This window comes from Aeromonas sp. QDB63 (genome assembly GCF_027707425.1).
Classification (GTDB): Bacteria; Pseudomonadota; Gammaproteobacteria; order Enterobacterales; family Aeromonadaceae; genus Aeromonas; species Aeromonas caviae.
On record NZ_JAPCIS010000009.1, the window covers coordinates 1 to 57,671 of the forward strand.

Annotated in this window: 45 protein-coding genes, 3 pseudogenes and 1 riboswitch (1 of these 49 running past the window's edge); of the genes and pseudogenes, 34 read left to right on the forward strand and 14 right to left on the reverse strand. The window is 63.4% G+C overall.

All coding sequences use genetic code 11. From position 1 onward, the window contains the following. The first annotated feature begins 461 nt into the window (after positions 1–461). The 6 genes from PG879_RS08260 (at position 462) to cbl (ending at position 6,240) form a co-directional block, all read left to right on the forward strand. Complete coding sequence (locus tag PG879_RS08260) at positions 462–1,463, forward strand: sulfate ABC transporter substrate-binding protein (RefSeq protein ID WP_041210984.1); 1,002 nt, start codon at positions 462–464, stop codon at positions 1,461–1,463. A 39-nt stretch (positions 1,464–1,502) separates the two neighbouring features. After that, entirely contained in the window at positions 1,503–2,078 is a 576-nt protein-coding gene (locus tag PG879_RS08265; protein ID WP_010672824.1) for an RBBP9/YdeN family alpha/beta hydrolase, read from the forward strand. 269 nt (positions 2,079–2,347) lie between these two features. Further along, a complete protein-coding gene (cysT, locus tag PG879_RS08270) occupies positions 2,348–3,187 on the forward strand; it encodes a sulfate ABC transporter permease subunit CysT (RefSeq protein ID WP_039039454.1) in 840 nt (279 codons plus the stop codon). After that, on the forward strand, positions 3,184–4,077 hold the full coding sequence (gene cysW, locus PG879_RS08275; RefSeq protein ID WP_010672826.1) for a sulfate ABC transporter permease subunit CysW: 894 nt from the start codon (positions 3,184–3,186) through the stop codon (positions 4,075–4,077). Before cysT ends, cysW begins: the two co-directional genes overlap by 4 nt. A 31-nt stretch (positions 4,078–4,108) precedes the next feature. Continuing rightward, positions 4,109–5,176, forward strand: a complete 1,068-nt coding sequence (locus PG879_RS08280; RefSeq protein ID WP_010672827.1) for a sulfate/molybdate ABC transporter ATP-binding protein — start codon at positions 4,109–4,111, stop codon at positions 5,174–5,176. Positions 5,177–5,292: 116 nt separating this feature from the next. Beyond that, on the forward strand, positions 5,293–6,240 hold the full coding sequence (gene cbl, locus PG879_RS08285) for an HTH-type transcriptional regulator Cbl (protein ID WP_010672828.1): 948 nt from the start codon (positions 5,293–5,295) through the stop codon (positions 6,238–6,240). 112 nt (positions 6,241–6,352) lie between these two features. On the opposite strand, the gene gbpA is transcribed toward cbl, so the two are convergent. Together gbpA and PG879_RS08295 are read right to left on the reverse strand one after the other, a co-directional pair. Further along, the gene (gene gbpA, locus PG879_RS08290; protein ID WP_270829998.1) at positions 6,353–7,774 is read right to left on the reverse strand and encodes an N-acetylglucosamine-binding protein GbpA; all 1,422 of its coding nucleotides are present in this window, start codon (positions 7,772–7,774) and stop codon (positions 6,353–6,355) included. A gap of 60 nt (positions 7,775–7,834) precedes the next feature. Further along, a riboswitch (cyclic di-GMP riboswitch) is annotated at positions 7,835–7,920 on the reverse strand. Between the two features lie 229 nt (positions 7,921–8,149). Further along, entirely contained in the window at positions 8,150–9,829 is a 1,680-nt protein-coding gene (locus PG879_RS08295) for a methyl-accepting chemotaxis protein (RefSeq protein WP_210600057.1), read from the reverse strand. 295 nt (positions 9,830–10,124) lie between these two features. On the opposite strand from PG879_RS08295, the gene PG879_RS08300 reads away from it, so the two are divergent. The 7 genes from PG879_RS08300 (at position 10,125) to PG879_RS08330 (ending at position 17,003) form a co-directional block, all read left to right on the forward strand. Next, complete coding sequence (locus PG879_RS08300) at positions 10,125–11,975, forward strand: M3 family metallopeptidase (protein ID WP_210600058.1); 1,851 nt, start codon at positions 10,125–10,127, stop codon at positions 11,973–11,975. A 402-nt stretch (positions 11,976–12,377) separates the two neighbouring features. Next, positions 12,378–12,854: a L,D-transpeptidase family protein gene (locus tag PG879_RS08305; protein WP_029313677.1), complete on the forward strand. Its 477-nt coding sequence runs from the start codon at positions 12,378–12,380 to the stop codon at positions 12,852–12,854. A gap of 121 nt (positions 12,855–12,975) precedes the next feature. Further along, positions 12,976–13,689: an AzlC family ABC transporter permease gene (locus tag PG879_RS08310; protein WP_103244220.1), complete on the forward strand. Its 714-nt coding sequence runs from the start codon at positions 12,976–12,978 to the stop codon at positions 13,687–13,689. A 2-nt stretch (positions 13,690–13,691) separates the two neighbouring features. Beyond that, positions 13,692–14,027: an AzlD domain-containing protein gene (locus tag PG879_RS08315; RefSeq protein ID WP_049635961.1), complete on the forward strand. Its 336-nt coding sequence runs from the start codon at positions 13,692–13,694 to the stop codon at positions 14,025–14,027. 122 nt (positions 14,028–14,149) lie between these two features. Continuing rightward, positions 14,150–15,676: a YjjI family glycine radical enzyme gene (locus PG879_RS08320; RefSeq protein WP_210600059.1), complete on the forward strand. Its 1,527-nt coding sequence runs from the start codon at positions 14,150–14,152 to the stop codon at positions 15,674–15,676. Between the two features lie 37 nt (positions 15,677–15,713). Further along, entirely contained in the window at positions 15,714–16,562 is an 849-nt protein-coding gene (locus tag PG879_RS08325; protein ID WP_210600072.1) for a YjjW family glycine radical enzyme activase, read from the forward strand. A 117-nt stretch (positions 16,563–16,679) separates the two neighbouring features. Next, on the forward strand, positions 16,680–17,003 hold the full coding sequence (locus PG879_RS08330) for a DUF1820 family protein (protein ID WP_010672837.1): 324 nt from the start codon (positions 16,680–16,682) through the stop codon (positions 17,001–17,003). A gap of 16 nt (positions 17,004–17,019) precedes the next feature. Here the strand turns inward: PG879_RS08330 and PG879_RS08335 are convergent, their stop codons facing one another. Both PG879_RS08335 and PG879_RS08340 read right to left on the reverse strand, forming a co-directional pair. Continuing rightward, positions 17,020–17,952 (reverse strand): LysR family transcriptional regulator, encoded by a 933-nt coding sequence (locus PG879_RS08335; RefSeq protein ID WP_041214507.1) that lies wholly within the window; start codon positions 17,950–17,952, stop codon positions 17,020–17,022. Positions 17,953–18,010: 58 nt separating this feature from the next. After that, positions 18,011–19,207 carry an amino acid aminotransferase gene (locus PG879_RS08340; protein WP_109112889.1) on the reverse strand — a complete coding sequence of 399 codons (1,197 nt, stop codon included), beginning with the start codon at positions 19,205–19,207 and terminating at the stop codon, positions 18,011–18,013. Positions 19,208–19,599: 392 nt separating this feature from the next. On the opposite strand from PG879_RS08340, the gene PG879_RS08345 reads away from it, so the two are divergent. From PG879_RS08345 to bcsC, 8 genes and pseudogenes are all read left to right on the forward strand, one after another. Further along, the gene (locus PG879_RS08345) at positions 19,600–19,725 is read left to right on the forward strand and encodes a hypothetical protein (RefSeq protein ID WP_258555889.1); all 126 of its coding nucleotides are present in this window, start codon (positions 19,600–19,602) and stop codon (positions 19,723–19,725) included. Between the two features lie 8 nt (positions 19,726–19,733). Beyond that, positions 19,734–19,946, forward strand: a pseudogene (bcsG, locus tag PG879_RS08350) (cellulose biosynthesis protein BcsG); the annotation flags it as partial. 44 nt (positions 19,947–19,990) lie between these two features. Then, positions 19,991–21,046 (forward strand): cellulose biosynthesis protein BcsG, encoded by a 1,056-nt coding sequence (gene bcsG, locus PG879_RS08355; RefSeq protein ID WP_270830001.1) that lies wholly within the window; start codon positions 19,991–19,993, stop codon positions 21,044–21,046. A gap of 235 nt (positions 21,047–21,281) precedes the next feature. Beyond that, positions 21,282–21,944, forward strand: a pseudogene (gene bcsQ / locus PG879_RS08360) (cellulose biosynthesis protein BcsQ). Next, positions 21,941–24,331: a UDP-forming cellulose synthase catalytic subunit gene (gene bcsA, locus PG879_RS08365; RefSeq protein ID WP_246875667.1), complete on the forward strand. Its 2,391-nt coding sequence runs from the start codon at positions 21,941–21,943 to the stop codon at positions 24,329–24,331. Before bcsQ ends, bcsA begins: the two are co-directional and overlap by 4 nt. 175 nt (positions 24,332–24,506) lie before the next feature. Further along, positions 24,507–26,729, forward strand: a complete 2,223-nt coding sequence (gene bcsB / locus PG879_RS08370) for a cellulose biosynthesis cyclic di-GMP-binding regulatory protein BcsB (protein ID WP_246875666.1) — start codon at positions 24,507–24,509, stop codon at positions 26,727–26,729. A gap of 84 nt (positions 26,730–26,813) precedes the next feature. Further along, a pseudogene (bcsZ, locus tag PG879_RS08375) lies at positions 26,814–27,842 on the forward strand (cellulose synthase complex periplasmic endoglucanase BcsZ); the annotation flags it as partial. Positions 27,843–27,991: 149 nt separating this feature from the next. Further along, a complete protein-coding gene (bcsC, locus tag PG879_RS08380) occupies positions 27,992–31,267 on the forward strand; it encodes a cellulose synthase complex outer membrane protein BcsC (protein ID WP_270830002.1) in 3,276 nt (1,091 codons plus the stop codon). A gap of 28 nt (positions 31,268–31,295) precedes the next feature. Here the strand turns inward: bcsC and PG879_RS08385 are convergent, their stop codons facing one another. Then, positions 31,296–31,571: a metal/formaldehyde-sensitive transcriptional repressor gene (locus tag PG879_RS08385; RefSeq protein WP_041214512.1), complete on the reverse strand. Its 276-nt coding sequence runs from the start codon at positions 31,569–31,571 to the stop codon at positions 31,296–31,298. 71 nt (positions 31,572–31,642) lie between these two features. Here PG879_RS08385 and dmeF point away from each other — a divergent pair, with 71 nt between their 5' ends. After that, on the forward strand, positions 31,643–32,584 hold the full coding sequence (gene dmeF / locus PG879_RS08390; protein WP_167826203.1) for a CDF family Co(II)/Ni(II) efflux transporter DmeF: 942 nt from the start codon (positions 31,643–31,645) through the stop codon (positions 32,582–32,584). Between the two features lie 15 nt (positions 32,585–32,599). Here dmeF and PG879_RS08395 read toward each other — a convergent pair whose 3' ends face one another. Further along, the gene (locus PG879_RS08395) at positions 32,600–33,001 is read right to left on the reverse strand and encodes a hypothetical protein (RefSeq protein WP_182935785.1); all 402 of its coding nucleotides are present in this window, start codon (positions 32,999–33,001) and stop codon (positions 32,600–32,602) included. 261 nt (positions 33,002–33,262) lie between these two features. Between PG879_RS08395 and pulA the strand changes: the two genes are divergently transcribed. Then, complete coding sequence (pulA, locus tag PG879_RS08400) at positions 33,263–37,315, forward strand: pullulanase-type alpha-1,6-glucosidase (protein ID WP_210600061.1); 4,053 nt, start codon at positions 33,263–33,265, stop codon at positions 37,313–37,315. Positions 37,316–37,509: 194 nt separating this feature from the next. On the opposite strand, the gene PG879_RS08405 is transcribed toward pulA, so the two are convergent. Then, the gene (locus tag PG879_RS08405; protein ID WP_210600062.1) at positions 37,510–39,933 is read right to left on the reverse strand and encodes a zinc/cadmium/mercury/lead-transporting ATPase; all 2,424 of its coding nucleotides are present in this window, start codon (positions 39,931–39,933) and stop codon (positions 37,510–37,512) included. 254 nt (positions 39,934–40,187) lie between these two features. On the opposite strand from PG879_RS08405, the gene tpx reads away from it, so the two are divergent. Both tpx and PG879_RS08415 read left to right on the forward strand, forming a co-directional pair. Beyond that, positions 40,188–40,688 (forward strand): thiol peroxidase, encoded by a 501-nt coding sequence (tpx, locus tag PG879_RS08410; RefSeq protein ID WP_010672853.1) that lies wholly within the window; start codon positions 40,188–40,190, stop codon positions 40,686–40,688. Positions 40,689–40,834: 146 nt separating this feature from the next. After that, entirely contained in the window at positions 40,835–42,055 is a 1,221-nt protein-coding gene (locus PG879_RS08415) for a DEAD/DEAH box helicase (protein ID WP_210600063.1), read from the forward strand. Between the two features lie 96 nt (positions 42,056–42,151). Here PG879_RS08415 and PG879_RS08420 read toward each other — a convergent pair whose 3' ends face one another. The 3 genes from PG879_RS08420 to PG879_RS08430 form a co-directional block, all read right to left on the reverse strand. Further along, on the reverse strand, positions 42,152–43,711 hold the full coding sequence (locus PG879_RS08420; protein WP_210600064.1) for a methyl-accepting chemotaxis protein: 1,560 nt from the start codon (positions 43,709–43,711) through the stop codon (positions 42,152–42,154). Positions 43,712–43,862: 151 nt separating this feature from the next. Next, entirely contained in the window at positions 43,863–44,162 is a 300-nt protein-coding gene (locus tag PG879_RS08425) for a hypothetical protein (protein ID WP_010672856.1), read from the reverse strand. Between the two features lie 110 nt (positions 44,163–44,272). Then, a complete protein-coding gene (locus PG879_RS08430) occupies positions 44,273–45,877 on the reverse strand; it encodes a peptide ABC transporter substrate-binding protein (protein ID WP_210600065.1) in 1,605 nt (534 codons plus the stop codon). A 173-nt stretch (positions 45,878–46,050) separates the two neighbouring features. On the opposite strand from PG879_RS08430, the gene PG879_RS08435 reads away from it, so the two are divergent. Together PG879_RS08435 and PG879_RS08440 are read left to right on the forward strand one after the other, a co-directional pair. Then, positions 46,051–46,758, forward strand: coding sequence for a ParB-like protein (locus tag PG879_RS08435; RefSeq protein WP_041214520.1), 708 nt, complete (start codon positions 46,051–46,053; stop codon positions 46,756–46,758). Positions 46,759–46,843: 85 nt separating this feature from the next. Next, a complete protein-coding gene (locus tag PG879_RS08440) occupies positions 46,844–47,272 on the forward strand; it encodes a DUF2753 family protein (RefSeq protein WP_039039476.1) in 429 nt (142 codons plus the stop codon). Between the two features lie 2 nt (positions 47,273–47,274). Here PG879_RS08440 and PG879_RS08445 read toward each other — a convergent pair whose 3' ends face one another. After that, entirely contained in the window at positions 47,275–48,024 is a 750-nt protein-coding gene (locus PG879_RS08445; RefSeq protein WP_041211009.1) for an enoyl-CoA hydratase-related protein, read from the reverse strand. Between the two features lie 89 nt (positions 48,025–48,113). Between PG879_RS08445 and PG879_RS08450 the strand changes: the two genes are divergently transcribed. The 3 genes from PG879_RS08450 (at position 48,114) to PG879_RS08460 (ending at position 49,975) form a co-directional block, all read left to right on the forward strand. Next, on the forward strand, positions 48,114–48,554 hold the full coding sequence (locus PG879_RS08450; RefSeq protein ID WP_039039478.1) for a copper chaperone PCu(A)C: 441 nt from the start codon (positions 48,114–48,116) through the stop codon (positions 48,552–48,554). A gap of 92 nt (positions 48,555–48,646) precedes the next feature. Continuing rightward, positions 48,647–49,276 (forward strand): TIGR04219 family outer membrane beta-barrel protein, encoded by a 630-nt coding sequence (locus tag PG879_RS08455; protein WP_010672862.1) that lies wholly within the window; start codon positions 48,647–48,649, stop codon positions 49,274–49,276. Positions 49,277–49,294: 18 nt separating this feature from the next. After that, positions 49,295–49,975, forward strand: a complete 681-nt coding sequence (locus tag PG879_RS08460) for an SDR family oxidoreductase (RefSeq protein WP_045523363.1) — start codon at positions 49,295–49,297, stop codon at positions 49,973–49,975. Positions 49,976–50,169: 194 nt separating this feature from the next. Here the strand turns inward: PG879_RS08460 and PG879_RS08465 are convergent, their stop codons facing one another. The 3 genes from PG879_RS08465 to PG879_RS08475 all read right to left on the reverse strand — a co-directional run bounded on the left by PG879_RS08465 (position 50,170) and on the right by PG879_RS08475 (position 54,737). Then, positions 50,170–50,799, reverse strand: coding sequence for a 3'-5' exonuclease (locus PG879_RS08465; protein WP_210600067.1), 630 nt, complete (start codon positions 50,797–50,799; stop codon positions 50,170–50,172). A gap of 195 nt (positions 50,800–50,994) precedes the next feature. After that, positions 50,995–52,719, reverse strand: coding sequence for a proline--tRNA ligase (locus PG879_RS08470; RefSeq protein ID WP_210600068.1), 1,725 nt, complete (start codon positions 52,717–52,719; stop codon positions 50,995–50,997). A gap of 137 nt (positions 52,720–52,856) precedes the next feature. Then, positions 52,857–54,737, reverse strand: a complete 1,881-nt coding sequence (locus PG879_RS08475; RefSeq protein WP_210600069.1) for a methyl-accepting chemotaxis protein — start codon at positions 54,735–54,737, stop codon at positions 52,857–52,859. A gap of 232 nt (positions 54,738–54,969) precedes the next feature. On the opposite strand from PG879_RS08475, the gene ruvA reads away from it, so the two are divergent. From ruvA to PG879_RS08495, 4 genes are all read left to right on the forward strand, one after another. Further along, complete coding sequence (gene ruvA / locus PG879_RS08480; RefSeq protein WP_010672867.1) at positions 54,970–55,584, forward strand: Holliday junction branch migration protein RuvA; 615 nt, start codon at positions 54,970–54,972, stop codon at positions 55,582–55,584. An 8-nt stretch (positions 55,585–55,592) separates the two neighbouring features. Then, the gene (ruvB, locus tag PG879_RS08485; RefSeq protein ID WP_041211014.1) at positions 55,593–56,603 is read left to right on the forward strand and encodes a Holliday junction branch migration DNA helicase RuvB; all 1,011 of its coding nucleotides are present in this window, start codon (positions 55,593–55,595) and stop codon (positions 56,601–56,603) included. A 10-nt stretch (positions 56,604–56,613) separates the two neighbouring features. Continuing rightward, positions 56,614–56,856 carry a hypothetical protein gene (locus PG879_RS08490; RefSeq protein WP_029313687.1) on the forward strand — a complete coding sequence of 81 codons (243 nt, stop codon included), beginning with the start codon at positions 56,614–56,616 and terminating at the stop codon, positions 56,854–56,856. A 686-nt stretch (positions 56,857–57,542) separates the two neighbouring features. Beyond that, positions 57,543–57,671, forward strand: the beginning of a protein-coding gene (locus PG879_RS08495; protein WP_010672869.1) for a cytochrome ubiquinol oxidase subunit I. 1,428 nt of this gene lie beyond the right edge of the window; the window shows 129 of its 1,557 coding nt (coding positions 1–129); it begins with the start codon at positions 57,543–57,545; the stop codon falls past the right edge of the window.

The following is a 57,671-nucleotide window of genomic DNA, read 5'->3' on the forward strand; positions in this document are numbered from 1 at the left end:
AGAATACCGGCCTGTCACGCCGGGGGTCGCGGGTTCGAGTCCCGTCCGCTCCGCCACTAAATTGAAAGGCCTTCCCTGACGGGAAGGCCTTTTTGTTTTCTGGCGTCTGGATAAGAGCTCAGGGAACAAGAGGCAACCGACGGGTCTGCCACTTGTCACGGACAACCCGCCTCTTCCCCCCTGTGGTGATTGCGTGTCTGGCATTGTCCCTTTACCCAAGGCTTACCCTTCGCTCTGGTTTGCCTTTGTTCCTCCATCTTTTCCCAACCCGGCCAATCGACCGGGCTTTGTCGTGTCTGGAGATGAGCATCGCAAGCACGCGAATACGCTCTGGCCGAGAGTGCCAGAGGACCATCGGGAGCTCATATGCGGATAAGAGATAAGCAAAGCGCTTTTTCTTTCTTCATGGAATATGCATAAGCGGGCATGCTGTACTCAACCCAACGATATGGAGTATCACCATGAAACTGCGAATGACCGCTCTCACCGTTCTCTCCCTGCTGGCTCTCGGTCAGGTCCAGGCCGCCGAGGTGCGCCTGCTGAATGTCTCCTATGACCCGACGCGGGAGCTGTTCCAGGAGTACAACAGTGCCTTTGCCAAGGAGTGGAAGGCCAAAACCGGCGACGATGTGGTGGTGAGCCAGTCACACGGTGGCTCAGGCAAACAGGCTCGTGCCGTGGTGGACGGACTGGAGGCTGATGTGGTCTCCCTGGCGCTGGCCTATGACGTGGATGCGGTGGCCAAGGCAGGTCTCACCGCCAGCGACTGGGAAGGGCGTTTGGCCAACAATGCCTCTCCCTATACCTCCACCATCGTCTTCCTGGTGCGCAAGGGGAATCCCAAGCAGATCAAGGATTGGGGCGACCTGGTGCGCAAGGATGTCGCCATCATCACCCCCAACCCCAAGACCTCCGGCGGTGCGCGCTGGAATTATCTGGCTGCCTGGGGCTATGCCCTGAAGAAAAGCGGCACTGAAGAGGGCGCCAAACAGTTTGTCAGCGATCTGTTCAAGAATGTGAAGGTGCTGGACTCCGGGGCACGTGGCGCCACCACCAGCTTCATCGAACGCGGGCTCGGGGATGTGTTGCTGGCCTGGGAAAATGAAGCGTTGCTGGTGCTCAATCAGCCGGGCACCAGCGACAAGTTCGAACTGGTGGTGCCCTCGGTCTCCATCCTGGCCGAGCCGCCGGTAGCCGTGGTGGACAAGGTAGCCAAGAAGCATGGTACCGAGGCCGTCTCCAAGGCTTACCTCGAGTATCTCTACTCTGACGAAGGGCAGCGCATCATCGCCAAATACCACTATCGTCCGAGCAATCCGGCGATCCTGAAGGAGACAGCGGCCCAGTTCCCCAACCTGACGCTCTTCACTGTCAAGGATCTGGAAGGAGATTGGGAAAAGGCACAGAAGAAGCACTTCGCCCAGGGCGGATCGTTTGACCAGATTTACCAACCGGGCCGCTAAGAGACGCAGGCCCCTGTGACAACAGATAGGAGTACCACGATGAACAAGATCCTTCTGGTTCCCGGTCTGCACAACAGTGGGCCGGATCACTGGCAGAGCCGCTGGCACCAGCAATTTCCCCAGTGGCAGAGAATGATGGGTCTGCCCTGGGACAAGCCGGATCTCACGGTCTGGAGCGCCAAGCTGGCGAGCAAGCTCAGGAGCCGGCGCAGCCGGGTCCACCTGGTCGCCCACTCCTTCGGCGCTCTGACGGCCATCGCTGCCGCCAGACTGCAACCAGACAAGGTCTCCTCCATCTTCATCGTTGCCCCTGCCGATCCTGCCCGTTTTGGCATCCCGGATGAGGTGTTGACGGGGTCGATCAAGGTCTCTGCCCAGTTGATCGCCAGCCGCAATGACCCCTGGATGAGTTTCGAGCGGGCAGAGTTCTGGAGCCGGCAGTGGCAGGTGCCGTTGTTCGATGCGGGGGAAGTGGGCCATATCAATGCCCAGTCCGGCCATGGGGAGTGGCACCAGGGCCTCGCTTTGCTCGGCACCCTATACCGCCGTGCCGAAATGGTGGTGGAGCCTGCTCCTGCCGAGTGGGGCAAGCAGGCCGCACTCAGTTTTCGATGAGGGACCATCGGATTGTCTCGGCACGATTTCCAGGCGGGCTGGCAACTTGGCCAGCGTGACTGACTTTGCATGTTCCCGGTTTTACCGCTCCGTCTTTTAGGTCTTTTATTTATATAAAAGACCTTTTTTTATGCTTATCGCTCTAAAAGCCTTGTTCCACCATTGTTAGATAAAAAAGTGCTTAGCAAAGGCATTATTGGTGTTTGTTGTCCCTGGCCGCCGTGAGCAAAATCGTCACATCCAAAGTATTTATAACAAACGGATGTGTTATGCGATTAAGTTCTTATTCCGTCCTGCCAGGCCTGGGGCCAACGCTGGGCTTCAGTCTGCTCTATCTGGGCATACTGGTGCTGCTGCCGCTCTCGGCACTGGTGCTGTTTGCGGTGAACAACCTGAGCGCCGCCGAGTTCTGGCAGGTGATCGGCTCCCCCCGGGTGCTCGCCTCCTTTCGCCTGAGCTTTGGCGCCGCCTTCATTGCCGCCCTGCTCAACAGTCTGTTCGGTCTGATACTGGCCTGGGTACTGGTGCGCTATACCTTCCCCGGCCGCAGACTGGTGGATGCGCTGATCGACCTGCCCTTTGCCATGCCGACTGCCGTCTCCGGCATTGCCTTGTGCGCCATCTTTGCCCCCAACGGCTGGATTGGCCAATGGGTCGCTCCGCTGGGCATCGAGCTTGCCTATAACCCCATAGGGGTGGTTATTGCCCTGACCTTTATCGGGCTGCCCTTTGTGGTGCGTACCCTGCAGCCGGTGCTGCGGGAAGCGGAGAGCGAGCAAGAGGAGGCGGCCGCGAGCCTGGGTGCCAACCGCTGGCAGACCTTCATCCGGGTACTGTGGCCGACCCTGGTACCTGCGCTGCTCACCGGTTTTGCCCTGGCGTTTGCTCGCGGCGTGGGGGAGTACGGCTCTGTCATCTTCATTGCCGGCAACCTCCCCATGGTGTCCGAGATTGCCCCCCTCATGATCATGAGTCACCTGGAGGAGTATGACTACGCCGGTGCATCGGCCATTGCGTCCGTCATGCTGCTCATTTCCTTTGTGCTGCTGTTGCTCATCAACAAGTTGCAAGCCTGGAGCTGGGCTCGCATCGGAGGAAGCCGTATATGAACGCCTCTACTGCACATCTCGATCAGGCCCAGGAGTCCGCTCCGGCCACCCCGGCGCGTCATCCCCCGGTGACCCATGAACCGGTCTGGGTCAAATGGCTGCTGGTCACCGTCGGTCTGGGCTGGTTTGCCGCCTTGCTGCTGTTGCCGCTGGCCACCGTCTTCATCCAGGCGCTGAGCCCGGGTCTGGCCTTCTTCTGGCACGCCATCAGCGAGCCGGATGCCCTGAGCGCCCTGGGGCTGACCGCCCTGGTGACGCTCTGCTCGGTGCCCCTGAACTTGCTGTTCGGGCTGGCCGCTGCCTGGGCCATCGCCCGGTTCCGCTTCCCTGGCCGGCAACTGCTTATCACCCTCATCGATCTGCCGTTCTCGGTCTCGCCGGTCATCGCGGGCTTGATGTTCGTGCTGCTGTTCGGCAGTCGCGGCTGGTTCGGCGAGTGGCTCAGCGAGCACGACATCAAGATCATTTTCGCTACCCCGGGGATCATCCTGGCGACCACCTTCATCACTGTGCCCTTCGTGGTACGCGAGCTGCTGCCCCAGATGGAGGCGCGGGGCCCGGAGGAAGAGGAGGCCGCCATCATGCTGGGGGCGAGCGGGTTGCAGATGTTCTGGCGGGTGACCCTGCCCGGCATCCGCTGGAGCCTGATGTATGGCCTGCTGCTCTGTACCGCCCGGGCGGTGGGGGAGTTTGGCGCTGTCTCCGTGGTTTCCGGCCACATTCGCGGCCAGACCAACACGCTGCCGCTGCACATCGAGATCCTTTACAACGAGTACCAGACCGGTGCCGCCTTCGCGGTGGCCAGCCTGCTGGCGCTGTTCGGGATCTTCACCCTGCTGGGTGAGACCCTGCTGGCCAGGCTGCGCGGCCAACCGACCCAGTCCCATTGATCCCGAATTAACGGTTATAGGAGAGGCATTCATGAGCATTCAGGTTCAAGGGCTCAACAAGCATTTCAATCAGTACGCGGCGCTGGCCGACATCAACCTCGATTTTCACGACGGTGAGCTGGTCGCCCTGCTCGGCCCCTCCGGCTGCGGCAAGACCACCTTGCTGCGGATCATCGCCGGGCTGGAGCAGGCGGACAGTGGCAGCGTCATCATCCGCGGCGAGGATGCCTCGGATCTCCATGTGCGCGAGCGCAACGTTGGCTTCGTGTTCCAGCACTACGCCCTGTTTCGCCACATGACGGTATTCGAGAACGTGGCCTTTGGCCTGAGGGTCAAGCCGCGCAGCGAACGCCCGGACGAGGCGGCCATCCGCACCCGGGTCAAGGAGCTGCTGGATCTGGTGCAGCTCAGCCACGTCGCGGCACGCTACCCGACCCAGCTCTCCGGTGGTCAGCGCCAACGGGTCGCCCTGGCCCGGGCCCTGGCGGTGCAGCCCAAGGTGCTGCTGCTGGACGAGCCTTTCGGCGCCCTCGATGCCCAGGTGCGCAAGGAGCTGCGCCGCTGGCTGCGTGAGCTTCACGACGAGCTGCATGTCACCAGTCTGTTTGTGACCCACGATCAGGAAGAGGCCCTGGAGGTGGCGGATCGGGTGGTGCTGATGAACGCCGGCAAGGTAGAGCAGATTGGCACCCCTGCCGAAGTGTATGATCAGCCCGCCAGTGCCTTCGTGCACAGCTTCCTTGGCAGCGTGAACCTGTTTCGTGGCAGGGTGGCCGGGCAGGGGCTCGGCATCGGTGAACAGCAACTGGGTGGCCCCATCCCCTCCCATCTGGCAGAAGGGAGTGCGGCCATTGCCTATGTGCGCCCCCACGAGCTGGAGATCCTGCCCTCGGATGCCCCCGGTGGCATTCGCGCCACCATTACCCGCCTGCTGCCCATGGGGCCGCGCATCCGGGTGGAACTGCGTGGCGATGGGGAGACGGGAGGCGCCCACTACGAGGCCGAACTGAGCAAGGAGGCCGCCCGCGCTTTTGCTCCCGGCCAGGGGGTGCGCCTGGTGGCCAGGCAGGCACAGCTCTATCCCGACTACCAGATCTGAGGGCAAGCCGCGAGGTGCGGCCCTCTGTCAGGCTTGCTGCCGGGCCATGATCCCGGCAATCCATAACAAGAGGACGGTGGCACGAGCCACCGCCACTCAGCGCAGGAGGCGATGAGGTGAACTTTCAGCAATTGCGAATCATTCGGGAGGCGGCACGACGGGATTACAACCTGACCGACGTGGCCAATGCCCTCTTTACTTCCCAGTCCGGGGTCAGCCGCCACATTCGCGAGTTGGAGGAGGAGCTGGGGCTCGCCCTTTTCATTCGCTATGGCAAGCGTCTGCTCGGTATGACCGAGCCGGGCAAGGAGTTGCTGGTGATCGCCGAGCGTATCCTGGGGGATGCCGACAACATCCGCAAACTGGCGAGCACCTTTGCCAATCGCGACTCGGGCCGGCTGCTCATCGCGACCACTCATACCCAGGCCCGTTATGCCCTGCCGAGGGTAGTGAAGGCGTTTCGGGAGCAATTTCCCCTGGTACAGCTGGAGCTGCGTCAGGGGAGCCCGGAGGAGATAGTGCGGCTGGTGCAGACCGGTGAGGTGGACATCGGCATCAGCAGCGAGCAGCTCGACAAGAGCGAAGGGGTGGTGGCCTTTCCCTACTACCGCTGGCACCACAATATCGTCGTGCCGGAGCAGCACCCCCTCACCGCCGAGCGGGAGCTGACCCTGGCCGCTCTGGCCCACTGGCCCATCGTCACCTATCAGGCCGGCCTCACCGGTCGGGCACGGGTGGATGATGCCTTTGCCGAGGCGGGCATAGTGCCGCAGATCCTGCTGACCGCCCAGGACTCCGACGTCATCAAGACCTATGTCGAGTTGGAGATGGGGGTGGGCATACTGGCGGACATGGCGTTCGATTCCCAGCGGGACAAGGGACTGGTGCAACTGGACGGCAGTCGGTTGTTTGCGCCGCACACCGCCTGGATCGGCCTCAAGCAGGGGCAGTTCCAGCACAACTTTGCCTGGCAGTTCATCCAGCTCTGCAACCCCGAGCTGGCGCTGGCGGAGATCCAGGCCCGCGCCATGAGCAACGAGCCCCTGCTCGATTACCAGATTTGAACCGAGGGGTGGGATGAAAAACGGGGAGCCATGGGCTCCCCGTTTGTTTGATGTTGACCTGATCTGGCACCGGAAGCGCCGAGCGGGTTCTCGCCAGGTCGGAGACGTCCCATCACTGCGCTGTCCAGGCCTCCTGCCAGTGGGAGCCTACGCCCGGTTCATACTGGGTGGCCGTGCTCGCCCACTGGCTGCACCAGCCGCTGTAGGGGAAGGGTTTGCACTGATAGACCTTGCCGTTCTTCGGCTGCAGCACCCGGGTTCCGGCGGTGTAGGACTTGAGGCCGTCCGGGAAGGTGAACTGGTAATCGCCCCCGCTTGCCGGATCCTTGAACATGAGGTCCAGGGTCTGCTGCACCGCGTCACCACCGGCCTTGGGTTTGCCCTCGATCACCAGCTGATGGTGGCCCGCACTCAAGCTGGTCAGCGCCATGGAGAAACTCTGGCTGCCGTCCTTGATATCGGCACTGCTCTGTCCCCTGGCGACACCGCCGTGGTCATAGAGGGTGTTGGTGATGGCGAGATCCCCCTGGGCCGTGACGGTGAAAGTCAGGGTGAGCTTGCCGTTGTCGAGCGTGTAGTCGCTCGCCAGACCGCTCACGCTGATCCCGTTCTCAACCGGGGGCTGCTGTTGCTCAAGCTGGATCTCGACCCGTTGCAGGTTGCTGCCAGCCTTGAGGTAGACCGGGTTCTGGCCATAGACGGGGTTGAACTGGCCGTCCGCACCTTGCTGGCCTGCACGGATCTGGCTCTGCTCGGTGTTGATCTTGCTCGCCAGGGCGTGGGCCCAGTTGTTCTTCTGGCCCTGCTCGGTGCTGGCGATGGTCAGCTCGGTCTGGAGATCGGTGCGCTCGCCATTGGCATCGAACACCCGGGTTCTGGCTTTGTCACCCGCCACCAGGTCGATGGAGGGATAGATGGTCCCTCCCTGGCTCCAGGTCAGCGGGGGCTGGGTGCCATCCTTGAACCGGGCGTCGATCAGATTATAGAAGCTGTTGGCGGTATCCCCTACCTCCCACACCCCGAGAATGACCTGATAACCGGTACGCGGGGGCAGGGTGCACTGATGGGTCACCTGTTTGGGGGGCTGCACCATGTTGCCGTCGATGACGCAGAAGGGATTGAGATCGAACGCATCCCGGGTGAGGGGCTGGTTCGGGTTCCAGTCCTGCTTGGTGAGGTAGTAGCGCCAGTTGCGGGTCACGTGGTTGGCAGTGAAGGTCCAGCTGATGGCGAAGGGACCGGCCTGCACTTCACGCTTGGTCCAGCGATCGAGAGTCTGGGTGTTGAGCTCGCCGAATTGGGGGTGACCGGCCGAGGCTATCTGGCCGTCGGCGGGGCCGCCATCGGGGAAGCCGGAGGGGGCTTCCAGGCTCTGGGGTTCCCACTGGATGGCGCCACACTGGCTGTTGCCCCCTGTCTTGCACAGGTAGTTGCGCCCTTCGGGCTGGCTGATGTAGCCGTGAGCGAGTACGCCGCCACTGGCCAGCAGCGCCAGCGCTGCCGCGAGATGGGTGAGTCGGATATTTGCTGCCATACATTCCTCTGTTCGGTGATGTGGGCAGTCACGTTGGCAGGGGAGTTCCCCGAAACACGGTGCTGCAACCCCGCTATCCTGGACAGCTTGTCTTTAGACCGGAGGCTTTGCGTCCTGGCCTTTCAACCAGTTTGCCAAATGACTACAGAAAGGATCATGGTGCCGCCTGTGGCGACCACTCATCATGACTATATTTTGTTAAAAAATTAAGTGTAAAAATTGACAGTGCCATCTCATCGGAGCAGCGCATCAGCGGCAGATGGCTCCGTCGGGATCTGCGCGCTGGTTCAGTGCGAGAGGGTTGCCCGGGAGAGGCTCCCGTGGCCATGACAGGAAAGGAGCCCCTGCAAGCCTGGCAGGGGCTCATGGGGCTACTCAGTGGCGGGGTTGCATGCCTGCTCGGGAAGAGGACGCCTGGGTCGGTCGCATCATCCTGCCCTGGGCTTGGGCGTTGTCCAGCTTGAACACCGCCAGTCGCTCGTCGAGGCTTCGGGAGAGACCGGCCAGCAGTTCGCTCTCCTGGGCCAACTGGGTGGCCGCCTGGGACATCTCTAGCGCCGAGTCGTTGATGCCGCTGACGTTGCGGTTCATGTCTTCCGCCACCATGCTCTGCTGCTCCGCCGCCGTGGCGATCTGGGTCGCCATGTCGCTCACGTGCTGGATGTGATTGACGATGAGGGAGAGATCCTGCCCCGCCTTCTCGGACTGGTTGACGCTGCTCTCCGCCAGCTTGCGGCTGGCGTCCATGGCGTTGGCGGCGGTGACAGCCCGTTGCTGCAACTGGGTGATGGTACTCTGGATCTCCTCGGTGGAGTGGCGGGTGCGACTTGCCAGCTGGCGCACCTCGTCGGCCACCACGGCGAAGCCACGGCCCTGCTCGCCGGCCCGGGCCGCCTCGATGGCGGCGTTGAGGGCCAGCAGGTTGGTCTGCTCCGAGATGGCGCTGATGACCGCCGTCACCTCGCTTATCTGCATCACTCCCTCCTTGAGCTGGTTGACCTGCGAGGTGGCCTGGTCCACCTCGGTGGCCAGCGCCTGGATGCCGTGCACGCTGGCATGGACATCCTGGTTGCCGAGCCCGGCCTCGCTGGTGGCATCCTGGGTGTCACGGGCCGTGTTTTCGGCGTGACCCGCCACATCGGCGATGGTGGCGCTCATCTCGTTCATGGCGGTGGCGAGCTGGGCGAGCTGATCCCGCTGACTGTTGACCGCCTGGTTGGTCTGTTCGGCGGAGGCGGCGATGCGCAGGGCGGCATCCGCCACGTTGCGGGCCCCCTGGCTCGCCTCCAGCAGGGCGCGGCGGATGGCATCCAGCCCCTGGTTGGTGGAGCTGGCGACGGCGCCGAGCTCATCCCTGCCCAGCACCGGGATGCTGACCACCAGATCGCCGGCCGCGACCCGGGCCATGGCCTTGTTGATCTCGGCCAGGGGATTGACGATGGAGCGGCTGATGGCGAGTCCCAGCAGCCCCATCAACAGGATCACCAGCAAGGTGGCGCCACCCATCCACTCATATTGCGACCACATAGTGGCCTCAATGTCCTGCAACAACACACCGGAGCCCAGGATCCAGCCCCAGGGCTGGTAGCCCGTCACCAGCGACATCTTCTGGGCCGCCTCGCCGGACGGGGAGACCCACTGATACTCCAGCCTGCCCTGGTGGCCGCCCTTGCCGAGATCCACCATGTGCTGCCAGTGGGACTCGGCAGGGTTGTTGCCCATCTGCTGGCCGACCAGCTCGGGTTTGGCGGGATGCACCACCACCCGACGATCTTCATCCAGCACGAACAGGTAGTTGTCCCCGTCAAAGCGCATGCTGTCGAGCATGGCCTTGGCCTGTGCCTTGGCCTGTTCCGGGGGGAGGGTGGCAGCCAGGGCCTGGATCCGGCTCATGGCCAGATCCAGCACCGCCTGCAGCCTGGCTTCCCGTTCACTCATCAGATTGCGGTGCAGGGCACTGGCCGAGATGAGCAGCAGTGCGATGAAGCCGACCAGGGCCAGTGAGAGCAGCAGCATCAGTTTGCGACTCACGGCAATATCACCGAGCTTGAACATAGTCTTATCCTTACTTTCCCATGCGGGTCTGATTGTGGCCGTTCTAGCGGCCGGACCTGATTGTTGTTATTTTTAACATGACATTAACTTTCAATGGGTTGCGATGGAAAACAGCCAATTGAGCAGTTTGACAACCAGTATAGCCAGCAGACAGAAACCCTCGCTTTTGATAGCGTGATGGCGCGCATCCCGGCGCACAATTTGTCTGCTCCATTTGCAAGAAGTGTGAATGGGTTGGCATTTCACCAAAAAGGAGTGGGCGCCCCCGTGGTCGCCCCATAACAAGAGGGAAGTTATGAGTTCCATTGCCAGGAATTATCTCAACCAGCTCAATGCCGATTACCTGCAGGTGCACAGACGCAAGGAGGACCTGTTCTGGTCCACCTACATGGGCACCAGCGACGATCAGGCAGGCTTCACCGCGGCCGAACAGGCCTACAAGGCGTTCTGTGCCGATCCTGCCCGCCTGCCGGTGCTGCGGGAGATGCAGGCCCAGGCCGAAGAGGCGGATCTCAGGCGCGGCCTGGGGGGCTGGATCGCCTTCTTCGAGTGCAACGTCATCGAAGATCCCGGTGCCTCCGCCCTGATGGACGAGCTGGTGGCCGCCGAGGCGGATCTCTTCGCCCGTCGCAAGGGGCTGAAGCTCACCTTGCTGGATGAGCAGGGCCGCCAGGTCCCCGGCAGCCTGCCCGCCGCCAGCACGGCGCTGGCCGCAAGTCGCGACGAGCCGGTGCGCCAGAGCGCGCTCGCCATGTTCCACACCCTGGAGCAGTGGGTGGTCGACAACGGCTATCTTGATATCGTCGCGCTGCGCAACCGCTTCGCCCGTGCCATGGGTTATCGCGACTACTTCGATTACAAGGTGCACAAGAACGAGCAGATGAGCCCGGAGCAGCTGTTTGCCATTCTCGACGACTTCATCGCCCGTACCGATGCCCGCTTGCACCAGAGTCTGGCGGAGCTGAAAGCAGCCAAGGGGGACGCAGCCCTGCTGCCCCACAACCTGCGCTACAGCGTGAGCGGCGACGTGACCCGCCAGCTCGACCCTTACGTGCCCTTCTCCCGGGCGCTGAAGGATTGGGTCGAGAGCTTCCGCCGGCTCGGCATCCAGTATCGCGGTGCCACCCTCACCCTGGATCTGCTGACCCGGGAGGGAAAATACGAGAACGGCTTCTGTCACGGCCCGGTGCCGAGCTTCTGGCAGGAGGGGGAGTGGGTGCCTGCAGTGGTCAATTTCACCAGCCTGGCCAATCCGGCCCAGGTGGGCAGCGGCTGGAGCGGGCTCAACACCTTGTTCCACGAGGGCGGCCACGCGGCGCACTTTGCCAACGTCACCGGCAACGCCCCCTGCTTCTCCCAGGAGTTTCCGCCCACCTCCATGGCCTATGCCGAGACCCAGTCCATGTTCTGCGACAGCCTGCTGGACGACGCGGACTGGCTCAAGCGCTACGCCAGAAACGCGGCGGGAGAACCCATCCCCGATGCGCTTATCCAGGCCATGATTGAAGCGCGTCAGCCATTTCGCGCCTTCAACGAGCGCCAGATCGCGCTGGTGGCCTACTTCGAGCGGGATCTCTACGCCATGGCAGAGAGCGAGCGCACCCCGGCCGCCGTGCTGGCCCTGGCCCGCCGCTGGGAGCGCAAGATCCTGGGGGTGGATAGCCCACGCCCGCTGCTGGCCATCCCGCACCTTCTGAACCAGGAGTCGGCCTGCGCCTATCACGGCTATCTGCTGGCGCTGATGGCGGTGGAGCAGACCCGCGCCTATTTCCTGAGGCGCGACGGCTACCTCACCGACAACCCGCGAATCGGGCCGGATCTGGCCGCCCACTACTGGGGACCGGGCAACGGCATGACCCACGACGAGACACTGCAGAGCCTCACCGGCGAGGGTTTCAGTGCGGTGCCGCTGGCAGAGGCGTGCAACCGGAGTGCCGCCGAGGCGTGGCAACAGGCGCAAGCATGCATGGCGGCGGCGCGGCAGCGCCCACCGGCAGGGGAGGGGACGCCCCTCGACGCCCATATCCGGGTGGTACACGGGGCCGAGCTCATCGCCGACAACAGCGAGTCCGAGGCGCGCATGCTGGCAGACTTCGAGGCCTGGATCCGGCGCCTTGAGACCGCCGAACCAGTGACCCAGGCCTGAGCCCGGTGTTGCACCGTCAAAAGAGCCCCATCAGGGGCTCTTTTCTTGTGCGTTGAGATAGTCTGATCCCATGGTGCCAGCCGGGGATTGGCTGGTGGACAGGCTCAAGTGTCACTGGCGGCGGCGCTGCCCGCTGGTTTTTCTCCCTGCGCCATCTTCTAGGCCTTGACGATCAGCGCTGAGGCGCCCGGTTGCGGGCAATAGGCGACGCCCTGCCCTTGGCAGGGTGTCTGCATGGCGGGTTGACGGCCATTTCCCCCTGCTGGCCACAGATATGTTTCTCCCGATATATTGAGTATTCACGGCGATCCCATATCATGGCGCTCGCTCGCCACCAGAGGGTGGCGGCATTCAGATGATTTGCTAACAAGAGAGCCCAGAAGGCTCGCAGAGGGATGGATAGTGAGAGCCGTATTGCTGTGTTTGCTGGGGCTGTGGCCCGCGTTGAGTTTTGCCACTCTGTCCGCCGATATGGTGGTGGTGAAGAAGTCGAGTTACAGCCTGACCCTGATGAAGGATGGCAAGGAAGTGAAGCGCTACTGGATTGCCCTGGGCCCGGCTCCCAAGGGACACAAGCAGCGTGAGGGGGATCAGCGTACCCCGGAAGGTCGCTATACCCTGGACTACAAGAAGAGCAACTCCGGTTTCTACAAGGCCATTCACATCAACTACCCGAATCTGGACGACATCAAGCGCGCCAACGAGCTGGGTGTGAACCCGGGCGGCATGATCATGATCCACGGCCAGCGCAACAGCCTGGGGGATCGCAGGGTGCAGCCGTCCAACTGGACCAATGGCTGCATCGCGGTGCTGAACCACGAGATGGACGAGATCTGGAACGCCATCGAGCCAGGCACTCCCATCATCATCGAGCCCTGATCCCGCCTGCCAACGCCCGCTCTCATGCGGGCGTTGCATTTGTTGCAGACCATGGCGTGACACTGTCTCCTGCGCCGTGCTAGTTTTCCCGGTTCGCATTGGCTGTGACAAGGATGATCCCATGATGTCGGAAACCCGCCTCCCTGCGCCCGAGCGCACGGGGGCACTCTGGTGGCGCGCCACCCTGGATATGCTCCCGCTCTCCATTTCCGTCATCCCCTGGGGGATACTGTGCGGCGCCCTGGCGCTTCAGGCGGGTATGAGCCCGCTCCAGGCACAGCTGATGTCGCTGCTGGTCTATGCGGGGGCGGCCCAGCTCTCGGCCACCACCTTGTTCGGGGCGGGGACGCCGCTGCTGCCCATCATGGGCTCCACCATGGTGATCACCTCCCAGCATCTGCTCTATGGCTTCACCTTCCGGCGCGACGTGCTGCCGCTCTCCCTGCGCTGGCGGGCCAGCCTCGCCTTCTTCCTGACCGACGAGATGTTTGCGGTGGCGCTGAAAGACAGGGAGCGCAGCGGCGCCTTCAATCCCGCCTATGCGCTCATCGCGGGCTTTGTCTTCTATCTGTTCTGGAACCTGGCGACCCTGCTCGGCATCGCCGCCGGCCAGTACATTGACGGGCTGGACAAGATGGGGCTGGATTTTGCCATCGCCGCCACCTTTATCGCCATGACGCTCCCCGCCATGAAGAACCTGCCCATGGTGGCGGCCACCCTGGTGAGCGGCGGGACGGCGCTCGTCACCAAGCCGCTGCTGGCGGAGATCCACATCATCGTCTCGGCCCTGGCCGGCATGGTGGTGGGCTATGTGCTGCACCGGATGAGGAGGTGATCATGGGCTGGCTGATGATAGGGCTGCTGGCTCTGATCACTTTCTTCAACCGTTTTGCCTTCTTCTCGCGGTTGACCCGCTATCAGCCGGGGGCCGAAATGGGGGCTTTCCTCAGCTTCTCGGCCCAGTCGGTGCTGACCGCCATCTGGCTGCCCATCGTCTTCAGCTATGAGCCCGGCCGCGGGCTGGACTGGGATCCGGACTACCTGGCCGCCACCCTGCTGGTGACGGTGTTGACCCTGCTGCGCCTGCCTACCCTGGTGGTGGTGGTCGTCGGCATGGGGGGCTTCTTCCTGCTGCGCTGGTTGGGGGGCGTGGCCCTGTTCTGGCCCTGGTGAAGGATGTGCCGTGATCCTGCATGGCGGATGTCTTGATGGGATATCCGCCCTGTTGGGAATGTCACTTCAAAAAAGGCCTCTCAAGTGTGAGGATTTTGGTTCCACCCGCCACGGAGTGAACCATGTCCTTCACCGAAACCTGCCAGCGCATCGTGCGCGACCCCCTGCTGTCACCGGCCCAGAAGAGCCACGCCCTGGCGCTCGCCGCCGAAAACGCGTTGCCTTACCCCGAGTTGCCTGCCGCCGTGCAGGATGCCATGGCACAAGGGGTGCTGTGCGACATGTTCGAGGGACACGCTCCCCACAAACCGCGCTATGTGCTGCCGGATTACGAGCGGTTTCTGCGCCAGGGCTCGGCCTGGCTGGAGCTGGCGCCACCCCTGGACTTCGACGAGGCCCTCGATGCCCTGCGCATCCTCTACCATCACGTGCCCTCCGTCACCGGCATGCCGGTCTGGCTGGGACGGCTCGATCAGCTGCTGCTCCCCTTTGTCGGCGAGCTGGATGACGAGACTCTCTACCGCAAGCTGAAAGGGTTCTGGATCTATCTGGACCGGGTGCTGCCGGATGCCTTCATGCACGTCAACATTGGTCCCGACGACAACCGGATCTGCCGTCTGATCCTGCGCATCGACAACGAGCTCAAGCAGGTGGCCCCCAACCTCACTTTCTTTCACGATCCGGAGCAGACTCCCGACGATCTGCTGCTGCTGGCGGTGAAGAATATCGCCGAGTGCAGCAAGCCGCATATCGCCAACTACCCGGTCCATCGCGATACCTTCGACCAGCATGGGTTTGGCATCGTCAGCTGCTACAACGCCCTGCCGCAGGCCGGTGGCGCCAACACCCTGGTGCGCATCTCCCTCAAGCGAGTCGCCGAGCAGGCACAGGGGATCGATGATTTCCTCGGCTGTCTGCTGCCCCACTACTGCCGTCTCACGTCCCAGCTGATCGCGGTGCGCGCCGCTTTCCTGCACGAGGAGTCCGGTTTCTTCGACAGCTTCCTGGTCAAGGAGGGACTGCTGGATGAGGAGCGCTTCGTCCCCATGTTCGGCATCTACGGCATGGCGGAAGCGGTCAACATCTTGATGGATAAAGAGAATCTGCCTGGCCGCTACGGTCACGACGAAGAGGCGAACCAGCTTGGCTATCGCATCTCGGCCCAGCTTTCGAAATATGTTACTGCGACGCCGCAGGCCCATGCCTGGGGCGGCCGTGCCCTGCTCCACTCCCAGGGGGGACTCAGCGTGGACAGGGGCGTGACCCCGGGGGTACGGATCCCCTATGGCGAGGAGCCGGATCCCGCCAGTCACCTGCTGGCCCTGGCGCCCCACCACGGCTTTTATCACTCCGGGATCAGCGAGATCCTGACCCTGGATCCCACCATCCGCCAGAACCCGCAGGCGCTGCTGCAACTCTGCAAGGGGGCCTTCGCCCTCGGTATGCGCGAATTCAGTGCCAACGTGGCGGACAGCGATCTGGTGCGGGTGACCGGCTACATGATCCGCAAGCGCGATGTGGCCCGCTTCGCGGCAGAAGGCTCGCGGCTGCAGACCACCTGCCTCGGCGCCGAGGCGAGCGAGCTGACCGGGATCCGCCAGCGGGCACCGCGGGTGGTGGCTATCGAGACCCTCTTGAATGAGCACTGAGAACGGCATGCAGAAGGGGGCCGAGCTCAGGGCGATGGTGAGCCGCTGGCTGCCCTTCTCCTGCGTGGACGGCCCCGGCAACCGGCTGGTGCTGTTTTTGCAGGACTGCAACTTCCGCTGCCCCGGCTGCCACAACCCCCACACCATGGGGTTGTGCGATCACTGCGGTGACTGCGTGCCCGGTTGCCCGGGCAGAGCCCTGGCGATGCAGGAGGGGCGGGTGAGCTGGCAAGCCGAGCTTTGTACCCACTGCGACCGTTGCCTCGATGTCTGCCCTCGCCACGCCAGCCCCAAGACGCGCCAGATGTCGGTGGCCGAGGTGCTGGCCCTGCTGCGCCGCTATGGCCCGCTGCTCACCGGCGTCACCGTCTCCGGCGGGGAGGCGACCACCCAGTTGCCGTTCGTGATCGCCCTGTTCACGGCCATCAAGGCTGCGCCGGATCTGGCCCGTCTCACCTGCCTGCTCGACAGCAACGGATCCCTGGGGGAAACGGGTTGGCAGCGGCTGTTGCCGGTACTGGACGGCGCCATGATAGACCTCAAGGGGTGGCGCGAGCCTGTGCATCTGGCCCTGACCGGGCGGGGCCGCGAGCGGGTGCTGGCATCGCTGCAACTGCTGGCGCAGGCGGGCAAGCTGGCGGAGGTGCGGCTGCTGCTGGTGCCGGGGCAGAGCGATTATCTCACTGCCGACGGCACGTTGGATGGCGGGCTCGCCGCCTTCTTGCACTCTCTCGGACCCGTGCCCATCCGCCTCAACGGCTTTCGCCACCACGGGGTGCGAGGGGAGGCGCTGTCATGGCCAGAAGCCGGGTCGGCTGACCTGACAGTGCTGGCCAACGCATTGAAGGCCAAGGGGTTTGGGTCGCTGATGCTGCCTGCGATCTGAGCTCTGCAGCACGTCGGGATGCTGAGACCCGATATGACGCAACTGTGAACTCTGTCTATAGGGGCTGTCCGAGGGGACGGCTAGAATGGGCAAACCGTCCATCACCAACAGATACCCATGAGTGAATCCAACGCCCTTTATCGAGTGCAGTTCATTTGTCACAGCGAGCGTTACGAAGTCTATGTAAGAGAGGTGAATCAGGGCCAGCTGTTCGGCTTCATCGAGATCGCCCACTTCGTGTGGGACAACCACACGGCGCTCATCGTCGACCCCAGCCACGAGAAGCTGAAGAGCGAATTTGCCGACGTCACCCGCACCCTTATTCCCATGCACCACGTGCTGCGGGTCGATCAGGTGCGCAAGCAGGGGGCCGCCCGCATCACCGAACTGGGCAACAACGTCACCTCTTTCCCAGGCCCCATCTATACCAAGAAGCCCTGAGTCCTGCCGCCAGGCATCATTGTGGGGCGTCCAGCTCCCGGGCCAGTTGCAGGATGCGCTGACGGAACCAGCGCAGGGCGGGATCTTCCCCCAGGGGGCCATACCACACCAGGCTGTGGGTCACGGCGCCGTAATCGAAGGGGACAGGGCGGCTCACCAACCCCTGGGTACAAGCCCGGGTAGCCCAGCCCTTCACGGCCGTGAGAATGAGATCGCTCTGGCGCAGCAGGGCGGCGGCGCTGCCAAAATCCGGCAGGGTGGCCCCCAGTCTGCGCCGTACCTGGCGCTGGGCCAGACTCTGCTCGAAGAAGGGATCGGCCAGCTCCTGATCGCGAATGGCGATGTGGCGCCAGCTCAGGTAGGCATCGAGATCCCAGGGATGCGTCAACGCCGGATGATCTGCGCGCATCAGGCAGACCAGCTCATCCTCCCGCAAGGTTTCCCAGACGAGGCCGGGCTGATTGACCCCGGGCTGGCTCTGATCGTGGGGCAGGATCACGAAGTCGAGCTTGCCCGCCGCCAGAGCAGCCAGTCCCTGCTCGTCCTTGTTACGCACGACGGGCATCAGCCCCGGCACCTCCTGCAGCAACTGACCCAGTACGGCCCCCATGGGCCAGATCATGCTGCTCTCCCGCATCGCCAGGTTCAGCTCCCCCTGCCAGTTGGCAGGGGCAAATCCTTCCTGGCTGGTGAGGCCGTTGAGCTCTCCCAGCAGGCGGCGCAGCGTCGGGCCGAGGCGTTCGGCAAACGGGGTCAGCAGCAACTGATTGCCCTGGCGGTAGAGCAGTTGATCCCCCAGCAGTTCGCGCAACTGGTTGAGGGTCTTGCTGACGGTGGAGGGGGTGGTGCAGAGGCGCTCGGCGCTGCGGGTGACACTGCGGGTGTCGAGCAGCAGATGCAGGGTCACCAGGTGGCGACCGCCGAGGCGGGAGAGGGCAATGAGATCCATCACGGTTCCACGGGCAAGGGGACAAACGAAAAGCCCCGCCTGAGCGGGGCTTGCGGGCTTAGCCCTTGAGCACAGCGGCCATGGCGTCGGCCACGTAGTCGACGTTGCGGCTGTTGAGGCCCGCCACGCACATGCGGCCGGAGCGCACCAGATAGACGGCGAACTCTTCCCGCAGGCGGTCCACTTGCTCCGGCGTGAAGCCGGTGTAGCTGAACATGCCGCGCTGGTTGATGAAGTAGCCAAAATCGCGGCCCGGCACTTTGGCACTCAGCACCTCGAACAGCTTCTGGCGCATGGCCTTGATGCGGGTGCGCATCTCGGTCACCTCACCGACCCACATGGCGTGCAGTTCGGGCTGGCTCATCACCGCCGCGGTGATCTGACCGCCGTGGGTGGGGGGGCTGGAGTAGTTGCGGCGCACGGTGGCCTTCATCTGGCCGAGCACCCGGCTTGCCTCTTCGGCATCCTGGCAGATGACCGACAGGCCGCCGCAGCGCTCGCCGTAGAAGGAGAGGTTCTTGGAGAAGGAGTTGCTGACGAAGAAGCTGACACCGGCGGCCACCATGGCGCGGATGGCATAGGCATCCTCTTCCAGCCCGTCACCGAAGCCCTGATAGGCGATGTCCATGAAGGGGATCAGGTTCTTCTCGACCACCAAGGCGATCACCTGGTCCCACTGGGCACGGGAGAGATCCACCCCGGTCGGGTTGTGGCAGCAGGGGTGCAGCAGCACGATGCTTTTCGCAGGCAGGCTGCTCAGGCAGTCGATCATGGCGTCGAACTGCACGCCGCCGGTGGCCGCATCGTAATAGGGGTAGTCGTGCACCTTGATGCCGGCCCCCTCGAACATCGCCTTGTGGTTGTCCCAGGTGGGATTGCTGACCCACACCTCGGAGGTCGGGAAGTAGCGCTTGAGCAGATCGGCACCGATCTTCAGGGCGCCGGAGCCGCCGATGGTCTGGATGGTGGCGATGCGACCCGCCTTGACCGCTTCGTGCTCGGCGCCAAACAGCAGGTGCTGCACCGCAGTGCGGTAGTTGGCGGCGCCTTCCATCGGCTGGTAGGGGCGCGGGGCCGGGGCGGCGGCGCGCTGCGCTTCGGCCTGCTGCACCGACGGCAGCAGCGGAATGCGGCCCTGCTCGTCGTAATAGAGGCCAATCCCCAGGTTCACCTTCTGCTCGCGGGTATCTTTATGGAAGGTCTCGACTAGCGTCAGTATGGGGTCGCCAGCATAGGCATCGACGTGTTCAAACATGGGGGGTCCTTGAAGTTGACTGTCCAATTCGGCCGGCCATCAGCCGGGCCGATATGATGGCGCAATCCAGAGGTGGCCTCAAGTTGTTCGAGATGGCGACAGGGCTGACAAAGTCTGTCGCAGTGGTAAGCGCGGGGCCCTTGCCAGGATCCTGCATCCCGTCTGCACGTTCCCCCCATTTTGTCAGAGAAGGCTGCCTTATCGGGATCGTTTGGATAATATATGGATACATACGGCCCCTCTCATTCCCCTTACACCCATCCGGGGGAGTCAGGTTCAGCGCCACCTGAGACAAATTAATAGTTGCATAATAGTCAGGCTATTCTTTTGACAACCATTGCAGTGTGCCCGGCCCCTTCGGGGGGCCCACGATAACAGGTGACTCATCGCCGATGACCCGACACGTTTCTGATGCCGATTCTCCCTGGCTGGACTGGCATGGCCTGGGTGGCTGGAATGTCTATTTTCTTGCCAAGTTCGCCCTGCTCTGGGGGGATATCTCAACTTCGACCCCCTGATCAACCTGGTGTTTGCCGCCTTCCTGATCTTTCCCCTGCCAAGGGCCGGGTGGCGCCGTGCGCGGCACTGGCTGGCGTTGCCGGTGGGGGCGGGGATCTTCTATCACGATACCTGGTTGCCGGGGATAGAGAGCATTCGTGCCCAGGGCAGCCAGGTCTTCTCCTTCACCCTGGATTACTGGGCGGAGTTGCTCGGGCGTTTCATCAATTGGGAGATGGTCGGCGCGGGGTTCGTGCTGCTGACACTCTATCTGTTCATCGTCCAGTGGTTGCGCTTCACCCCTATCGGGAGGAGCAGGAGAGACTGGTGCACTTCCCGGAGAGCCTGCCAGCCCAGGCGACCCCCTTCGATGTGCTCATCATCAATGTCTGCTCCCTGGCCTGGCATGATGTGGAGGCGAGCGGCCTGAGCGGGCATCCGGTCTGGTCCCACTTCGACATTCGCTTCAACCGCTTCAACTCCGCCACCTCCTACAGCGGCCCGAGTTCCATTCGCCTGCTGCGGGCCAGTTGCGGGCAGACCAGCCACCAGGGGCTCTATGTGACGGCGCCGAAGCAGTGTCTGCTGTTCGAGAATCTGGCCCAGCTCGGCTTTGCTAAACAGGTGGCCATGGATCACTCGGGGGATTTTGGCAACTACCTGACCGGCCTGCAGCAGTATGCCGGGCTGGATGTGACCCCCATGGACAAGAAGGGACTGGCCCATGATCTCGCCTCCTTCGATGGCGAGCCCATCTATCGCGGGGATGCCCTGTTCGACCGCTGGCTGAACGAGCGGACACAGAGTCAGGCGGCACGCAACGTCACCTTCTTCAACCTCATCGCCCTGCACGATGGCAACCGCTATGTGGCGAGCCTCCAGATAGCGCCCTACAAGGCGAGGCTCAAGACCCTGCTGGATCAGCTGGACGACTTCATGACGACGCTGGAGCAATCCGGCCGCAAGGTGGCCGTGGTGATGGTGCCTGAGCACGGCGCCGCTCTCACCGGCGACAAGATGCAGATGGCCGGGCTGCGGGACATTCCCAGTCCGAGCATCACCCAGGTGCCGGTGGGGGTTGCCCTGCTCGGTACCAAGGCGCCCCACGAGGCGACCCGCAACGTGGACACCCCCAGCAGCTTCCTGGCGGTATCAGAACTGGTCTCCAGGCTGGTGGGGAAGGATGTGTTCGGGAGCGAGACCATCGATTGGGATGCCCTGCTGGGCGACCTGCCGCAGACCCCGCCGGTGTCCGAGAACCAGGGCTCGGTGGTGATCGAATATCAGGGCAAGTACCACATCAAGCTGGGGCAGGGGGACTGGGTCCCCTATCCCCAATGAGACCGGAAGTGACGATGCGCAGCGAACGGCAATCAGACATGCAGACCCCCTTCGGCGTCCCAGTGGAGGGCACGGTGATCAATGACGTGGCCATGGTCCAGCAGGCCTTTGGTGTCAGCCTCTCCTATTAGGATATTGCCGCCAGGGAGCGGCTCGCCGCCTTGTGCGCACGCTTCCCCCTGCTGGCGGAGGTGGCAGTGAAAGGGCCCGAGGGGACTGGCGAGGGGAGGTCTGCATGAAGGTGATCGCCCTGCAGGGGATCCGGGGAGGTGTGGGGACCACCGCCATCGTGGCCGGACTGGCCCAGGCAGCCCATGAGCAGGGGGCAAGGGTGTTGGCGGTGGATCTCTGCCCGGACAACCAGCTTGGCATCCACCTTGGCCTGCCCCATGACGATCTGGGAGGCTGGAGCCGGCTGACCCAGCCGGCGCGGGAGTGGCGAGGAGCGCTTCACCGCCGGGAGGAGGGACTGGATCTGCTCTCCCATGGCGGGGGGTAGGGGGCGTCAGCCGAGTGGCTGGCAGGGATCGATGGTTATGATCTGGTGCTGCTGGATCTGCCCCTGGGCATGGCCCCCGTCATCCCCTGCAGGCGCTTGCTGGTGGTCAATGCGGATGCCAACTGCCATGTGCGGCTTCACCGCCACCCCTGGGCGGCCGATGAGCGTCTGCTGGTGACCCAGTTCTCCAGCCAGCGGGCCCTGCAGCAGGGGTTGCTGGATCTCTGGCTGGCAGGGGGGCTCCCTCTGCTCAATCTTCATCTGCACAGGGACGAAGCCATGGCGGAGGCCATGGCCGCCAAGCTGCCGGTCGGCCGCTATGCGCCCACCAGTCTGGTTGCCCACGAGCTGGCCGCCCTGGCGACCTGGTGTCTGGCAGAGGGGGAGGCCCCCCGATGAGAGTGCGGCTGCTGACGCCGGCTGCGGGCCTCTGGTGCTCGCAGCGCTATCGCGCACTGCGCGAGCGGGGGGCTTCCCGCCCGGGGGCGGCCACATTGACACTGGGCTGGCTGCTGGCCTGGGCTCTCTTCCCCCTCGAGCGTCATGGCTGGCAATGGGTGCTGGGCCATGCCCGGGGGCTCTATCCCCAGCGGACGCACCCCCGGGTGGGGGATCCCCTGCGCGTTCTGTTGCAGAGCCTCTGGATGATAGTGCGTCGCCCACAACCGATCCCTCTGCGCTGGCCCGCCTCCTGGCAACGGCTCTGGCATAGGGGCACCCAGGCTCTCGGCGCCTTCCTGGCCCACCAGGAGGAGAAAGGGCTGGCCGCCGCCAGGGCCACGCCCCGCGAGGCACGCTGGAAGAGCGTGCTGCTCTGCGTGGTGGCCGGGAGCCTCTCCCTGCTCTGCGTCACCCAGCCGTTCACCCTGCAGGCGCAACTGGTGTTCGTCCTCTTGCTGGCGGCCATGGCCTTCATCCTGCGGGCCGTGCCGGGCCGTTATCCCATGCTGATGATGATGGTGCTCTCCCTCACCATCTCCTGCCGCTACATCTGGTGGCGCTACACCTCGACCCTCGACTGGTTCGCCCCCGTCAGCCTGGCCTGCGGCCTGCTGCTGCTGGCCGCCGAGACCTATGCCTGGCTGGTGCTGCTGCTCGGCTACTGGCAGACCGCATGGCCCCTGCACCGCCCCCCGGCACAACTGCCGGCGGATCCGGCCCAGTGGCCCAGCGTGGATCTGATGATCCCCACCTACAACGAGGATCTCGCCATCGTGAAGGGGACAGTCTACGCCGCCATGGGGCTCGACTGGCCCGCCGACAAGCTGACCATCTGGCTGCTTGACGACGGGGGGCGGGCGGCGTTTCGCGACTTCGCCGAGGAGGCCGGGATCCGCTATGTGGCCCGGTCGACCCATGAGCACGCCAAGGCGGGCAACATCAATCACGCCCTCAAGATGGCCACCGGGGATCTGGTCGCCATCTTCGACTGTGACCACCTGCCGACCCGCTCCTTTTTGCAGATGACGGTGGGCTGGTTCTACCGGGATCCCCGTCTGGGCGTGGTCCAGCCCCCCCACCACTTCTTCTCCGCCGATCCGTTCGAACACAACCTGCAACGGTTTCGCAAGATGCCGAACGAGGGGGCCCTCTTCTACGGCCTGGTGCAGGATGGCAACGATATGTGGGACGCCAGCTTCTTCTGCGGTTCCTGCGCCGTCATCAAGCGCACCGCCCTTGACGAGATCGGCGGCATCGCGGTGGAGACGGTCACCGAGGATGCCCACACCTCCCTGCGGCTGCACCGCCTCGGCTACACCTCGGCCTATATCCGGATCCCGCTGGCGGCGGGGCTGGCCACCGAAAGCCTCTCTGCCCACATCGGTCAGCGCATCCGGTGGGCGCGCGGCATGGTGCAGATCCTGCGTCTGGACAACCCCCTCTTCGGCAAGGGGCTCAAGCTGGGGCAGCGGCTTTGCTACTTCAATGCCATGCTGCACTTCCTCTCGGGCATACCGAGGCTCATCTTCCTGACGGCGCCGCTCGCCTTCCTTATCCTGCACGCCTACATCATCTATGCCCCGGCGGCGGCCATCGCCCTCTACATGTTGCCGCACATCTTCCACAGCGCCCTGACCAACTCCCGGTTGCAGGGCAAGGTCCGCCACTCCTTCTGGGGCGAGGTCTATGAGACGGTGCTGGCCTGGTACATCGCCAGGCCGACCACGGTGGCGCTCTTTGCACCCCACAAGGGGACGTTCAACGTGACCGCCAAGGGGGGTATGACGGAGGAGGTGTTCCTCGATCTGTCGGTCTCCCGCCCCTATCTGCTGCTGATCCTGCTCAATCTGTGCGGGCTGGGGTTCGGCCTCTGGCGCATCGGCACCGGCCCTGCCGACGAGGTGCCGACCCTGATCCTCAGCATGATCTGGACCCTCTACAACATGACCATACTGGGCGGCGCCCTGGCGGTGGCCTTCGAGTCGCGGCAGGTCCGTGCCAATCCCAGGGTGGAGATGGTGATGCCGGCGGCCATCAGGCTGGCGAACGGTCACCTCTACCCCTGTACTGTCAGAGATTACTCCAACGGGGGGTCGGGGTGCTGCTCGAGGCGCCCCTGCCCCTGGCCGACAAGGAGAGGGTCTGGTTGCTGCTGCGCCATGACCAACGGGAGCAGGCGTTCGCCGCCAAGGTGCAGCGGGTGTTCGGCTGCAAGCTGGGACTGGAGCTGGAACCCATGGCGCAGGCACAGCATGTCGCCTTCATCCAGTGCACCTTCGCCCGGGCCGATACCTGGTCCCTGTGGCAGCAGCGTCTGGGCAAGGATCGCCCCCTCCACAGCCTGATCGACATTACCCTGCTCGGCTGGGGAGCTTACTGGCGTCTGGCCCGTACCTCACCCATCGGCTTTGTTTGTATCCTCCTCGAGAAGCTGGCTCGCTGGCTCCTCTCCTTCGTTCCCCGTCGCGTCTCCCCAGATTTCCGGGCCGGGACTCCGACCTCACAGACAGTGAAAGGATGATGAAACCACAACGCTACCTTATTCCTCTCCTGCTGATGGCACAGGGTGCGACCGCCGCCGAGGCCGTCGGCCCCCTGCCGCCCGTTCCCGCTCCGGTGCGCACCCAGGGGATGAGCTTCGAACAGATGGCATCATCGCCAGGCACCCTGTCCCTGCGCGGCAATGCGCCAGACAGACTGGCCGACTTCACCGTGCGGCGGGACGAGGTGGTGACCCGGGCCACCCTGGATCTGAACTTCACGCCATCGCCCTCCCTGCTGCCGCTCATCTCCCAGGTCAAGGTCTATCTCAATGACGAGCTGATGGGGGTGACGGCCCTCAACCAGGATCAGATGGGGACGATGACCCATGCCAGCATCGAGCTGGATCCCCGCTATGCCAAGGATTTCAACCGCCTCAAGGTGAGCTTCGTCGGCCACTATCGGAAAGTGTGCGAGAACCCGGCGAGCGATACCCTCTGGCTCAACGTCAACCGGGACAGCAAGCTGACCCTGCAGTTGCAGACCCTGCCGGTGCGCAACGAGCTCTCCTTCTTCCCCATGCCGTTCCTCGACGTGCGGGACAATGGCAAGCTGACTCTGCCCATGGTGTTCACGGGCTCAGTGCCCCCGGAGCAGCAGCAGGCGGCGGCGGTGCTGGCCTCCTGGTTCGGCACCAAGGCCCAGTGGCGGGGCCAGCATTTCCCGGTGCTCATCAACCAGTTGCCGGATCGCAACGCCGTGATCTTTGCCACCAATGACGCGCGCCCCGATTTCCTGGTGGACTATCCCGAGGTGAAGGGGCCCACCATCGACATGATCAGCTCCCCCGACAACCCCTATGTGAAGCTGCTGCTGATCCTGGGGCGGGATCAGCAGGATCTGCTGACGGCGGTGCAGGGGCTGGCGCGAGGCGATGTCATGCTGCGTGGCCAGAGCGTCATGGTGGACGAGGTGAAGCCGCTCTTGCCGCGTCAACCCTACGATGCCCCGAACTGGGTGCGACTGGATCGCAAGATGCGCTTTGATGAGCTCACGGAGTACCCGGGCCAGTTGCAGGCAACGGGACGCACGCTGTGGCCCATGAGCCTGACGCTGCGCCTGCCGCCGGATCTCTATCTGCTGGGGGAGAACGGCATCAGGACGGAGCTGAAGTATCACCATACCTCGCCCACCCTGCGCGACGGTTCCCGGCTGGATGTGGGGGTCAACGGCCAGCTCATGAAGTCGTTCACGCTCGAGCCCGGCGAGGTCAAGAGTGAGCGGTTGCTGACCCTGCCGCTCTGGTTTGCCGACGACGGCGACACCATGGCGCTGCGCATGCCCGGGCTCAAGACCACCCAGGCCAACAGCCTGAGCTTCTCGTTCGAGTATGCCCAGCAATACATGGGAGGGACGGAGGATGGCCGTTGCGATCTGGTGATGCCGCCTGCCCATCAGGTGCGCATCGACGAGGGCTCCACCATCGACTTCACCGGTTATCGTCACTTCATCGAGATGCCCGACCTCAAGGCGTTCGCCTATGCCGGCTTCCCGTTCAGCCGGATGGCGGATCTCGCCGACACCCAGATTGTCATGCCGGCCAGACCCCATCCCGGGCAGATCACCACCTTGCTCGATGCCATCGGTGCCATCGGGGCCGAGACCGGGTATCCGGCGCTCTCCCTGCAGGTTCTGGACGACTGGGAGCGGGCGCGCACCGCGGATCGGGATACCCTGCTCATCGGCACCCTGCCGGAGGAGTTTCGAGGGGATCTGGCTCCCGACGCCCTGCTGCAATCCACGCGCAGCTGGGTCAACGAGCCAACCCGCCAGCACAAGGGGGATCTGCTGCACACCATGGCCGATCGCCAGCCCCAGGCCCGGGTGGGCATGACGGGCAACCGGGCCATCGCCGTCATCCTGGGGCTGCAATCGCCGACCCATGATCAGCGCAGCCTGGTCGCACTGCTGGCGGATGGACCGGCGGGGGTCACATTGCTCAATGATGTCCTGCAGACCCGGACCCTGCGCGATCAGGTGGCAGGCTCGGTGGCCATCATCCGGGAATCCGGGGTGAAGAGCCTGGTGGTGGGGGATCGTTACGAGGTGGGCTACCTGCCGTGGTGGGAGCGTCTCTGGCAACTGTTTGCCCGTTATCCGGTGCGTCTTGCCGGGCTGACCCTGCTCTGCATGCTGGTACTGGGCTGGGGCCTGCGGGTGCTGCTTGCCAGTGCCAGTCGTCGCCGTCTGAAGGAAGATTAAGAGATGACTCAGATGAAAAAAGTCTGTGGTGCCCTGCTCCTCTGGGCCCTTTGTTCCCTCCCGGCGTAGGCCGTCTGCCACTGGCCGGAGTGGGATCACTTTCGCCAGCACTACATCAGCGAAGAGGGCAGGGTCATCGACCCTGCCGACGGGCGCCGCATCACCACCTCGGAAGGCCAGAGCTATGCCCTCTTCTTCGCCCTGGTCAACGATGACAGGGAGACCTTTGCCCGCCTGCTCGACTGGACGGAGCGGCAGCTCGCCCGCGGGGATCTGACCGGCTTCCTGCCATCCTGGCTCTGGGGCAGGCAGCAGGACGGCAACTGGGGCGTGCTGGATGCGAACAGCGCGTCCGATTCGGATCTCTGGATAGCCTACAGCCTGCTGGAGGCGGGTCGCCTGTGGGACAACCACAGCTACTCTGCCCTCGGCACCCTGTTGCTGCGCCGCATCGCCCGGGAAGAGGTCGCCACGCTGCCGGGTCTCGGCCCCGTGTTGCTGCCCGGGGCGAAAGGCTATGAGGGGGAGGGACGCTGGACCCTCAACCCCAGCTATCTGCCTCCACAACTGCTGGCCAGATTCGCCTCCTTCAAGGGGCCCTGGGGCGAGATGCGGGCCCTCTTGCCCAAGCTGCTGCAGGAGAGTGCGCCCCGTGGCTTTGCCCCGGACTGGGTGGACTGGCAGGCCGACAAGGGATGGCAGGTGACGGCGGACAAGGACGACACCGGTGGCTATGACGCCATCCGCGTCTATCTCTGGCTCGGCATGCTGAGCGAGGAGGATCCCGCCAGGGCTTCTCTGGTGGCCCACTTTGCCCCCATGCTGGCGCAGCTGACCGAATCGGGTCATCTTCCCGAGCGGGTCTCCAGCCAAAGTGGACAGGTTCAGGGCAAGGGGCCGAGCGGCTTTGCCGCCGCCCTTCTGCCCCTGTCACGGGGCTTGCCGGCGCAGGTCACCTTGCGCAAGCAGGTCTCCGATCACGGGCTGGATACGGATGCCTACTACGGCAGCGTGCTGACCCTGTTCGGCGCAGGCTGGGATCAGGGGCGTTATCGCTTTGCCGCCGACGGTACCCTGCAGCCGGATTGGAGCGAATCATGTCAGGCAGAGTGACCCTGGGGTGCCTGCTCGCCTGCCTGATGAGCGGAGCCCTGGCGCAAGGGACGGTACAGCCGGTGGCCTGGCTGCTGGAGCAGGTCAGGATTGGCTAGGCCCGTGGGCGGGAAGATCTCGTCAGCAACAGCCTCTATTCCCTCTCCCTGGTGGAGCCCGATCATCCGGAGCTGCTGGCAGCCCAGGCCCGTCAGGCCCTGCGCCAGGGCAAGGTCAAGGAGGCCGGGGCACTGCTGGCCCGCCTTGGCAAGCAAGACCCCGACTCTGCGCTCTATCGTCAGGGCATGGCCAACCTGGCCCTGAACGAACCGGCCAGGCGCCAGCAACTGCAACAAGCCAGGCTGCTGACCAGCGCCGGCAGGCTGGAGGAGGCCGAGCGTCTCTATCGCTCCCTGTTCTCCGGTGATTTGCCCCCCAATCTCGACGTGGCGGTGGATTATGCCCTGTTGCAGACACGGATCCCGGCCATGAAGGCAAAGGGGCTGGCGGCCCTGGAGGCACTCAACCGGCAATATCCGGGTGAGCCCAGAGTGCGGGGCGGGCTGGCTCGCCTCTATCTGGCGGAGGGTCGGCGCCAGGGGGCGCAGAACCTGTTGCGCGAGATGGCGCGAGATCCCTATCAGCGGGACGAGGCCGCCGAGATCTGGCTCGCGGACATCGAATCCCTGCCCATCGGGCCCGGGAGCATTGCTGCCTTGCAGGAGTACATGGTGCTCTTTGGCGAAGGGGATACTACCAAGGCGGAACAGCTGCTCGCTACCCAGGAGGAGAAGTGGGCCTCGCCTGCCTATCGCGCACGCCAGTCGGCGCTCGCAAGCACGGCGGGAGGTGGTGCCTCCATCTCCCGCTTGCAGCGTGCCCTGGCTGCCAACCCGGGGGATCCTGAACTCATGGGGGCCCTGGGGCAGGCCTACTCCCGCAACGATCAGCGAGCGCTGGCCATCGCCCAGTTTGAACGGGTGCTGGCACACCCCGAGGTGACCGACAAGGACAAATGGCGCAGCCTGCTGGCTACCAACCGCTACTGGCTGCTGGTGAGCCAGGGGCGCAGCGCCCTGGAACGGGAGCAGTGGGATGAGGCGGCGACCCTGTATCGCCGTGCCATCGCCCAGGATGGGCGTGAGCCCGAAGCCTGGCTGGGGCTTGGAGACAGCGAGCGTGGCCGCCATCGCGATGCCGACGCGGAGTCTGCCTACCGCAAGGCGCTCGCCATGGGGAGCGCGCGGGAGCGGGCCCTGGCCCGCCTGTTCGATCTCTACAAGGAGCAGGATCCGGCACGTGCCCTGGCCCTGCTGGAGCAGCAGGGCACCCCCGGGATGCAGGCCGAAGGGCGGCGGCTCAAGGCCGGGCTGTTGCAGGAGGAGGCCGATCAGCTTGATCGGGCCGGCAAGGTGGCGGCGGCGCTGCGCCTTCGCGAGCAGGCACTTGCGCTGACCCCGGAAGAGGTGTGGCTGGCCTATCGAGTGGCCGATACCCGGGCCCGCCTCGGGGAGGCTGGCAGCGGGGAGCGGCTCTTGCGAGAACGGCTGGCGGCGCACCCGCAGGATGCCACCCTGCGCTACGCCACCGCCCTCTATCTCTCGGGGCAGGACAAGATGGTGGAGGCGAGAGGGGTGCTGGCCGCCATCCCTAGGTCCGGCTGGACACAGGACATGGATGCGCTGGATCAGCGCCTCGCCCGCGGCGAGGTGCTCGCCAGGGCGAGGGCGCGTCACGAGGCCGGGGATGATGAGGGGGCCGAACGCCTGCTTCAGCCGTTGCAGCCGGATGAAGAGGTAAGCCTGATGCTGGCGGAATGGGCCACGGATTGGGGGGGCTATGCACTGGCGGAGCAGCGCTATCAGGAGGTGCTTGCCCGCACGCCGCAACAGCCCGAGGCCAGGCTTGGCATGGCCGAACTGGCCCAGGCCAGGGGCGATCTGGCAAAGGCCCGTCACTGGCTGCCCGCCTGGCCGGTCAGCCCGCTGCCCCCGGAGGGGGCCAACTACTACCGCCGGGTAGCCAATCTCTATCAGGCGCTGGGAGAGGGCGAGACAGCCCGCGCCATCTTCACCGACTACGAACCCCTGGTGGCGCTGCAACCGGCCTCCCAGCAGGCGGCACTGTTCTGGCGCGATGCCGCCCGCCAGCGCGTTGCCGAGCATGATGTGGAAGAGGCCCTGGTGCGGGATCGCAAGGGGCTGGTGGCCGCAGGTCTGGCCCCCCGCGAGGATCTGGAGGGGGGCGAGCTGACCCGGCTGGCCCGCAGTCAGGATGGGGAGGGGTGGCTGGCATCCGGCCTGCGCAGCGATCTCGACAGGCATTACCGGCAGAGCCAGACCACCTTCTCCCTCGACAGCGATTACTGGGGCTCCAGCGGTACCGGGGGCTACTCGGATTTGCGGGCGCTGACCCAGATGGCGCAACTGGATACGCCGCTGGCCGGTGGTACCGCCTTCGGCCGCCTTGAACTGGTCGACATGGATGCCGGAGATCTGCCGGACTCCCCTTACCGGGCGCAGTTCGGTACCTGTGCGGCCAGGGACTGTCGCGGGGACGCGCACCAGCAGAGCCGGGGGACCACCCTGGCGGCAGGCTGGCAGCGGGGGGCCTGGGCGTTCGATCTGGGGACCACGCCCCTCGGTTTCGAGGTGGTGGACTGGGTTGGTGGCGCCACCTTGACCGGTGACTGGCACACGCTGGGGTGGGGGATGACCCTCTCGCGTCGGCCCGTCAGCAGCTCGCTGCTCTCCTATGGGGGAACGGTGGATCCGGGCACGGGCATCAGCTGGGGCGGGGTGCGGGCGAACGGGGTCCGCCTCGATCTCAGCCGGGATCTGGGAGGGGCCGTCGGGTTCTGGGGCAGCGCCCAGCAGCACCTGCTGACCGGCAAGAACGTGCCCGACAACTGGCGCACCCGGCTCATGGGAGGGGGCTATTACAAGTTCGTCAACGAGACCCATCGCCGTGCCAGCGTGGGGCTCAGCACCATGCTGTGGCACTACCAGCAGGATCTGGGGGGCTATACCCTGGGGCAGGGGGGTTATTACAGCCCGCAGGGGTACTTCTCGCTCTCGGTGCCGGTGAGCTACCGGCAGCGTACCCCGGACTGGTCGTGGGAGCTGGGTGGATCGGGATCCTGGTCCTACGCCCGTACTGACGACAGTCGCCGCTACCCGCTGGAAGGCCTGTTGCCAAGCGGTTTGCCAGACAGAAATGCGCCTGTGAAAGGGGGCAGTAGCAGTGGATTCGGCTACACCCTGAATGGCGTGGTGGAACACAGGCTGACGGAGCACTGGCGCATCGGTGGCCGGGTGGACATCCAGCAGGCGGATGACTATGCCCCCAGCCATGTCACCCTGTTCCTGCGCTACACCTTCAAGCCCTGGCAAGGGGATCTCGATATGCCGCCAAGGCCTCTCACTCCCTACGCGGACTTCGACTGACAGGGGCGCCCGTCATCACCGGGCGCCCTTATTTCAGATAGGAACGCAGTACCCTCACCACCTGATCCAGATCCTCCAGCCGCTCGGCATGGGTCGCCTCCTCGGCGCCAAGATGCTCGCGCATGTGTCCCTCCAGCACCTCCAGCATCAGGCCGTTGACGGCGCCGCGGATGGCGGCAATCTGCTGCAGGATGGCGGCGCAGTCTGTTTCCTGTTCCAGGGCGCTCTCCAGGGCGCCGGTCTGCCCCTTGATGCGCCTGACCCGAGCCAGCAGCTTCTTCTTGTCGTGAACCGTGTGTGACATGCAGGATCCTCTCGATCAATAAAACTATACTGGGGTATAGTATATAGCATCCTCGTTTTCAGGAGAAATCCATGCCATCCCTCGCCACATCCCACTGCCACCACCCCGTCGTCCACGAAGGGAATCCCCTGGCCGAACAGAAGACCCGCTGGGCCGTGCTGCTCACCGTCGTCATGATGGTGGCGGAGATCGGTGGCGGCTGGTTCTACAACTCCATGGCGCTGCTGGCCGACGGCTGGCACATGAGCTCCCATGCCCTGGCCCTCGGCCTCTCGGTGCTGGCCTATCGCGCTGCCCGCCACTTCGCGCGGGATCACAGGTTCAGCTTTGGTACCTGGAAGATAGAGGTGCTGGGGGGCTTCAGCAGCGCCCTGCTGCTGGTGGGGGTGGCGGGGTTGATGCTGTTCGAGTCGGTGGCCAGGTTGCTGGACCCCAGCCCCATCCATTATCAGCAGGCGATCGGCATTGCCCTGCTGGGCCTGCTGGTGAATCTGGCCTGTGCCTGGCTGCTCAGGGACGATCACGGCCATCACCATGGTCACGACCACCATCACGGTCATCACGACCACTCGCACGATCACCACCACGGCCATCAGGATCTCAACCTGCGCGCCGCCTACCTCCACGTGCTGGCGGACGCGGCCACCTCGGTGCTGGCGATTCTGGCGCTGGTGGGAGGCATGTTCTGGGGGGCGGACTGGCTGGATCCCCTGATGGGCATCGCCGGGGCCGTGCTGGTGGCGGTGTGGGCCAGGGGGCTGCTGCGTGATACCGGGCGCGTCTTGCTGGATGCGGAGATGGATGCGCCCCTGGTGGACGAGATCCGCGAGGTGATCGCCGAGCTGCCTGGCGCCGAGATCCGCGATCTGCACGTCTGGCGGGTGGGGCAGACGCAGTATGCCGCTGCGATGTCGTTGCAGATGGCGACCCCGGTCCCGGCACAGGCGATCCGCGAGCGCCTCGCCATCCACGAGGAGCTGGTGCACCTGACCATCGAAGTGTCTGCCGACTGACGCCCCTGGCGGGCGTCAGCGGGGAGGCTCGCTCCCCTGATCCTGCCAGAGGGAGCCCAGCATCAGCCTCAGCAGCAGTCCCGGCGGGTCGTCGAGCAGGCGGCCCGGCTCCAGCAGCAGGTGGCCGTCGGCATGAAAGCTCAGGCTGGCGTGAACCTTGCCTTCCTCGCCACACACCTGGAGGAGGCCGTTCAGGGAACCCCCCTCGCCGGGTTGACAGCGCAGCCGCAGCTCCCGTGGTTCCCCCAGCAGGGTGAAGGCGCGGGCGAGGGGCGGGCTCTCTTCATAATCCGGCCAGTTGAAGAAGTGATAGCGTTCGGCGAGCACGCCGGCCTGCTGGCAGAACTGATCGAACAACTGGGCAATGCCCTGATACTCCTGGTCCAGCCGCCTGGCCTGCTCCTCAATCCGTTTCATCACCCAGCCCCCTCTATCCATTTGATTGGACATTGATTTCGTCACTCGCTCCCCTCTTCCCGCTGGTATGGGCCGAAAGCGGTGCCAGGTCTGTGAGCGCGATCGAGTTTTCGTTATGAAAACGTTATCTTGTTGATGCGGATTGGTTTTTTTTGCCCATCCGCTCACATTTACGGCAATTCCCGCTGATTAATATGACACCGCTCGGCAATGACCGGGTACTCGGATATCGAGACTAACTACAGCGGGAATTATAAAAAAATGGATATGAAAAAGACCAAAGTGGCGCTGGTAACAGCCTCACTGCTCGCGCTTTTGTCAGGCTGTAACGACAACAGTTCTTCTGCTCCTGCCCCTCAGGATGAGCCCGTCGCTCGTCTTCCCAACGTCCAGCCCCCGGCCGAACTGCTGACGGCCGGCCCTGACGAAGCGGTCATCGCCCTGGTGGATACCCAGACCAGCGCGGCGCGCGGTGTCACCGGCCCGTTCGCCAGCCACAGCCTGCACCTGTGGAACAACGATGCCTGCAACTCGACCTCGGAGGGCGGCCTCAACACCGGTTGGGATGACAAGAGCAAGACGCCGTCCGCGGCGGACAGTTTTGGTCCGGCCTGGGTCGTGCCGCTCTCCAAGATGGAAGGCTGCATCAACTTCATCGCCCGCAACGGCGATCTCGCGAACCTGACCGGCAGCGACATGAAGGTGGTCTTCAACGATCACCCGGATCGCACCGTGGCCATCGTCGCCGGCAAGAACGAGATCTTCGGCAGCCGGGCGGAAGCCTTCACCGCCGCCTTCGGCGTGGCGGGGGCCAGTGCCCATCTCATCGACGACAACACCCTGATTTGGCAAGGGGGCAAGGACAAGCCCTATGTGCGCCTCTACTACACAGAGTCAGGCACCATCACGGCAAACAGCGAGGGCGTATTCGATTTCCCCTACCTCAAGCTGACTCCGACCAGCCTGACCGAAGAGCAGCAGGCCAAATACCCGCACCTCAAGGATGCCGCCGCCTTCGCCCTGCCTGCGGGAAAAGATCTCAAGCCCCTGCTCAAGGGTGAGCTGGTCGCCATCGGGACCGATGCGGACGGCATCCTGCAGGGGGCGACCCTGGTGCAGAGTGCCGGTGCCCTCGATGCTCTTTACAGCGAAGCGGCCACCAAGCTGGCCTACGGCGCCGTGGTGGAGGGGGGCAATGTCACCTTCCGGCTCTGGGCGCCGACCGCCAAGTCGGTCAAGCTGGCGCTGTTCGACGAGCAGCACAAGTCGCTTGGCGAGCGCGCCATGACCCTGGACGAGGCCAGCGGCAGCTGGAGCGTGCAGGGGGGCAGCGATCTTGTCGGCAAATACTACCGCTACGATATCCAGGTCTATCACCCGGTCAGCCGCAAGCTGGAATCCTATCAGGTGACCGACCCCTACTCCCTGAGCCTGGCGATGAACTCCGAGTTCAGCCAGGTGGTGGATCTCGACGATCCGGCCCTCAAGCCGGAAGGCTGGGACAGCCTGAAGGCGCCCCACAGCCAGAAGAACCCCGCCGACATCACCATCTATGAGGCCCACGTCCGGGATCTGACCGGCAACGACGAGTCGACGCCGGTGGAGCACCGCGGCAAGTTCCTCGGGCTGACCGACAGCGACAGCGTGCCCGTCACCCACCTGAAATCCCTGGCCAAGAGCGGCGTCAGCCACCTGCACCTGCTGCCGGTGTTCGACATCGCTACCGTCAACGAGGATCCGGCCAAGGTGGCCAACATCGGCGATGACTTCAGCAAGCTGTGCGAGGTCAATCCCGAGGTCAAGAACTCCAGGTTTGCCAGCCACTGTGGTGGCGGCGAGACCATCGAAGCCGTGCTCGGTGATCTGCAAGCCAGCGACAGCAAGGAGAACCCCGTGGTGCAGGAGCTGTACGGCTATCTGCGCGGGGTGGACTCCTTCAACTGGGGCTATGACCCCTACCACTACACCACCCCGGAAGGCTCCTACGCCACCAATGCGGAGGGGGCGACCCGGATCAAGGAGTTCCGCGAGATGGTGCAGGCCATCAAGCAGAACATCGGCATGAACGTGGTGATGGACGTGGTCTACAACCACACCAACGAAGCGGGTCTCGGTTCCAAATCCGTGCTCGACAAGATTGTGCCCTGGTACTACCAGCGCCTCAATCCGGAGACCGGTTCGGTGGAAAATTCCACCTGCTGCTCCAACACGGCGCCGGAACATGCCATGTTCGCCAAGCTGATGGATGACTCCCTGGTCACCTGGGCACGGGACTACAAGATCGATGCCTTCCGCTTCGACCTCATGGGCCATCACCCGAAAGATCAGATGGTGCAGGCCCTGGCCGAGGTGAAGAAGGTCAATCCGGACATGTACTTCTACGGCGAGGGGTGGAACTTCGGCGAGGTACAGGATGACAAGCGCTTCGTACAGGCGACCCAGAAGCACCTGGCCGGTACCGGCATCGGCTCCTTCTCCGACCGGCTGCGTGATGCGGTGCGCGGCGGCAGCCCGTTCGACGGCGGCGAAGCCATTCGCAAGACCCAGGGCTTTGGCAACGGCGCCCTGGTGGATGCCAACGAGCTGGACGGCGTCGATCTCGCCACCGCCCTGCATCAGTCCGATCTGGTGCGCCTCGGCATGGCGGGCAACCTCAAGGAGTTCGTGCTGACCGACAAGGACGGCATACCGAAGAAAGGCTCCGACATCGACTACAACGGTCAACCGGCGGGCTATGCCCAGGATCCGACCGAAATCCAGAACTATGTCGACAAGCACGACAACCAGACTCTGTTCGACAACCTGGTGTACAAGGCACCCGCCGGGGCCGACCTGGTGCGGATGCAGGGGGTCTCTCTGGCGACCGCCATGCTGGGTCAGGGCATTCCCTTCACCCACGCGGGTGTCGAGCTGCTGCGTTCCAAGTCCATGGAGCGGGACAGCTACGACTCCGGTGACTGGTACAACCGGGTCGACTACGGCTTAAGTGACAATAATTTTGACAAAGGGCTGCCGCGCAAGGACAAGGACGAGGCCAACTACGAGCTGATCGAGCAGGTGCTCGGCCAGCACGCCAAGCCGGGTTCGGCCGAGATGCATCAGATGGTGAACTTCTACCAGGAGCTCTCCGAACTGCGTCAATCTTCTCGTCTGCTGCGTCTTGGCAGCGGCGCCGAGGTGATCAAGCGGGTCGACTTCCGCAACACCGGCCCTGAGCAGATCCCGGGTCTCATCGTGATGAGCGTGGATGACGGGGTGGGCGCCGGTGCGGATCTGGATCCGGCCATCGACGGCCTGGTGGTGATGATCAACGCCACCAATCAGCCCCAGAGCATCGGCGATTTCCGTGACGGCAAGGATCAGCCCATCGATCTGACCGGCATGGTCCTGAGCGGTGCCCACCGTGACTCCGACAGCATCGCCAGCGGTGCGGCCAATGACAGCGGTCAGCTGACCCTTGGCGCCTGGTCGGCGGCGGTGTTCGTCAAGCCGCAGAGCGGTGCCCAGGGCGCGGGGCTGCCGGTGAGCAAGAAGACGGATCTGAGCACCTTGCCTCCCTTCGGTGACACCGAGGTGTTCGTGCGCGGTTTCCTGAATCAGTGGGATCCGGTCAACAAGATGAACTTCAGTGGCAACTTCACCTATGAGTTCACCACCGAGGTGACGGCGGATCAGCTGGGGTCGACCCAGGTGAAGATCGCTGGCAACGAGTGGAGCGGCCCCGTCAATTACGGCAAGTGCAGCGATACCGACCAGCTTGCGACCGGCCAGGTCAATACGCTCTGTGCCAATGGCGGGGATCTGCCGTTCAACGTGGAGAAGGCTGGCACCTACAAGTTTGTCTTCACCGCCATGAACAAGGACAAGCCCACCCTGAGTGTCAGCTACACCGAACCGGCGCAGAGCTGCAAGGTGCTGGATACCGTCGCGGGCAATCCGCTCGGCTTCCCGCTCTATGTGCGCGGCAGTCTGAGCGACTGGAACGCCCAGCCGGCCTACCAGCTGAGCTACAAGGGGATGGAAGGTAACCTCGCTATCTATCAGGCCGCCTTCAACTACGCGGGCAGCTTTGACTTCAAGTTTGCCAACGACGATGGCAACTGGAGCAAGCAGTTCTTCGTGAAGGATGCCGGTGGCACCCTGATCGCACTGGAGCCCGAGCAGGTTTACCCGCTCCAGCACGGCGACGGTGGCATGGGCAACAACAGCATCACGCTGGAACAGGGTCTGTGGAGCTTCCTGGTGAAGGTTGACCCGACCCAGACTTCCGGCGAGGTGGGCAGCGTCATCATCCAGGAGTGCAGCGCCAAGTAAGTCTTTCCCATCGAGCCCGGGGCTGGCTCGGCAGCCCCGGGTTGAATTCCGCCTCGCCAAGGGCGGGATAACACCGAGAGAGTAAGCAAAGCGCGACTGCCGACCGGCAGCCGCGCTTTTTCTTTGCTCGTGGGCGAGGCAATAAAAAAGCCGCCCCGTTGGAGCGGCTGTTGGTTGTGCAGTTTACGGCCGGACTAGCGTTTTCGCAGCAGGCGCAGGGCGTTGGCGGTGACCAGGGCGGTGGCGCCGGTGTCGGCCAGCACCGCAATCCACAGGCCGGTGATGCCGAGCAGGCTGGTGACCAGGAAGATGGCCTTGAGCCCCAGCGCCAGCGCGATGTTCTGGTGGATGTTGGCCAGCGCCGCGCGGGAGAGCCGGATCATGGCGGCGACCCCGCCGAGCTGGTTGTGGGTCAGCGCCGCATCGGCGGTTTCCAGCGCCACGTCGGTGCCGCCTCCCATGGCGATGCCGATGCTGGCCCGCTTCATGGCCGGTGCATCGTTGATGCCGTCGCCGATCATGGCCACCTTGCGGGTGCTGGCGAGCTGGCTTATCTCCTCTACCTTGCCTTCCGGCAGCAGGCCGGCGCGCCAGCCCATGCCGAGCTCGGTGGCGATCGCCTCGGCGGCGCGGGGGTTGTCCCCGGTCAGCATGATGCTCTGCAGGCCGAGCTGGTTGAGCTCTTGCAGCGCCGCAGCCGCTTCCGGCCGGATCTGGTCGCGCAGGGCCAGCAGGGCGGCCGGGGCGGCGTCGGGCTGACCGAGCACCACCACTGTCTTGCCTTGCAGCTCCAGGGCGGCGACCCGGCCCCGTGTTGCGTCATCGAGGGAGGCGACCCGACTCGGCGCCAGCAATTGCCAGAGAGCGCCGTCGATGCGACCCTCTACCCCCATGCCGGGCAGGGCGCGCAGATCCTGGGCCGCCGCCAGGGCAAGACCCCGCTTCCCTGCCGCCGTCACCACGGCGCGGGCCAGCGGGTGGTGGGAGCCCTGCTCGATGGCGGCCGCCAGCGCCAGCAGTTCGGCCTCCGGCTGGCCATCGAGGCTCACCAGTTCGGTCAGCTGCGGCTTGCCCAGGGTCAGGGTGCCGGTCTTGTCGAAGGCCAGGGTATCGATGTGGGCCAACCGCTCCAGCGCGGCGCCCCCCTTGATGAGGGCACCCTGCCGGGTGGCTGCCGCCAGTGCCGAGGTGACCGCCGCCGGGGTGGAGATGACCAGGGCGCAGGGGCAGCCGATCAGCAGCAGCGCCAGCCCGCGATAGACCCACTCGTCCCAGCTCTGGCCGAAGGCGAGCGGCGGTACCAGCACCACCAGCAGGGCGACCAGCATCATGGCCGGGGTATACCAGCGACTGAAGCGGTCGATGAAGCGCTCGATGGGGGCGCGCTGGGTCTCGGCCTCCTCAATGAGATGCAGGATGCGGTCGATGGCGTTGTTGCCGGGTTCGGACACCACCTCGAGGCGCAGCACCCGGTCCGCCGCCAGACTGCCGGCGGGGACCTTGTCACCCCGGCGGCGCTCCACCGGGATGGATTCGCCGGTCAGGGCGCTCTCGTCAAAGGCGCCGAGGGGGTCGAGCAGGCGGGCATCGGCGGCCAGGCGGGTACCCGGGGCGATTTCGATGATGTCACCGGGGCGCAGCTGGTCGGCAGCGACCTCTTCCCGCACCTCGCCCTCGGCAGTGGTGCGGATGCGCAGCGCCTTGTCGGGCACCAGCGCCATCAGGGCGGTGACCCCGGCGCGGGCGCGGCCGGCGGCATAGGCTTCCAGATGTTCCCCCAGCATGAAGAGCAGCAGCACCATGGCCGCTTCGGCGGTTTCGCCGAGGAAGAGGGCCCCCACGGCGGCGACCGTCATCAGGGTCTCGATGGCGAAGGGAGAGCCGCTTCTGGTCAGTGCCCACGCCTTGCGGGCGACGGGCCACAGCCCCCAGAGGGTGGCCAGGGTAAAGAGCGGCTGACCGAGCTGGTTCGGCAGCAGGGCCGCCATCCCCATCAAGCCGGCGAGCGACAGGGGCTGCCAGTATTTGTCGAGCAGGTTGCTGACTCTCTGCATCAGAGGGCTGCGGCCCGGTTCGCTGCGAGCCGTGTTCTGAGCTCCCCCTTTGAGCTGGAAGCCGGCGGCCAGCACGGCGGCGGTGACGGGGTCGGGGGAGAGGCCGGGGGCCAGATCCACCACCAGCTTCTCGGTGGCAAACAGCACGCGGGCCTGCTGTACGCCCTCCACCCGGCTGACGGCGGTCTCTATCTTGCGGGCACAGCTGGGACAATCCATGCCCAGCACCTGCCAGCTATGGCGGCGGCTGTTTTGCTCGGGGGTAGCCAGCGGCGGCTCGGTCGCGGCGGCCGTATGGGCGTGCTCGTGCCCCTGCTCATGATGATCGTGGTCGTGGGCTGTGTCGGTGGCGCAAGTGCCTCTGGGGGGCTCTTCATCCCCCGGGCCGTCTGCGCCACCTTGCCCCTGATGATCGTGGCGGGTCGGGTTGGCGACACCACTGGCCTGTGCCGCGTTGTCGCAGCAGTGGCTGGTGTGGCTGTGCCCGGCCTGTGGGGTGGCGGCCTTGCTGACGGCCTTGATGGGGGCGGCGGCGTGTTGATGGCTGCAGCAGGATTTGCTCATGATGCGTTCCTCTTGAGGGATCCCGCCCCTGCGGGATCCTGGATGACTGAGCCGAGTGTAAACCTTGGTGTAAAGTCCAAGGTCAAGCCCTCTTCTCCTCTTTGTCCGGGTCCATGCCAGTGGCCGCTGATCTGCCCCTGGAGCAGGGGGGACGCAAAGGGATGCCAAATCCCTTTCATTAGCGGGTGTTTGTCATCCCGTGGCGGGCCTATACTGGGGACCCTGGATCCCACATCAATCATCAAGGACCTAACATGAGCAATACCGTCACCCTGCAAGGCAACCCCGTCTCCGTCTCCGGTCACTTCCCCGTTGCCGGTGAGCAGGCCAAGCCCTTCTCCCTGGTTGCTGGCGATCTGTCCGATGCGACCCTGGCGACCTTCGCCGGCAAGCGCAAGATCCTGAACATCTTCCCGAGCGTCGACACCCCGACCTGTGCCACTTCCGTGCGCAAGTTCAACGAGCAGGCAAGCGCCCTGAACAACACCGTCGTGCTGTGCATCTCCGCCGACCTGCCGTTCGCCCAGGCCCGTTTCTGCGGCGCCGAGGGTCTGGACAAGGTGGTGAACCTCTCCACCCTGCGTGGCGTCTCCTTCCTGCAGGACTACGGCGTGGCCTTCTCCTCCGGCCCGCTGGTGGGTCTGGCTGCCCGTGCCATCGTGGTACTGGATGAGCATGACAAGGTGCTGCACAGCGAGCTGGTGGCTGAAGTCGCCGACGAGCCGAACTACGCCGCCGCCCTGGCCGTTCTGTAAGTCGCGCCACAGGCTGATTGCCTGACGGCCTGCCCCGTTCACACGGGGCAGGCCGTTTTTATTGCGCTCCCGAACCTTTTACTTATGGGGTGGGTCTGGCTAGACTTCGCCTCCACATCCTCGTTCAGCCTGTATCTGCGATCCCCATGACGTTTGACGAACTCGCCCTTGACCCCGCCCTGTTGCCCCTGCTGCCCGCAGCGCTGGAAAAACCGACCCCCATTCAGCAGCTAGCCATTCCTGCTGCCTTGTCAGGACGGGATCTGCTTGCCCTGGCCAGGACCGGCAGTGGCAAGACCCTGGCATTCGGCCTGCCGCTGCTGCAGAGGCTGGACGCAGCCAGCGACCGGGTACAGGGATTGGTACTGGTACCCACCCGGGAGCTGGCAAGCCAGGTGAGCGCCGCCCTGCAGGAGATTGCCGACGGGTTGGGGGTGCGCCTTCTGACCCTGTGTGGCGGGGTGGCCCAGGAGTGGCAGGAGCGGGAACTGGCTCTCGGCCCCCAACTGCTGGTGGCGACCCCCGGACGGTTGCGGGACTTGCTGGCCCAGCAGACGCTGGGGCTGGGTGCCCTGCGCATGCTGGTGCTGGATGAAGCGGATCGCCTGCTGGAGATGGGGTTCTGGCCCGATATCCAGTGGCTGATGAAGGCAATGCCGGAGGCGCGGCAGCAGATGCTCTTCTCCGCCACCTTGCCGGTCGAGCTGGAGAGCCTGGCCTCGGGCCTGCTGCAGGATCCGGTGCGCATCGAGGCCGAGCCGCTCAACAGCCTGGTGAACGACATCGAGGAGCGGCTCTATCTGGTCAACAGGAGCAGCAAGGTGCCTGCGCTGATCGCCCTGCTGGAGGCCGGAGAGTGGCCCCAGGTGCTGGTCTTCATCAGTGCCAGGGACGACGCGGACGGGGTGGCCAAGAAACTCGCCAGGGCTGGCATGACGGTGGCAGCCCTGCACGGAAACAAGGATCAGGCCACGCGGGAGCAGGCGCTGGCGGATTTCAAGGAGGGCAGGGTGCGGGTGCTGGTGGCCACGGATCTGATGGCGCGCGGCATCCACGTGGAGGCATTGCCGGTGGTGATCAATCTGGATCTGCCGGACCATGCGCCCGTCTACGTGCATCGTATCGGTCGTACCGCCCGTGCCGGGCAGAGCGGTCTGGCCATCTCCCTTACCTGCCACGGGGATGGGGAGGCGCTCGAGGGGATCCGGGCCCTGACCGGTCGGCCCCTGCCCCTGGCGGCGCTGGCAGGTTTTCCGGTGACCGACAAACCCGCCAGCGGGGAGAGCAAACGGGCGCCAAGAGACAAGCAGGCGAACCGTCGCACCCAGGGCAAGCGCAGCATCAAGCAGTTCAAGGGCAAATCCTGAGACGGACTTCTTGCCCCCGGCGGGAGCCTGTCGTCGTGAAGGAGAGGAGAGATCGGCAGCGCGCCCGGGGGCGCGCCAAACTACACGGCAAGGGGGTCAGTCGTGGAACTGGTTGATCAGGCGGGAGAGGTTTTGCAGCCGCTCCACCAGCAGGGTGATGCCATCAAGGGCCTGACGGCTGTTGTCCGCGGTGTGGCTCGCCAGTTGGTGGATCTGGTGGATCCCCTGATCCAGGGTGCTGGTGACATCCGCCTGCTGGCTCACCGCCTGGGCTATCTCGTCGCTGGTGTGGGTCACCCGGGCCAGCATCCGGTTGATCTGGTCGAGCACCTCGGCGGTGGCCCCCATGTGCTGCTGGCAGAGCACTGATGTCTGGGCCCCCTGCTCCATGCCATCGGACAGTTGCCGGGTGCTCTGTTGCAGCGCCCCTATCATGTCGCTTATCTCGCCGGTGGAGCTGCGGGTTTTCTGGGCCAGGGCCCGTATCTCGTCGGCCACCACCGCAAAGCCGCGCCCCTGTTCACCGGCCCGTGCCGCCTCGATGGCCGCATTGAGGGAGAGCAGGTTGGTCTGATCCGCAATCTGCCCGATCACCTCCAGAATGCCGTTGATCTTCTGGCTGTCCTGGGTCAGGCGCGCCAGCACGCCCTGGCTGGCGTCCAGCTCCTGATGAAGCCTGTCGACCGAATCCCGGGTTGTGGCCAGCGCCTGCTGGCCACTGGCGGACACCTGCTGGACCTCGCCCACCAGCGCATTGGCCTGGTGGGCATTGTCAGCCACATCGCGGATGGACTGGCTCATCTGGGTGATGGCCGCCGCCAGTTGCTCGCTCTGGGCCCGCTGCTGTTGCAGGTGAGTGTCTATGGTCTGGATATGCCCCCTGTCATCCTCCGCCGCCTGCAGGATCTGCTGGTTGGTGTCCGCGCTGCGACCCACCACGGCGCGCAGCTCCGCCTTCTTCATGCGCAGCAGCAGTTCAAGGGCGGCCAGGCTGTCCTGACGCCTGGCATAGAGTACCTGGCAAAGGGCGCTGCCCTGCTCCTCGCCCGCCGTGGCCAGCAGCCTGGCCAGCCGCCGTTGCAGATGCCAGCCATGCCCCATCTGGGCCAGCAAGCAGAGCAGGGTGATGACTCCCCACCCCGGCTGGCCGGTGACCAGACTGGCCCCCATGCCGAGCAGGGCGGTGCCAGAGAGCAGCAGACACAGCTGCCCCGGCTCCAGGGTCAGCCGGGTCAGCCAGGGCAGTGCCTTGCCGTCACGGATCCGGGCATAGAGCTGCTCTGCCCAGGCGATGTCGTGATCCTGGGGACGGGTGCGGACAGACTGGTATTCGATGATCTGCTGCTGATCGTTGAGGATCGGCGTGACGTAGGCGTTGACCCAGTAGAACTGACCACTCTTGGCGCGGTTCTTTACCAGCCCCATCCAGCTCTTGCCTTGTTGCAGGCGGCGCCACATGTCGGCGAACGCGGCCTTGGGCATGTCGGGGTGGCGGACCAGATTGTGGGGCTCCCCTTCCATTTCGGTCGCGCTGTAGCCCGCCACATCGCAAAAGTGCTGGTTGGCATAAGTGATGTGACTGGCGGGATCCGTGGTCGAGATCAGTGAGATGTGATCGGGGAAACGGATCTCCCCTTCGTGCCGGGTTGTGGTCATGTGCGCATCCTGAATGAGCCAAGTAACTGATAAAGTTATTTTTTATTTTTGTGATTGTTACGGCGTCATTGTAGATGCGGACTGTTACACCACCTTGGCTTGGGTCAATAAATCAACACGGGAAAGGCTGAAAAAAGTCGTAGATGGCGGCTCAGCCGCGGGGAGTGAAGTCGTGGATCTCCCCCGTCCTCGGCTTGAAGCGGGGGTCATTGTCTTCTGCGCTGGCGACCCAGGCCATGGCCTGGCAGAAACTCTCCTGCTTGGCGAAGGCATCCCGGGCCTGATCGATGGCTCGTTCGGCATTGCGCCGCTCCATCTTGCTGGCCTTGCGGTCGCTGAACTGCTTCTGCTGGCTCAACATCCATTCGAGGAAGGCCTGGCGGCATTCGGTTTCATCGGCGGCCTTGGCGGGAAGGGCAACAAACAGGGCAATCAGGAGCAGAGCACGCATGGCAGGATCGGATCACGGGGTTGATGAATGAAAAGAGGCGGCATTTTAGGCCGGGAACTTGAACAGGAACAGTGCCAGGAGGGGTCAGATGTCCCGACCCCTCCCCGGACTCAGTGTTTGACGAGGTAGAGCTGACGGCTGTAGGCCACGTCTTCCGGGTTGTTGATGGGATACCCCTTGAGCCAGGGCTTGATGAGCCGGGCATTGGTGTACTGGTAGATGGGGGCGATGGGGGCCTCCTTCTGCAAGATGGCCTCGGCCTCATCAAACAGGCGGGCCCGCTCTGCGGGATCCTGACTGTTGGCCGCCTGCGCCAGCAGCTTGTCGTAAGCCGGGTTGGCGAACCGGGCCATGTTGCCGCTGTGGCCCGATCCCCAGAGCCCGAGGAAGGCGGAGGGGTCGTTGTAATCGGCGACCCAGGAAGAGCGGATCACCTCGAACTGGCCGCTTTGACGGCTGTCGAGATAGGTTTTCCACTCCTGGTTGGTGAGCTCGACCCGGGCCCCCAGCTTCTGTTTCCACAGGTTGGCGATGGCCAGCGCCATCTTCTTGTGAATTTCCGCCGTGTTGTAGAGCAGGGTCAGCTTGAGGGGATTGCTTGGGCCGTAGCCCGCTTCTTTCAGCAGGGCTCTGGCACGCTCGTCCAGCGCCTGCTGGCTGCTGGTGGAGAGCAGATTGGGCTTGGGGTCGAAGCCGGCGGTCACGTCCGGGGTGAAGTGGTAGGCCGGTTTCTCCCCGGTGCCCAGCACCTTGTCGGCAATCAGGCCCCTGTCGATGGTGTAGGAGAGCGCCTGGCGCACCCGCACATCATTGAGGGGCGGGCGCTGGGTGTTGAAGGCGTAGTAGTAGGTGCCGAGCTGTTCCGGGGTATAGACCTCCCCCGGGATCTGGGCCATCAGGCTCTGGTACTGCTCTTTGGGGAAGGATTCGGTGATGTGCAGATCCCCGGCCAGATAGCGGTGGGTGGCCGCGCTCTCCTGGTTGATGGGCACGAAGGTGACGCGGGTCAGTACCGTGTGGGCGCGATCCCAGTAGTAGGGATTGGGCGTCAGCTCCAGTTTCTCGTTCACCACCCGGTGACTCAACACGAAGGCGCCGTTGCCCACCAGCTTGCCGGGCTGGGTCCACTGGTTGCCATATTGCTCCATGCTGGCCTGGTGCAGGGGCGACAGGCTGGGGTGGGTCAGCAGGCTCAGGAAATAGGGCACCGGCTGGGAGAGGGTCACCTTCAGGGTATGGTCATCGACGGCCTCCACCCCGAGCGCATCGGGGGCCAGCCTGCCTGCCACTATGTCGTCCACCTTGTCGAAGCGAGCGAGCTGGGCGAACCAGGCGAAAGTGGCGGCTTCTCTGGGGTCAACCAGCTTGCGCCAACCATAGACGAAGTCGGCGGCGCGCACGGGGTCGCCGTTGGACCAGCGGGCATCCTGCCTCAGATGGAATGTGAACTGCCGGTTGTCCTTGTTCTCCCAGCTCGCGGCCACCCCGGGCAGCACCTTGCCGTCCGGCCCCTGGGTCAGCAGCCCCTCGTAAAGGTCTCTGAGGACCTGCAGCTCCGGCAGTCCCACCAGCTTGAGAGGGCTCAGGCTCGCCGGTTCATCCTTGAGATGACGGACGACGGCCTGTTCGGCGGCGAGTGGGGTACCGGGCGGCACATCGGCGGCCTGGACGCAGGCACAGCCCAGCAGGACCAGCAGGGGGCTCCATCCTTTCATGGTGAATCCTTCAAAATGTGTGAAGCGGGGAGAAAACTCGGCGAGAATGCATCGCCGGCAGATGGGAAATCATGATATCCCCTTTGCTGGTCAGACCGCCAGCATGAGTCCCATGATATCCGATGCGGCTGTCAACGAGGGGGCGCCGTGAGCGCCAGGAAAAGGAGAGAGTGATGAGAGCATGGATCTTGTTGGCCTGCGTGCTGAGCCAGGGCGCCTGGGCGTTGTCCCCGTGCGAGAAGAGCAGCTCGGTGGGAAGCTGGTGCGAAGTGAACATAGAGGCGCTGCACCCCACCCAGGGCGGCGTCGGTCAGTTGCAGGTGGATACCACAGCCCGGGAGCTGGCGGACAAGAGCGAGAAGCAGCTCGACAAGCTGATGAAAAAGAAAGAGATCCCCATCGTCATCGCGCCGGATGGGGGTTACTGGCTGGTGGACAGGCACCACCTGACCAAGGCGCTGTGGCAGCAGGGGGTGAAGCAGGTCAGGGTCAAGGTGATTGCACGGTTGCAGGACAGGGCCAATTTCTGGAGCCAGATGCAGAACAACCACTGGGCCTGGCTCAAGGATGAACGGGGTCAACCCCTGACTCCCGAGCAGTTGCCCGGCCATATCGGTGAATTGCCGGATTACCCCTACCGCACCCTGGCGGGGCTGTTGCAGGATGCGGGCTACTTCAGCAAGAAGGATCAGGTCTACTTCGTCGAGTTTGCCTGGGCCAGCTGGCTCGGCCAGCAGATGGCCTGGCAGCCGATCGATGAGGTCAACCTTGCAGATCGCCTCGCCGAAGCCAAACGGCTGGCGTGCAGCAGCAAGGCGTCGGATCTGCCTGGTTACCCCGGCAAGCAGTGTCGCGTCAATCAGCCCAGAACAGCGGGTTGAGGGATCCTGCACAAAGGGTCTGGTTGATATTTGTTCTCGATTGGCCATGATACAAACTCCACTCGTGTCGGCAAAGGAGAGGAACATGGAACATCAGAACTGGCAACGCTACATGCTGGAGGCGGAGAACGCCCTTGGCATGGGGGCTCTGGGCACGGCGATCTGCCTCTATCAGCAGGCCCTGGGGGAAGTGTATGAGCTGGCCTCCGGGGATCTGGACGAACTGGCCAGCATGCGGGTCGCCACCTGTCACCGCATGGCCGATTTCTGGCGTGCCATGGAAGAGCCCGCCTATGAACTGCGCTACCTCAAGCTCGCCTCCGAGCTGGTCACCGCCCTGGTGCCCCAGTGCCCCAACCGGGCGTGCGAATCCCTCATCAGTGAGCTGGGCTGCTGCCGCGCCGCCCTGCTCTCCTTCTTGAAGCGCCACCCCAATCCGGAGATTGCCCGGCTTATCCAGGTGCAGGACAGGGTTCAGGGCTGCGAGCTGATAGGCCGGTTCCGTCTCAACTGAGTTCAGCGCCGTTTTTGCAGCTTGCTGGCGATGCGGCTTTGCGCCTCTTCCCCTTGGAGGGCCTGGGCGAAGGCGCGCGCTTCCAGGTCGATGACGAAATGCACCGCCTGTTTGAGCTCCTGCTTGAGCAGCGCCTTGCTCTTCTGGAGCGCCATCGGCGGCTTGGCCGCCAATTTCAGTCCCTGCTCCCGAGCGAAGGGGAGCAGGTCCGCCGGGGCCAGCACCCGGTTGGCGAGCCCGAGACGCAGCGCCTCTTCCCCATCGATGGCCTCTGCCAGCAGCAACAGCTCCGCCGCCTTGAGGTGACCGACGGCGCGTGGCAGCAGCAGGCTGGCGGCAAACTCCGGCACCAGTCCCAGCTCGACGAAAGGCAGTTGCAGCCGGGCGTTGTCACCCAGATAGACCAGGTCGCAGTGCAGCAGCAGGGTAGTGCCGATGCCGACTGCCGGGCCGCCCACGGCGGCGATCACCGGTTTGGGGAAGTCGGCCAGGGTGTGCAGAAATTGCAGGATGGGGTCGTCCGGCTCAAGGGCGTGCTTGCCAACAAAGTCGGCCAGATCGTTGCCGGCGGTGAAGCACTCCGCCTGGCCCTGCAACAGCAGCACATGGACCTCTTCGTCCCGGGCGGCCTGGCGCAGTGCGTCGGTCAGCGCCAGATACGTTTCCGTGTTGAGGGCATTGCGCTTTTCCGGTCGATTGAAGGTCAGGGTGAGCAAGCCGTCCTGCTGTTCGGCCAGAATTGTGAGGGCCATGTCTGAATCCTTGTTGTCGGGGGCTGTCAAAAGCTTGTCACAGGGGTAAGCTTTGTCTCGTTTAACAACATCATAAAAGGATTTCAACCATGTTTAAACGTGCGTTTTATTCCACCATGGCACTGCTTCTGGCCGCCCCGGCCCTGGCCAAGGTCGACGCGGTCGATGGTTATGTGCGCCTGCTGCCCCCTGGCTCGCCGAACACGGCGGCGTTCATGGTGCTCAGGAACGATGGGGACAAACCGGTGAAACTGGTGGCGGGAGCGTCCCCTGAGGCGGGCCGTGTCGAGCTGCACACCCATTTGCACGAGAACGGCGTCATGAAGATGCGCCAGGTGGAGAGCATCGAGATCCCGGCCAAGGGGGAGGCCGTGCTCAAGCCCGGCAGCCTGCACATCATGTTGTTCGACATCCATACCCTGGCCCAGGGCACGCCCTTCCCGCTGACCCTGACCCTGGACGATGGTCAGACGCTGTCACTGAGCCTGCCCGTGAAGCCGGTCGAACCCATGAAAGGGATGAAGCACTGACATTTATGGACGCTTGTTCAGCTTTTTACTCTAGGTATTCCTTGCCCAGCGGGTAAAATGATGGCCTTTCCAGTCCAAAATGGAGCGAAGTGATGAAGAAGACCCTGATTGCCGGCACTGTGATGGCTCTGCTCAGCCATGGGGCCATGGCCGCCAATGACTGGCGTTTTGCGGCGGGTGCCGATCTGTGGAATGCCCAGGGAAGTGGCCAGGTCAGCAGCGTGGGTGCCGATGGCAGCTACGACGAGAACTACAACTGGAGCGGCTACCTGCAACTGGAGCACGGCATCCTGCTGCTGCCCAACGCCAAGTTTGAAATGTCCGACTTCAGCAGCAGCGGTGGCAGCTTCAACAACGATCTGCTGGCTTACGACCTGAGCCTCTACTATCGCCTGTTCAACAACGATCTGTTCCAGATCGATCTGGGTCTGACCGGTCGTCGCTACGACGGTGATTTCAACACCCAGCACTACTCCTATGACAAGGATGTGCTGATGGCCTACACCGGGGGTGAAGTACGCATCCCGGGGACCGGCTTTGCGGCGTTTGGCGATATGCGGGTGCAGGATGCCGACAACTACGACTACCGTCTGGGCGGCTCCTACAAGTTCTCTTCCGTGCCGCTCAAGATCCGCGCCGGCTGGCGTGAGGCCGAGATGGACTTCGATCGCGTCGATCAGACCATCGACGGCTGGTTCATCGGTGGTGAATTCACCTTCTGATCTCCCTGAGGAGCACACATGGGCCACATCATAGTGACTGGCGCCGGATCCGGACTGGGCCGCGCCCTGACCATAGGGCTGGTTGAACGCGGCCATCAGGTTTCCATGATGGGTCGCCGTTACCAGAAACTGCAGGAGCAGGAAGAGCTGCTCGGCAAGGCGGTGATCGGCATTGCCGCCGATCTGGCGCACCACGAAGAGGTGGATGTCGCCTTTGCCGCTGCGGTGGAGTGGGGCGGCCTGCCCGACATGGTGATCCATTGTGCCGGTGTCGGTGAGTTCGGCCCGGTGGGTGTCTACACCGCCGAGCAGATCCGCCGGGTGGTGGAGAGCAATCTCATCTCCACCATACTGGTGGCCCAGCAGACGGTGCGCCTCATCGGTGACAAGGGCGGCGTGCTGGCGAATGTGCTCTCCTCTGCCGCCCAGACCGGCAAGGCCAACGAGAGCCTCTATTGCGCCTCCAAATGGGGCATGCGCGGCTTTCTCGAATCCTTGCGGGCCGAGCTGAAGAGTGCTCCCCTGCGACTGGTGAACCTCTATCCGAGCGGGATCCGCAGCGAGTTCTGGGAGAATTCGGATCACGTGGATTCGAGTGGCTTCATGACGCCGGAAGACGCGGCAGCCTACATGCTGGATGCGCTGGCCGCGAGAAGCAGCTGCCATGTGACCGATCTCTTCATCGGTCGCAATGCCTGAAGCGCCGTGAACCGGCCCCGTCGCCAGATGACAAGGAAACAAAAAGCGCGCCATTTGGCGCGCTTTTTCATTGATGTGCAGTGCTAAATTATCTGCTTGCCTACCTCTCTTTACGTCGGGCCATCATGGATGTGAAGGCGGGTAAATTCAGTGCCGACATGGCATGGATGATTGATGATGCATGTCGGCACATATTATTTCCGAGTCGCATATTCCCGCAGGAAGGATGGAATCACCTGTTTTGGCTTCTTGCCAAGGGTCAGCAGCCATTCAAAATCCGGGTCGATAATGCCATGTCGACACGCCAGCTCTTCCAACAAGGCAAGCCAGAGGTGGGCCGTCACCTCTGCATCCGCCAGGGCACGGTGAAACACCCCGTCATTGGGCAGGCGCTTGTATTGCACCAGGGTGCCCAGCTTGTGATCCGGGGCATCGGGAAACAGGCGCCTCGACAGCAGCAGGGAGCAGGCGAACTGCCCGCGGTATCGCGCCGGCAGCCGCTCGACTTCCGCATCCAGAAAGCGCTTGTCGAAGGAGGCGTTGTGGGCGACCAGATTGTCATCACCGATAAAGTCGACGAAATCCGCCATCACCTCGTTACAGGGGAGAGCCTGTTTCAGCATGGCATTGCTGATCCCGGTATATTGCTCGATGAAGCTGCTCACGTTGAAGCCCGGATTCATCAATGCCGAGAAACGCTCACTGATATGGCCATCCTTGATTCTGACGGCACCGAACTCGATGGCTCTATCCCCTTGTCCGGGTGAGAGCCCTGTGGTCTCGAAGTCGAGCACGACAACGGTATTGGCTGAGGCGATGGACATAACTTCTCGGGCAAGCTGGGTAAAGAGCGCCAGTCTAGGAAATCAGCCGTGCCGTGTACAGGGCAATGCAGCTATCTCATTGGTTCACGCTGGAGACGCATTTTTGTGCATCATGGCTGAGAGCCATATAAAAAGCCCCGAGTGCCGTGGCACTAGGGGCTTTCCTATGAAAAGCGAGAGGCGGTGTCGGCGTTATCAGCGACCCAGCTTGGCCTTGAGCATGGCAACGATCTCTTTGATCGCCACTTCCTGCTTCTCGCCGGAGCGGCGGCACTTGTACTCCACCACGCCGTTGTCGAGACCACGGTCACCGATGACGATGGCGTGAGGCACACCGATCAGCTCCATGTCGGCGAACATCACACCCGGGCGCTCCTTGCGGTCGTCAAACAGCACGTCCACACCGGCGGCTTTGAGCTCGGCGTAGAACTGCTGCGCCTGCTCGGCCACGCGCTCGGACTTGTGCATGTTCATCGGCACGATGGCCACCTCGAACGGCGCGATGGCGTCCGGCCAGATGATGCCGTACTGGTCGTTGTTCTGCTCGATGGCGGCGGCCACCAGGCGGGAAACCCCGATGCCGTAGCAACCCATCTCCATGGTGACGGACTTGCCGCCCTCGTTCAGCACGCTCGCCTTCATCGCTTCGGAGTACTTGGTGCCCAACTGGAAGATGTGGCCCACTTCGATACCGCGCTTGAGCAGCAGCTTGCCCTGGCCGCACGGGCTCGGATCACCTTCCACCACGTTGCGCAGGTCGGCCACTTCGTAAGAGGCGATGTCGCGATCCCAGTTGGCACCGGTCAGGTGGAAACCGGTCTCGTTGGCGCCGCAAACAAAATCGCTCAGATGGGCGGCGCTGCGATCGACGATGATGCGACCGGCAAAGCCGACCGGGCCGATGGAGCCTGCGTCGCAACCGGCGGCAGCCTTGATCTGCTCGTCATTGGCGAAGGTCAGTGGGTTAGCCACGCCAGAAAGCTTCTCGGCCTTGATTTCGTTCAGCTCGTGGTCGCCACGCAGTACCAGGGCGATGACGGCCTGTTTGCCGTGCTCGTCTTCCTCGGCCAGTACCAGCAGGGTCTTGGCGATGGCGGTCGGCGCCACGTTCAGGAAAGCGGCTACTTCATCGATGGTGTGGACGGCCGGGGTGGCCACCTTGGTCAGGGCTTTGGTTGCGGCAGCGCGCTCGCCAGCCGGTGCCAGGGCTTCGGCCATCTCGATGTTGGCGGCGTAATCGGATGTATCGGAGAAGGCGATCAAGTCTTCACCGCTCTCGGCCAGCACCTGGAATTCGTGGGAGCCGGTGCCCCCGATGGAGCCGGTATCGGCCTGCACCGGGCGGAAGTTCAGACCCATGCGAGTGAAGGCGGTGCAGTAGGCCGCATGCATCTTCTCATAGGTATCGACCAGGGAGGCCTTGTCGATGTGGAAGGAGTAGGCATCCTTCATCAGGAATTCGCGGCCACGCATCACGCCGAAACGGGGGCGCACTTCATCGCGGAACTTGGTCTGGATCTGGTACAGATTCAGCGGCAGTTGCTTGTAGCTGTTCACTTCGTAACGGACCAGCGCGGTGATCACCTCTTCGTGGGTCGGACCCAGCACGAAGGGGCGGTTGTGACGGTCGGTCAGGCGGCACAGCTCGGGGCCGTAGTCATCCCAGCGGCCGGACTCCTGCCACAGCTCGGCGGGCTGTACCACAGGCATGGACACTTCGACGGCACCCGCATTGTTCATCTCTTCGCGGACGATGTTTTCAATCTTCTTAAGGACCCGCAGGCCGGTCGGCAGCCAGGCGTACATGCCGGAAGCGAGTTTGCGGATCATCCCGGCGCGCAGCATCAGCTGGTGGCTGACAACTTCAGCGTCGGAGGGGGTTTCCTTGAGAGTGGAAAGCAGATATTGGCTGGTACGCATCGCGGTAGACCTTCGCTAGTTCGGGCGGCTTGGCCCTGGAAAATTTCAAGTGCGGAATTTTAACAGGCGAAGCCCCCCGGCCCAAGGGCTAAATTCAGCGGCGCTGGGGGGAGGGCGGGGGCCTTGCCCCGCCCGCACTAGACCCGAAATTGCGACAGCAACTGCTGTTGCTGCTGGCTGGCTTGATGGAGGGAGGAGGCCAGTTGCAGGCACTCCTGGGCTTCCTGTTCGCCCGTCTGGGCCTGCAGGCTGATATCCGAAACCTTGCCCGTGGTGTGCCCCAGGGTGTGGGAGAGCTGGCTGGTCGCCTCTGCCACCTGTTGCACCATGTCGGCGAGCTGATCGATGGCCTCTTCTACCTTGAACAGGATCTGTTTGGTGTTGTCGGAGTCCGCCATACCCGATTCCACAGTTTTCAGGTTGCGTTGCATCATCAGATAAGCCTGCTCTGTCTGCTGCTGGATGCTGTTGATCACGTTCGTTATCTCGGCACTGGAGGTGGCGGTGCGATTGGCCAGGGTGCGCACCTCGTCGGCCACCACGGCAAAACCGCGCCCCATCTCGCCCGCCCGGGCGGCTTCGATGGCGGCATTGAGTGCCAGCAGGTTGGTCTGCTCCGAGATATTGCTGATGGTAGAGATGATCTGGCCAATCTGCCCTGCCTGCTCCTTGAGGGCGTTGATGGCGGTGGCACATTCACCCACCTCCATGACCACCCGCTGCATGCCGGCGGTGGCGGAGGAGACATACTGGCTGCTTTGCGTGGTGAGCTGGCGCACCTCGTTGTCGTTGTGTGCCGCCAGGTTGCAGTTGTCCGAGATGGTGGTGGCCACCTGCACCATCTGCTCGCTGTCGTGGTGCAGCGCCTGGGCATGCGCAGCGGTCTGGCGGCTGCTCTGGCTGATGGCCTGGACCCGGTTGACCGAGGTGTGCACGTGCTGGTTGATGTGCTGGTTGTTGTCCATGGTGGCGCTGATCATCTTCTGCAGCTTCTCGATGAAGCGATCCACGCTGCCGGCCAGGGAGCCAATCTCGTCGTCGCGTGAGAGGTTGATGCGGGCATTGAGATCTCCCTCCCCGGCGGCGATGTCCTGCATGCGCTTGTCGACCTGGAGTAGCGGACGAACAATGGTGCGTACCAGCCAGAAGCCGCAGCAGGTGACGCTCAGCAGGCTGAGCAGCAAGCCCCCCAGGATGAGTCCTCTGGTGTAGTCGATGATGGCGTTGAGCTGGTGAACCTGATCCTCGACGGTGGCGTCCCCCTGGGCTTCGACCTCGACCAGCGCCAGCCTGAGCTGGTCGGCACTGTGTTCGTAACGGGTCAGCTGGTTCTGATAAGCGATCAGGGCTGTGGTCCATTCACGGATCTGGCGGGCATTGTCGGCTTGCAGGGCACGATACTGGGTGGAGAGCATTTGGCCTGCAAACTCCCCGTCACCGGGCACATCGAACTGGCCGGTTGCCAGCATGCCGCCATCGGCCGCCTGCCAGCGGGTCGCGAGGCCGCCGTTCCAGCTGATGGCCTGATCCGGTGAGCGGGTGAGGCTCTCGACGGCCTCGTCACCGATCACCTCCAGCCTGGTCGAGAGGCGTGACATGCGTTCAGAACTGGCACGCAGTGCCTCATCGGCGCTCGTGAAGGTGCGATAGAGGGTCAGCAGCTGTGCCTGCTCTTGCTGATAGGTCTGCTCATGCTGCTTCAGCGTGGTGATGGCTGCCGCATCGATGAGCCCGCCTTGCTCCACCCGGCGCAAAGCGTCGCTGGCCGCCTCTTTTGCCCGTTGCAGCTCCGGTGCGTCGAGGGGGATCCCCGAGAGCATCTTCTGGATATAGAGCGACTGGTTGCCGAGTTCGATGGAGCCCTCCATGGCACCATCTGCCGTCTGCCAGGCGGCACCCAGGACGTAGGAGAGCAGATCAGCCAGCCGCTGGCTGCCATACCAGCCGATCGCCCCCATGCCCAGGGTGCAGCCGAGCAGAATGGTGAGTCCGAGGTTGGATGTGGTGACAATTTTCATGATTCAAGCCATCCCTGGTGCCGAACAAGACCATTTCAGTGTTCAATCAATGACGAAGATGTGCCATCCCCGATGGAAAATAAAGTGACAGACAGTGTTCTGAACGAGGGAAATGGACGGGTATGAAGAGCGGGTCATCCCATGATCTGCATGGACCTATGCTGGATACTTATCCAGTTATTCTTTATGCTATGACCCAATTTGCGAGAGTCTGCGTGGCGAGGAAAAGAACATGATCGGTCGCTTGAGAGGCGTCATCATCGAGAAGCAACCCCCCGAGGTGTTGCTGGAGGTCGGAGGGGTGGGATATGAGGTTCATATGCCCATGAGCTGCTTCTATGATCTGCCCGAACTCGGGAAGGAGGCCGTCATTCACACCCACTTCGTGGTGCGTGAAGATGCCCAGCTGCTCTACGGCTTCAACCACAAGCAGGAGCGGGCGCTGTTTCGCGAGCTGATCAAGACCAACGGGGTCGGCCCCAAGCTTGCCCTGGCCATTCTCTCCGGCATGACGGCCACCCAGTTTGTGATGAGCGTCGAGCGCGAGGAGATAAGCTCCCTGGTCAAGTTGCCCGGCGTGGGCAAGAAGACCGCCGAGCGCCTGGTGGTGGAGATGAAAGACCGCCTCAAGGGCTGGGTCAGCCACGATCTCTTCTCCCCGGCCGAAATCACCCTGCCCGCGAAAGAGAGCCCGCTGCGTGCCCCAGATGCGAGCGAGGAGGCGGCCAGTGCACTGGTGGCCCTCGGCTACAAGCCGCAGCAGGCCAGCCAGATCGTCAGCAAGGTGGCCGCCGATGGCATGTCGGTAGAGGAGATCATTCGTGAATCCCTGCGCAGCCTGGTGTGAGGTAGACAATGATTGAAGCGGATCGCCTCATCTCGGCCGGTGCCGCCCGTGAGGACGAGATCATCGATCGGGCCATCCGGCCCAGAAAGCTGGCCGATTACACCGGACAGGATCACGTCTGCGATCAGATGGAGATCTTCATCGAGGCCGCCCGCCAGCGCGGGGAGGCCCTCGATCATCTGCTGATCTTCGGGCCTCCCGGCCTTGGCAAGACCACGCTGGCCAACATCGTCGCCAACGAGATGGGGGTCAACATCAAGACCACCTCGGGTCCCGTGCTGGAGAAGGCCGGCGATCTGGCGGCGCTCCTCACCAACCTGGAACCGAACGATGTGCTCTTCATCGACGAGATCCACCGTCTCAGCCCGGTGGTGGAGGAGGTGCTCTATCCGGCCATGGAGGATTATCAGCTCGACATCATGATAGGGGAGGGGCCAGCGGCCCGCTCCATCAAGCTCGATCTCCCTCCCTTCACCCTGATCGGTGCCACCACCCGGGCCGGCTCCCTCACCAGCCCCCTGCGGGATCGGTTTGGCATCGTGCAGCGCCTCGAGTTTTACAACGTCAAGGACCTGACCGACATCGTCTCTCGCAGCGCCCGCTGCCTCGGGCTCGACATGACGGAAGACGGCGCTCTCGAGGTAGCCCGTCGCTCCCGGGGGACACCGCGGATTGCTAACCGTTTGTTAAGGCGGGTACGAGATTTTGCCCAGGTGAAGTCTGACGGGCGAATTGACGGACCCATTGCGGCCCGAGCTATGGACATGCTGGACGTGGACAACGAAGGTTTCGACTTCATGGATCGCAAGCTATTGTTGGCCGTCATCGACAAGTTTATGGGGGGGCCAGTCGGGCTCGACAACCTGGCCGCCGCCATCGGTGAGGAGAAGGACACCATAGAAGACGTGCTGGAACCTTATCTGATCCAGCAAGGCTATCTGCAACGTACACCCAGAGGGCGGATCGCAACTCAGAGAGCCTACGCACACTTTGGCCTGGAACGACCGGCAGATCAGTAGACGTTGCGATATGAACCAAAAAGCCGCCCTTGAGGCGGCTTTTTGTTTTGCGGGCAAAAAAAAGCCCACGGCACAGGCGGTGGGCAAAGACAATTCAGGATGGATGTTCACAGACAGTGAGCGCGTCTGCAGACCGGTCGGGAAAAAACAGAGGAGCCGTCGCGAGGCTTCAGAGTCGGTTCATTTGATAGAGTTGAACGAAAGAAAGCTTGTAGTAACGGATGGTCTTGGCAACAAACTTTTTCATCATTAATCCCAACAAACAGGTTCGAAATGTTCATCGAATACGTACCGGGAACCCGGAATGACCGGCCTGTATTCAGAGGTATGCCCTCACTGCGAGGCGCATTGTAGGAGCTCTTTCCGGGTGGGACAAACAAGAAAATCTATGGGCTTTTGATTAGATAAACTAATGATTTTGGTGGGGGTGTCAATCCGCATAAACATGTGTTTTTACTGGGTTTAAATTGATTTTTGGATGAGCCTGGCCATTTATTGAAATAATCGAGATGCGAGGGCTTTATTTCCGGGGTTACGTATTTGTTTAACAGAATTGAAACTATTTCGGTATGTCATAAAATTGATTTAAATCAATTATTTACGGGTTGGTGTTTTTTGTGATGAAGCTCCCATAATTAATGGGAAAAGCCCTATAAGTTACCTTGAAAAAACATGTATTGAGGGTGGTTTTACATTGATTTCAATCAAATAAAGGTGATATAAAACAGCGATCATTATAGGCGGGAATAGAACCCTGGTTATTGTTTATTAGATGTTAAACATTAGCTTTTTTTGTTCCTGTATATTGCCTTGTTGTTAATGTGGTGGCAGTCGAATCCGGTCAGACCGCGAGGGGTGACCGACCGTTCGGGGACTTCCAATGGAAGCTTTGTCCTTAAAACTTAAAATAGCCGTGCCAATAATCGGTGAGGAAACATCATGATTGCTGAGCATGTGGTAGACCTATCGCGGTTCCAATTTGCTGCGACGGCCCTTTATCACTTCCTGTTTGTACCCTTGACGCTGGGGATGGCCTTCATCCTGGCGATCATGGAGTCTGTCTATGTG

What these genes read in the sequence shown, in the direction of transcription:
- PG879_RS08345 (WP_258555889.1), top strand. Translation starts at nt 19,600, where the DNA reads ATGACCCGACACGTTTCTGATGCCGATTCTCCCTGGCTGGACTGGCAT.
- PG879_RS08340 (WP_109112889.1), bottom strand. Translation starts at nt 19,207, where the DNA reads ATGTTTGAACACGTCGATGCCTATGCTGGCGACCCCATACTGACGCTA.
- PG879_RS08335 (WP_041214507.1), bottom strand. Translation starts at nt 17,952, where the DNA reads ATGGATCTCATTGCCCTCTCCCGCCTCGGCGGTCGCCACCTGGTGACC.
- PG879_RS08465 (WP_210600067.1), bottom strand. Translation starts at nt 50,799, where the DNA reads ATGTCCATCGCCTCAGCCAATACCGTTGTCGTGCTCGACTTCGAGACC.
- PG879_RS08470 (WP_210600068.1), bottom strand. Translation starts at nt 52,719, where the DNA reads ATGCGTACCAGCCAATATCTGCTTTCCACTCTCAAGGAAACCCCCTCC.
- PG879_RS08435 (WP_041214520.1), top strand. Translation starts at nt 46,051, where the DNA reads ATGAGAGCATGGATCTTGTTGGCCTGCGTGCTGAGCCAGGGCGCCTGG.
- PG879_RS08300 (WP_210600058.1), top strand. Translation starts at nt 10,125, where the DNA reads ATGAGTTCCATTGCCAGGAATTATCTCAACCAGCTCAATGCCGATTAC.
- tpx (WP_010672853.1), top strand. Translation starts at nt 40,188, where the DNA reads ATGAGCAATACCGTCACCCTGCAAGGCAACCCCGTCTCCGTCTCCGGT.
- PG879_RS08490 (WP_029313687.1), top strand. Translation starts at nt 56,614, where the DNA reads ATGAACCAAAAAGCCGCCCTTGAGGCGGCTTTTTGTTTTGCGGGCAAA.
- PG879_RS08430 (WP_210600065.1), bottom strand. Translation starts at nt 45,877, where the DNA reads ATGAAAGGATGGAGCCCCCTGCTGGTCCTGCTGGGCTGTGCCTGCGTC.
- PG879_RS08260 (WP_041210984.1), top strand. Translation starts at nt 462, where the DNA reads ATGAAACTGCGAATGACCGCTCTCACCGTTCTCTCCCTGCTGGCTCTC.
- PG879_RS08450 (WP_039039478.1), top strand. Translation starts at nt 48,114, where the DNA reads ATGTTTAAACGTGCGTTTTATTCCACCATGGCACTGCTTCTGGCCGCC.
- PG879_RS08420 (WP_210600064.1), bottom strand. Translation starts at nt 43,711, where the DNA reads ATGACCACAACCCGGCACGAAGGGGAGATCCGTTTCCCCGATCACATC.
- ruvB (WP_041211014.1), top strand. Translation starts at nt 55,593, where the DNA reads ATGATTGAAGCGGATCGCCTCATCTCGGCCGGTGCCGCCCGTGAGGAC.
- PG879_RS08405 (WP_210600062.1), bottom strand. Translation starts at nt 39,933, where the DNA reads ATGAGCAAATCCTGCTGCAGCCATCAACACGCCGCCGCCCCCATCAAG.
- PG879_RS08445 (WP_041211009.1), bottom strand. Translation starts at nt 48,024, where the DNA reads ATGGCCCTCACAATTCTGGCCGAACAGCAGGACGGCTTGCTCACCCTG.
- PG879_RS08440 (WP_039039476.1), top strand. Translation starts at nt 46,844, where the DNA reads ATGGAACATCAGAACTGGCAACGCTACATGCTGGAGGCGGAGAACGCC.
- PG879_RS08425 (WP_010672856.1), bottom strand. Translation starts at nt 44,162, where the DNA reads ATGCGTGCTCTGCTCCTGATTGCCCTGTTTGTTGCCCTTCCCGCCAAG.
- bcsA (WP_246875667.1), top strand. Translation starts at nt 21,941, where the DNA reads ATGAGAGTGCGGCTGCTGACGCCGGCTGCGGGCCTCTGGTGCTCGCAG.
- cysW (WP_010672826.1), top strand. Translation starts at nt 3,184, where the DNA reads ATGAACGCCTCTACTGCACATCTCGATCAGGCCCAGGAGTCCGCTCCG.
- dmeF (WP_167826203.1), top strand. Translation starts at nt 31,643, where the DNA reads ATGCCATCCCTCGCCACATCCCACTGCCACCACCCCGTCGTCCACGAA.
- gbpA (WP_270829998.1), bottom strand. Translation starts at nt 7,774, where the DNA reads ATGGCAGCAAATATCCGACTCACCCATCTCGCGGCAGCGCTGGCGCTG.
- PG879_RS08330 (WP_010672837.1), top strand. Translation starts at nt 16,680, where the DNA reads ATGAGTGAATCCAACGCCCTTTATCGAGTGCAGTTCATTTGTCACAGC.
- PG879_RS08385 (WP_041214512.1), bottom strand. Translation starts at nt 31,571, where the DNA reads ATGTCACACACGGTTCACGACAAGAAGAAGCTGCTGGCTCGGGTCAGG.
- PG879_RS08455 (WP_010672862.1), top strand. Translation starts at nt 48,647, where the DNA reads ATGAAGAAGACCCTGATTGCCGGCACTGTGATGGCTCTGCTCAGCCAT.
- cysT (WP_039039454.1), top strand. Translation starts at nt 2,348, where the DNA reads ATGCGATTAAGTTCTTATTCCGTCCTGCCAGGCCTGGGGCCAACGCTG.
- bcsB (WP_246875666.1), top strand. Translation starts at nt 24,507, where the DNA reads ATGAAACCACAACGCTACCTTATTCCTCTCCTGCTGATGGCACAGGGT.
- PG879_RS08310 (WP_103244220.1), top strand. Translation starts at nt 12,976, where the DNA reads ATGATGTCGGAAACCCGCCTCCCTGCGCCCGAGCGCACGGGGGCACTC.
- pulA (WP_210600061.1), top strand. Translation starts at nt 33,263, where the DNA reads ATGGATATGAAAAAGACCAAAGTGGCGCTGGTAACAGCCTCACTGCTC.
- PG879_RS08460 (WP_045523363.1), top strand. Translation starts at nt 49,295, where the DNA reads ATGGGCCACATCATAGTGACTGGCGCCGGATCCGGACTGGGCCGCGCC.
- PG879_RS08475 (WP_210600069.1), bottom strand. Translation starts at nt 54,737, where the DNA reads ATGAAAATTGTCACCACATCCAACCTCGGACTCACCATTCTGCTCGGC.
- ruvA (WP_010672867.1), top strand. Translation starts at nt 54,970, where the DNA reads ATGATCGGTCGCTTGAGAGGCGTCATCATCGAGAAGCAACCCCCCGAG.
- PG879_RS08295 (WP_210600057.1), bottom strand. Translation starts at nt 9,829, where the DNA reads ATGTTCAAGCTCGGTGATATTGCCGTGAGTCGCAAACTGATGCTGCTG.
- PG879_RS08395 (WP_182935785.1), bottom strand. Translation starts at nt 33,001, where the DNA reads ATGAAACGGATTGAGGAGCAGGCCAGGCGGCTGGACCAGGAGTATCAG.
- PG879_RS08320 (WP_210600059.1), top strand. Translation starts at nt 14,150, where the DNA reads ATGTCCTTCACCGAAACCTGCCAGCGCATCGTGCGCGACCCCCTGCTG.
- PG879_RS08415 (WP_210600063.1), top strand. Translation starts at nt 40,835, where the DNA reads ATGACGTTTGACGAACTCGCCCTTGACCCCGCCCTGTTGCCCCTGCTG.
- PG879_RS08315 (WP_049635961.1), top strand. Translation starts at nt 13,692, where the DNA reads ATGGGCTGGCTGATGATAGGGCTGCTGGCTCTGATCACTTTCTTCAAC.
- PG879_RS08280 (WP_010672827.1), top strand. Translation starts at nt 4,109, where the DNA reads ATGAGCATTCAGGTTCAAGGGCTCAACAAGCATTTCAATCAGTACGCG.
- PG879_RS08265 (WP_010672824.1), top strand. Translation starts at nt 1,503, where the DNA reads ATGAACAAGATCCTTCTGGTTCCCGGTCTGCACAACAGTGGGCCGGAT.